Genomic DNA, 56,745 nt, shown 5'->3' on the forward strand with positions numbered 1-56,745 from the left:
CTTACCGAGGGCTTTCTTGATCTCGCGTTTGCCTACTGCGTCTCGTAGTGGCTTGGGAACAACGATGCGAAAAACGTATCCGTGGGGGGTCTTGTAACAGTTGCTGGGCAGGGCGGGCATCACCTTCTCCTCGTCCCGCTCGCTCCGTTTTGTACCGGCTTTTTGTACCACTGAGCCTCCTGAATGCCTTGAACCTATTGACATTCAGTATATTAGTACAAATTGGCGGAGAGGGTGGGATTCGAACCCACGGTACCCTTTTGGAGTACACAGCATTTCCAGTGCTGCACCATCGGCCGCTCGGTCACCTCTCCTTAGGCGGCGCAGTGTACTCCAGTGCCGGCGCTTCGGCAATCATCCCCCGCCCATCCAGCCCCTCCAAGGGAGGCAACGCCTTGTTGAAGGTCCCTTTGTTCTGCTCAGAAGGTGAGGACTTCCCGTGGCGCCGCTGGCGCATTCAGCAGCAGATTCTGAATACGGATCAGGACGCCGGAGCGGTCGTTGGTGAATTGCACGCCAATGCCGGGCGGGTGTCCCTCGCGATTATCCGGCGGGGTCACCCACACCACCTTCCCCATTACCGGTGCCCGCGGCTGACCGTCCGGCAAAGTGATCATCAGCAAGACATCGGCACCGATCTTGAAGTGGTGGGGCGTCTCCACCAGCACCGCGCCACCTTTGATGCGCGGCATGAAGTAGCGTTGCACCGCATCCAGGTCCCGCAGCACCACCGACAGGGCGCGCGCCGCCATGCTCTCAGGCCGATCGTCCATGTTCATCCGCCCTCCCTGCCCAGATAGCGTGCCATGCTAGAATCATCTCTTCCAATATGATCAATTGATTACGGTTTTGTTTTAACGTAACAGGTAACTTTCTCCACAAGCTCTCGCAGTTCCATAATGCCGTCAGGCTGGCGCTGCCGGCCATGGACTGCAGTTTTGCTATATAGTCGTCATTCACCGCAATTTCCACAAGACCCAGGCGCAGGCGCAGCAAATCTTCGAGAATGCTCAAGGCAATCTCCCGCAATACCGGTAGTGTCGCTGCCTTGCTCCAGCTTTCGGCAAGGGCAAGTGCGGCGCCGATACCCTCGTGCGGCAAGGCCAGAAGCTGGGGAATCCATTGCTCCCGCTCCCGCAGGACACCGTCCTGCCAGGCTTGCCACGCCCATAGCGGGCGGTCACCGGCCCAACGCGCCAGACGCACGGCGGCGCCCTCCGGCGCGCCTTTTTCGCGTAGCCACTGCTGGGTTTCCGCGCGCCCGGCCAAGCGCATGGGCAGGCGTTGCAGACGCGAACGGATGGTGGGCAAGAGGCGTGAAGGTGCTGCGCTCAGCAAGACGATGTGGGCACGCGGCGGCGGTTCCTCCAGGGTTTTCAGAAAGGCATTGGCGGCGGCTGGTGCCAGGGCTTCCGCCGGTTCCACGCGCAATACCCGCCGCGCCGCAATCTGCGGCGTATAGGATAAAAAATCGGCGGCGGCGCGAACCTGGTCGATGCTGATCAGCTTCCCCTCTTCCTCGGCTTGCAGGCGCAATAGATCCGGATGCGCCCCCTGCCTCTGCAGGAGACAGGAACGGCATTGGCCGCAGGCACTCCGATCGCTCCGGGGCGCGAGACACAGCATGGCGTCGAGGAAAAGATCCGTCAGTTCCACCACGCCACTGCCCCAAGGGCCAACGCAAAGCATGGATTGGGGCACCCCTCCCGCCAAGAGCGCGGCCAGGGGCGGCCAGGCCGCCGCGGCTTGGGGAATGGCGGAGATCACCCGCACTCCAGGGCCTCCGCCAGCCGCTGGGCAATTTGCCCATGGACCAGATCCAGGGGCAATTCGGCGTCGATCCGGACGATGCGTGCAGGGTCCTCCCGCCAGCGCTGGGCAAAGACCGCCCGGGCGCGATGGAAAAAGGCGAAGTCTTCCCTTTCGACGCGATCGGGGTGCCGGGAAAGGGTCCTTTGCCGGCCCAGATCCGGACTGATGTCCAGCCAGAAGGTCAAGTCGGGCTGGCGCTGGATGCCCGCCCACGCGGACAGGGCACGGATGCGCGCCAAGGGGACTCCCCGCCCGCCCCCCTGGTAGGCATAGGTGGAATCTTCAAAACGGTCACACAGCAGCACCCGCCCCTGGGCCAGGGCGGGCAGGATTTTTTCATAGAGGTGTTCCCGCCGGGCCGCATAGAGCAGCAGCAATTCGCTATCGGCGGCAATGGCCAACTCGGGATTCAGAAAGATCGGGCGCAGGGCCTCTCCCAAGGGGGAACCGCCGGGTTCCCGCGTCACTTCGACGGGATAACCGCGTTCCTCCAGCCAGCGGGCGATAAAGGCAACGGCTGTGCTCTTGCCCGCACCCTCGATACCCTCCAGGGTGAGGAAGAGAGCGCGACTAGGGTGTGGCGGCATGGCTTGCTCCGGTTTTGCCCTGCAGATAGCGACGGATCTGCTGCAGATGCACGGTATAGTGCTGAGAATAGAAATATTGCTTGCCCTTGGCAATGAAATAGAGGTCAGCGCTGGGCGCGGGATGCAAAACGGCCGCAATGCTGCTGTATCCGGGCATGGCGATGGGGGTGGGCGGCAATCCCTTGTGCAGATAGGTATTATAGGGGCTGGGGAAACGCATGTCCGCGGCCGTGAGCGCGCCGTGGTAGCGATCCCCCATGGCGTAGATCACCGTGGGGTCGGACTGCAACGGCATGCCCAGGCGCAGGCGATTGAGAAAGACCGCGGCGATGCGCGCCTGCTGATCGGCGGATGCCCCCTCCTTTTCCACCACCGATGCCAGGATCAGGGCCTGATACGGGTTCCCCAGGGGAAGCCCTGGGGCGCGACCCGACCACAGGCGGGCGAGCTGCCGCTGCATCCGGGCCGCCGCCCGGTGCAGGACGCTCAAGGCGCTTTCACCTGGCACATAACGATAGCTGTCGGGATACAGCCAACCCTCGGCGCTCACCGACCCCACCCCCAGAGCGGGCAGTTGCCTTGCCGCGAGCGCCGCTGGCGGCAGGCCATGGAGATCCAGATAAGGCGCGTCCTTCGTCATTTCCGCATATACATCCTGCAGGCGCCAACCGGGAATGACCCGCAGGAAGAGGGGCGTTGATTGGCCGCGGATCAAGCGGCGCAAAAGTTCCGCCTGGGAAAGCCGACCATGAAACTGATACAGTCCCGCCTGCAGGGAGGGCTTGCCCGCCAGGGTCAGGGCCAGCCGGAAGGCTTGGGGATGAGGCAGCAATCCGGAATGCTCCAGATCGGCAATGGCCTGTGCCGTGGACGACCCGAGCCGCAGCGGCAACGTGACCCCTGCCGCCGGCAGGGTCCGGGGCCAGTACATGCACCAGGCATAGTATCCGGGCGGCAACAGCAGTGCGAGCAGCAGGATCGGCCAGAGGGCATGCCGCCTGCTCATGGGCGGGGCCCCAGGCCCAAACCCTCGCTCCATGCCAACAAGGCCGCTGCCACCGCTCCGGCGCTGCCCGGCCAGGAACGGGCGCCGAAGTGCCGCACGGGCCAGATCCCCATGAGGCTGTTACAAAAAAAGAGTTCGTCGGCCATTGCCAGGGCTTCCGGGCCGCGCTGCTCTTCGCGGACTTCCAGTCCCCATGACCGCCCCTGGTCCATGATGGCGGCACGTTGAATGCCGGCGATGCCCCCGTCGTCGAGACGGGGGGTACACAGTCGCCCCCCTTCCACCCAAAAAAGATTGGACATGATGCCCTCGCGCAGAACTCCCTTGCCATCCAGCAGTATACCCTCAGGATACTCCGGCGACAGTGCGCGGCGCGCCTGGATCTGATTCAGACGGTTCAGGGACTTGACCGTCAGGTACGGCGCGCCGGTGGCCAGGGGCGTAGGGCAGATGGCCGTGCGGATGCCTGGGTGCCAATGGGCCCCGGGACGGTCGGGCCATGGCAGGATCCCGGCATACCGGCGCGGTGTGGGCATGGCGGGCGGCGCATAGCCCCAGCCCGGTCCGCGGGTCAGTATGAGCTTCAGTACGCCATGGGATAATGGCCCTGACAACGCCTGTAGCCGGGACAAATCCGCTTCCCAATCCCCGACAGCGGGCATGGGGATACCCAGGATGGAAGCCCCCCGGGCCATCCGGCGCAGATGCGCTTCCCAGAACAGGGGCCGACCATGCACCAGCGCAACGGTTTCAAAAAGCCCGTCGCCATAATGCAGCCCGCGTTCCGCAAAAAACCTGGCGGCCCCGGCAGCGATGGCCTCGCCATCCACCAAGACCGCCCGGGCCGACATGGAATTAACGTTCAGGGATGGAAACGGCGGAAAACCAGGGTGCTATTGGTGCCCCCAAAGCCGAAGGAATTGCTGAGGGCCACTTCCACCTGGGCATGGCGGGCATGATGGGGCACATAATCCAGATCACAACCCACATCCGGCTCATCCAGGTTGATGGTGGGCGGGAGCATGCCGTGGTACAAGGCCAGCACGGTGAAGACCGCTTCCACTCCGCCCGCCGCACCCAGCAGATGCCCGGTCATGGATTTGGTGGAGCTCATGGCCAGACGGTAGGCGTGCTCGCCGAAGACCTCGCGCACCGCCTCCGTTTCGGTGCGATCGCCCAGGGGCGTGGACGTCCCATGGGCATTGATGTAGCCAACCTCTTGGGGGGGCACGCCGGCGTTGCGCAAGGCCGCCCGCATACAACGCGCCGCACCCTCACCGCCCGGCGCAGGCTGGGTCATGTGATAGGCATCGGCGCTCATGCCATAGCCGGAGAGTTCCGCATAGATGCGCGCGCCCCGGCGCAGGGCAAAGTCCCGTTCTTCCAGGACAAGGACGCCGGCCCCCTCGCCCAGGACAAAACCATCGCGATCCTTGTCCCAGGGCCGGCTGGCCTTTTCCGGGGCGTCGTTGCGCGTGGACAGGGCGCGGGAGGCCGAGAATCCCCCCAACCCCAGGGGACTCAACGCGCCCTCGGCACCACCGGCGATCATGACGTCGGCGTCACCGTATTCAATGAGACGGGCGGCATCCCCAATGGAATGCGTTCCCGTGGAGCAGGCCGTCGCCATGGCAATGTTGGGGCCTTTGGCCCCATACATGATGGATACGTGCCCGGACACCATGTTCACGATGCAGCGCGGAATGAAAAATGGGGAGATGCGGCGCGGACCGCCCTGGGTGACCACATCGTGCTCGGTCTCGATACCCGGCAGGCCGCCAATACCGCTGCCGATGGAAACCCCCACCTGCTCGGCGATCTCCGGAGTGACCTTGAGGCCGGAATCGGCAACGGCCTCCATGGCCGCAGCAAGACCGTAATGGATGAACAGATCCATCTTGCGCGCTTCCTTGGGCGCAATGTACTGACCCATGTCGAAGCCCTTTACCTCGCCGGCAATCTGCGAAGCATAAGCAGCGGAATCAAAACGGGTGACCCGCGTAATCCCACTCCTCCCCTGAATGATGCTGTCCCAGGCAACGGGAACGCCCACTCCCACAGGGGAAACCACTCCAAGACCGGTAACCACGACACGCCGTTTCAAAAGCTGCCTCTCCTCATTCCTTTTACCAACCGCTCGCTATTCACCCTTGGCAGGAAGATGGGCGCCAATGTAATCGATGGCCTGCTGCACCGTTGCGATCTTCTCCGCCTCTTCGTCGGGGATTTCGCAGTCGAACTCCTCCTCCAGCGCCATGACGAGTTCTACGGTGTCCAGGGAGTCTGCGCCGAGGTCGTCCACGAAGGAGGCCTCGTTGGTGACTTCATCCTCGTTGACGCCCAGTTGCTCTACCACCACTTTTTTAACGCGTTCTGCCAAATTGTCCATGCGAGAGACTCCTCTGCTGGTAAGAAAATTATTGTCGGCGAGATTGGACCACATGCGCGGGCGAAAAGTAAAGTTGCGCGCCTTAGCCCATCCACATGCCGCCGTTCACATGTAGAACCTGTCCAGTGATGTAACTTGCCTGGGAACCGGCAAGAAAAGCCACCGCCCCCGCCACATCGGCGGGGGTACCCAAACGACCTGCGGGTATCTGTTGCAGCAGGGCGTGACGATGCGCGTCCGTCAGGCCCTCCGTCATATCCGTGACGACAAAACCCGGCGCCACGCAATTGACCGTCACGTTCCTGCCCGCGACTTCCCGGGCCAGGGCGTGGCTAAAACCGGTCACCCCCGCCTTGGCGGCGGCATAGTTGCACTGTCCGGCATTGCCCATGGTACCGACCACGGAGGTAATGTTGATGATCCGCCCATAACGGGCCTTGAGCATATCCCGCAAACAGGCTTTGCTCAAGCGGTAGACGGCATTGAGGTTGGTCTGCAGGACCGCATCCCAGTCCTCGTCCTTCATGCGCAATAGCAGTTGATCACGGGTAATACCGGCATTGTTGACCAGGATCGTGGGTGCGCCCCAGTCCTGGCCCACTTGCTCCAGAAAGCCGGGAATGGCCCCGTGATCCGTCACATCCAGCCGATAACCGCTGCCGGAGATCCCCTGCTCGGTGAGCAATGCGCCAATGGCCGCCGCCCCGCCCTCCGTTGTAGCCGTGGCCGCGACCCTGGCCCCCATCCGCCCCAGAAACAACGCGATCTCACGGCCGATGCCGCGGCTGCCACCGGTGACCAGGGCCACCTGTCCATGCAATGAACCGTCCATTCAAACCGCCTCCAAAGCCGTCTTGAGGCTCTTGCCATCTTCCACATGCAACATGGTCAGGGACGGCTCGATGCGCTTGCCCAGCCCCGAGAGGACCCGACCGGGGCCGAGTTCCAGGAAGGTTGTGGCCCCCTGCCGCGCCAGATAGCGGATGCTTTCGGTCCAGCGCACCGGCGAGTAAATCTGCCGTACCAGGGCCTCGCGGATGGCCGCGTCGTCGTTGTGGCTCTGGACATCGACGTTGTGCACCACCATCACCTTGGGGCGGCGCAAGGTCGTGGCGGCGAGAGGGACGCGGAAGGCTTCGGCGGCGCCCTGCATCAAGGCGCAGTGGCTGGGAACGCTGACGGGCAAGGGGACCACCCGCTTGGCCCCCACGGCACGCGCCGCCTCCATGAGACGCTCCACGGCCGCCTGGGTGCCAGCCACCACCACCTGTCCCGGCGCATTGAAATTGGCGGGCGCCAGCACATCGCCCTGGGCCTCCTGCTGGCAGAGTTGGCGAATTTCGTCATCGCCGAGGCCGATCACGGCTGCCATGCCCCCCATCCCTTCGGGAACGGCTTCCTGCATGAGGCGGCCGCGCTCGGCCACCAGACGCACGGCATCGGCGAAGTCCAGGGCCTCGGCCACGACCAGGGCGGTATACTCCCCCAGGGAGTGCCCGGCGACGAAATCCGGCGCGCTGCCCCCCTCCTCTTCCCACACCCGGTAGACGGCATAGCCCGCCGCCAACATGGCCGGCTGGGTAAGGCGCGTCTGGTTCAGGCGCTCCACCGGGCCCTCCTGGGCCAGTTGCCAGAGATCCACTCCCAGCGCCGCGGATGCGTCGGCGAATACTTCCTGCACCAAGGGATGGATACTGGCCAAATCCGCCAACATACCCAGCGACTGGGATCCCTGACCCGGAAAAACGAAGGCAATAGAACCGAGCAACGTAACCTCCTGATGACCTGAATTCGCCCGCCGCGCCCGGGCTCAGCCCCAGCGCAACAACGCCGATCCCCATGTAAAACCACCCCCGAACGCCTCCAGCAACAGCAACTGTCCGGGCTGGAAGCAACCTCGCCTGGCCGCGTCATCCAGGGCCAGAGGTACCGATGCCGCCGAGGTATTGCCGTGGTGATCCACCGTCACCACGACGCGCTCCATGGGCAGATTCAATTTATCGGCCGTAGCCCGAATAATGCGAATATTGGCCTGATGCGGCACCAGCCAGTCAATATCGCCGGGCGCCAGATCGTTCGCCGCCAGCGTTTCATGAACGATTTCTTCCAGGGTCCGCACCGCCACCCGGAAAACCGCATTCCCCTGCATCTCCATGACCGCCTTGCCTGCGGGCTCGGCCAGTCCGCCCGGCACCTGCAAAAGGTCGGCGTAGGCACCATCGGCGTGGATATGGGTGGAAATCAGGCCGGGCTGGTCCGCCGCTTCCAAGATCACCGCTCCGGCACCGTCGCCGAAGAGGATGCAGGTACCCCGGTCCGTCCAGTCGGTGATGCGCGACATGCTCTCGGCGCCCACCACCAGGGCGCGGCGCACCGTACCGCTGCGAATGAATTGATCGGCGCAGGCCAAGGCATAAATAAAACCCGTACAAACCGCCTGCACGTCAAAGGCAGGGCTGCCGCGGTTGCCCAGGCGGGCCTGCAGCAGACAGGCCGTGCTGGGAAAGATCTGGTCGGGCGTGGTGGTGGCGACAATGATGAGGTCAAGGTCCTGGGGGCTTAGCCCGGTATCGGCCAGGGCCTGCCGGGCAGCCGCTTCGGCCAGATCGACGGTCTTTTCATCGGCGCTGACCAGATGGCGGGAGCGGATGCCGGTACGGGCCTGAATCCATTCATCGCTGGTGTCGACCATCTGCTCCAGATCGCGGTTGCTCAGCACCCGCTCCGGGAGATAGCCACCCGTGGCAATGATACGACTATATCTGGGCATCAAGCGCTGTCCCTGACCGTTTGGGCGAGATTTTCCCGGATTGCCTCGGCAATGCGCAAGGTGAGGCGATGGGTCGCCTCCTCGATGGCCACCTCCACCGCCCGCGCAAAGGCAAAACGATCGGCATTGCCATGGCTTTTGACCACGATCCCGTTCAATCCGAGCAGCGTTGCCCCATTATAGCGGCGCGAGTCGAGACGATGGCGCAGGCGCTGCAGAATGGGGCGATTGATGAGATAGGCAATGCGCCCATACCAGCTATGGGTATAACCAGCGCGCAACTCCTGGCGGATCATGGCGGCCAGCCCCTCGGAGGTCTTCAGGGCGACGTTGCCCACAAAGCCGTCGCAGACTACCACATCGGCGATGCCGCGATAGAGATCGGAGCCTTCGACATTGCCGATGAAATGCAGCGGACTCGTGCGCAGCAGACGGGCCGCCTCCTTGACCTGCTCGTTACCCTTGATCTCTTCGGAACCGATGTTGAGCAGCCCGATCCGCGGCCGCGCCAGGCCATGCACCTGCTCCATGAGCACCGAGCCCATGACGGCAAACTGCAGAAGGTGTTCCGGATGACAATCCACATTGGCGCCCAGGTCAAGGACGAGTACGCGGCCGGTCATGGTCGGCAGGAAGGCGGCGATGGCCGGCCGATCAATACCGGAAATGGTGCGCAGAAAGACCTTGCCCATGGCCATCAATGCGCCGGTATTGCCGGCGCTGACCACCGCATCCGCCTCGCCGTCGCGCAGGAGCGCGATGGCCTTGTGCATGGATGAATCGCGTTTGCCGCGCAGGGCCTGGGAGGGCGCCTCGTCCATGGCCACGACCTGGCTGGCGTGGTGCAGCAGGATCTGCGGGGAACCCTGCAAGCGGGCGCGGGCCACGCCATCCTGCAGCACATCCTGGGCGCCGACCAGATGAAAAACCACATCGGGATAGGTCTTCACCAGCGAGGCAATGGCCCGGATGATCGTGGAGGCGCCAAAGTCTCCGCTCATGGCATCGACCGCAATATGCGGCATCCTGGCCACCTCCACCGAATCTGTCTCGCGCTAGGCCTTAGGCCTCGACGGCCTTCTTGATCATCTCGCGACCGCGGTAGAATCCGCACTCCGGGCAAACGTGGTGGGGCAGCTTGGCTGCACCGCAGTTGGCGCAGACCGAGCGGTTCGGCACCAGCAGAAAATCATGGGCGCGCCGCATGTCGCGGCGGGAAGTGGAGGTCTTACTCTGTGGAACGGCCATCGCTCATCTCTCCAAAGAAAAACAAATAAAATCAGTTTGTTGCCTGCGGCGGCACCGTATTGGAAACGCTGCAGGGACCTTCTACCCATACCTCACAGCGTGGGACCATGGGCAAGGCCAGCAACGCTTCATCTTCGAGCCAGGTCTGCAGATCAAGGATCCCGTTGGCGGCGGCAACGGGATCGAGCTCCGCATCCACGGCCGCAACCGCGGCCTCGCTCTCGCCAATCCCCACCCGTAGAGGCACCCGCAGGGATAGGGGCATGGCACCCAGGCAGCGCTCGCAGAGCACTCTGCCGAGGATCTGCAGTTCTCCCTCCGCCAGCACCACCTGTCCGCGCCTGCTCAGTGTAAGCCTTAGCTGCACGTCCCTCAATTCCAGCAACGCGGCCCGCAGACGATCCCATACGCGCAGATCCACTTCGCCCACGACTGCGTCGCCCTCGGGCGAAACGCGAGAAATCAACAAGGTAGCAGATTTGGCGGAAAACATAAGCGCGGCATCTTAGCGATGGTGTGCAGGGAAGTAAAGAGTCCGTATCGACCCGCCATCTTTACCGGAAACAACGACCCTGTCGTCCACGATAATATACGGAAGGATCGCGGCCATGGGCCGCTCCTACCGATTGGGCGGCCCGTTTGCCGATGGCGGGGCATCCCGTGTATCTCCGCTCGTTAGACCCGGGTCGGCGACGCCGGGAGGCGACAAGGCTGGCTTTTCTGCATTAGACTAGGGCCATCGAGCGGTTAAACGGGGGTGGGCTGGGCGCAGAAACGCGCGCAGACGATCCGGATGCACCGCGTATTCCCTATGGACCAATAATGTATGGCCCGGGACCGGACTGACAGACATCGCACAGCGGGCCCACCGGGCGGGAGATCTTCAATTTGGATAACACGGCAGTCAAGGACAAGGCATTGCGGGCGCGCGTCAAGCTGCTGGGCAATCTGCTCGGCGACATTCTCCGGGAGCAGGCCGGCACGCGGGTCTTTAATGCCGTTGAACAGCTCCGCCAGGGATATATCCGCCTGCACAAACGCGAGGACCCGCGCCTGCGCCTGCGCCTGGCCCGATTCATCGACACCCTCCCCCAGGATGACCTGGTGCTGGTGATCCGCGCTTTCAATACCTATTTCAGTCTGGCCAATATTGCCGAAGAAGAGTTCCAGCATATCCAGCGGCGGCGCTTTTTACAGAAAGGCGAAGGGCGCTGGCCGGGGTCTTTCGAACATACCCTGCGCGAATTGCAGGATCAGGGGGTGCATCCCGGCCAACTGCAGTTCCTGCTCGACCAGCTCCGCTACATCCCGGTCTTTACCGCTCACCCAACCGAAGCCAAACGGCGGACGGTACTCCATGGCCTGCGCCGCATCTTCCTGACCAGCAAGGCCCTGGACGATCCCAATCTGGGCAATGAAGAAGAGCGGGAGGTCATTGCGCGGCTGAAGGCCCAGATCCAGGTGCTCTGGGAGACTGAAGAAGTCCGCACCAACCGACCGCAGGTGCAGGATGAGGTGGAAAACGGCCTCTTTTATTTCCGGGACAGTCTCTTTGAAGCGGTGCCCCATACCTATCGCGCGGCGCGCCGCGATGCCCGCAAGGTCTTTGCCAATACCGACATCGAGATACCGGCCTTCATCCGCTTCGGCTCCTGGATCGGCGGCGACCGGGACGGCAACCCCAATGTCACGGCGGCCATCACCGGCTGGGCCCTGCGGACCCAGAGCATCGAGGTCCTGCGCGAGTACCAGCGGCGCCTGGGAGAGCTGTACCAGCTTTTGGGGCATTCCAGCCGCTTTTGCCATATCTCTCCCACCTTGCTCGCCTCCCTGGAGCGCGATGCCGATGATTTTCCGGAACTCGCCGAATGGGTGGACCAGCGCTTTCCCAGCGAACCCTATCGCCGCAAGCTGCGCTACATGCTCACACGCCTGGACCTGCGCCTGCGGCAACTGGAAAACGGGCAGACCATCAACGAGTCACCGGGGCCCGCCTACCGCGACGCCCAGGAGTTCCTCGCCGACCTGCAACTGGTACGGGAATCCTTGCGCGGCCATAACGACCTCTATATTGCCGACACCGAATTGCAGGATCTGATCTGGCTGGCCGAAACCTTTGGCTTTTATCTCGCCAAACTCGATATCCGCCAGGAGTCGACGGTGCATACCCAAACCGTGGCCGAGCTCTTTGCCGGGGTTGGTGGTTTTGCGGATTACCTGCAACTCGGGGAAGAGGCCCGCCTCCTGGTGCTGGCCGATGCCTTGCGCCGTCCCGGCCCCATGGCGGGTACGCCGGAGCTTTCCCCGCTGGCCGCCGAGACCTGCGCCATGTTCCGCTGCATCGCCCAGTTGCGCCGGGAAGTCAGCCCCGATGGCTTTGGCAACTACGTCATTTCCATGACCCATGAGGCCAGCCACGTCCTGGAGGTGATGCTCCTGGCCAAGGAATTCGGCCTTGCCGGCTGGTCGCGGGATGGTTTGACCAGCGAAATAGCCATCACGCCGCTCTTTGAAACGATTCATGACCTGGAGCGCATGGAAGCGGTCATGTCCACGCTTCTGGACAACCCCATTTATGGGGAGATCCTGCGTAGTCAGGGGGATACCCAGGAAGTCATGCTGGGCTACTCCGACTCCTGCAAGGATGGCGGCATCCTCGCCTCCAGTTGGTCCCTCTACCAGGCGCAGTTACGCCTGACGGCCCTGGCGGAAAAACGGCGCATCCATATCCGCATCTTCCACGGCCGGGGTGGCAGTGTCGGCCGGGGCGGCGGCCCGACCTACGAGGCCATCCTGGCGCAACCGCCGGACACGGTGCGCGGACAGATCAAGGTGACCGAACAGGGCGAGGTCCTGTCCTTCAAGTACGCCAACCTCGAAACGGCGGTCTATGAGCTGACCGTGGGCGCGGCGGGCCTGATGAAGGCCAGTATCGGCCTGGTACGGCCGGTCCCCGCCGATCAACCGGACCATCTCAGCATCATGGCCGAGCTGGCCGATACCGGCGAGCAGGTCTACCGCGCCCTCATCGAGAACACGCCGGGCTTCATGGATTATTTCTACGAGGCCACGCCCCTCAACGAAATCGCCCACATGAACATCGGCTCGCGGCCCTCCCACCGCAGCCGCAGCGACCGCTCCATGTCTTCCATCCGCGCCATCCCCTGGGTCTTTGCCTGGGCCCAATCGCGGCATGTGCTGCCGGCCTGGTATGGTCTGGGCTCCGCCCTGCAGCAATGGCGCGGCGAGGACCCGCAACGCCTGGAAAAGCTGCAGGAGATGTACCGGAACTGGCCATTCTTCCGGGCGCTGCTGGGCAATATCGCCATGGCCATGGCCAAGACCGACATGGCCATCGCCGAGGAGTATGCCGGTCTGGCGCACGACCATACCCAGGCCATGGAGATCTTTCAGATCATTCGCGCGGAATACCAGCGCAGCCTGCACGAGATCCTCGCCGTCGCCAACGCGGAGCAATTGTTGGAGGACAATCCGACCCTGGCCTTTTCCCTGCAGCGGCGCAACGTCTATATGGAGCCCCTCAATCATATCCAGCTCGCCCTCTTGCGCCGCTACCGCAATGAGGATGCCGCGCCGGAATACCGGGAAATATGGCTGGACCCCCTGTTGCGGAGCATCAACGCCATCGCGGCCGGTCAACGCAACACCGGATAAAGCGGGAATCTGTCCATGAACCGAGAAACCCCGGTCATTCTTGCCTCCACATCCCCTTACCGGCGCGCTCTGCTGGCGCGTCTGGACATCCCCTTTACCGTCGCCGCACCGGCGGTGGAGGAGACGCCCCTTCCCGACGAAACCCCGGCGCAACTGGTCCAGCGCCTGGCGCAGGCCAAGGCCGGCGCCGTTTTCGCCCCACATCCCCAGGCCATCGTCATCGGCGCCGATCAGATGGCCGTTTGCGAAGGGGAGGTCCTGGGCAAGCCGGGCAGCGCCGAACGGGCGGCGCGGCAGTTGCGCAGGATCAGCGGCAAACGGGTGGATTTCTTGAACGGCCTGGCCGTCATGGCGCCTTCCTTGCCCCTTGGCCGGGTGGAATTGGTCGTCTACACGGTGCATATGCGGGCGCTCAGCGATGAGGAAATTGCCGACTACATCCGCCGCGACCAGCCCTTGGACTGCGCCGGCAGCTTGCGCTCCGAAGGGCTGGGGATCGCCTTGGCCTCCCGCCTGGAAGGCGAGGACCCCACGGCCCTCATCGGCCTGCCCCTGATCCGCCTCTGTACCCTCCTGGCGGCGGTCGGTCGGCCGGTTTTGGGCTGAAGCAAAAAACAGATCTGCCAACGGCCGAATCCAGGCGAAATCAAAGCCCGATTAGCAAAACAGCCCCTTTCTCCGTGGAGAAAGGGGCTGTTCCGGACGTTGTTACCAGCCGAACGCAGGGCTTCAGTGGATCAAGGCAGCCCGGTGCTAGCCCCAGGAGCCGTCATCCCCGCCATCAAAACCAAAGCCATCATCCTGGTTGGAGGCAAGCTGATCGTTGGCGCCCCAGGAATCATTGTTCATGCCAAAGTCACTGTCGGCAGCCGGGTTGGCAGCGGGATCCGCCGCCACTCCATCCTTATGGCCGAAGAGGCTGCCCGCCAGGGCTTCCCCGGCGGCCAGGCCGGCGCCGATACCCACGCCCGTCGCCAAGCCGGAGGCCAGACCAGAGCCCAAGCCGGGACCCGCCTGGGGTCCACCCATATTACCGGGCCCATAACCCCCACCCCCCATAGGTCCGCCAAAGGTCGACGGATTATTGCCTCCATAGGGCATGCCCTGTACCGGCCGGCGCCGGCGGAAAAACGCCGTGATCAGCCAGAACAGCAGACCCGCGCCCAGGGCGATGGCGAGCATGCGCAGCCAGGCAGGCGTAGCCCCACCCTGGTGGGCCGCCACCTGCTTGGCGAAGGCCTGGGCATCGGCAGCCTTGACGAAAGGCAGGCCCGGCGCCAGACCCTGTGCCTCCTGCAGTTGCGCCGCCGCCTCCTGCCACTTGCCTTGCCGGGCAAGCAGGCGCGACTCGACATAATGGGCCTGGGCCGAATGGGGATGTTGCTGGAGGACTTCCGCCATCATCCGTTGCGCCCCCGCCAGATCCCCGGCCTTGGCAGCCTGATAGACCTGGTCCACGCTCGGCCCTGCCGCCCAGCCCAGGGGGCTGAACAGCAGCAGGCCCAAGACTCCCAGACCAGCGATAAATCGTTGCATGACACGCTCCCTCTTTAGGAATGAAACCTCGCCCATAATATGGGAACATACGCGGGTGAATTCAAGAGCAAATCCATTGACAATCCATGCACCGTCTGCCAACATCCGACCGGTCGGTATATCGGAAAGGTGGTTTTTGTGACCATGCCCTTGCGTAGATCCTTGTTGCTTCCCCTTGCCGCCGCCCTCGCCAGCACCATGACGGCCTGCAGTTTCGAACCCCCCCTGCGGGTACCCGAAACTCCGGCAAAAGTGCCTTTCACGGCCCACCCGGCGCCGGGCAAGACGGTGGCCAGTGCCGGTACGAACGGCACGGCCCAGGAGATGGCCTATGGCAAGGATCTCGACCAGCAGTGGTGGACGCTCTTTCATTCCCACACTCTCGATGCGGTCATCCGGCAGGCGCTGAAGAACAGCCCCACCATTGCCCAGGCCCAGGCCCAGTTGCGCCAGGCGGAGGCCACCGCCCGGGTCAACGCCAGCATTTTCTATCCGCAGGTTACCGGCAATCTGGGGGCCAATCGCAGCAAGCAATCCTCCGCGGCCTTTGGCGGCAACAAGGGGGGGTTCCAGTACACCCTCTTCACCGGTAGCGTGGGGGTCACCTATTACCCGGACATCTTCGGCGTCAATCGCCTCGTCTACCGGGGGAGCGAGGCGCAGGTGGCATACCAGCGTTATGAGCTGGAAGCGGCGCGGCTGACCCTCACCGGCAATATCGTCAACACCGCCATTGGCGAGGCGGCCGTCCAAGCGCAGATCGCCGCGACCCACGCCATTGTCGAACACGAGCGAACCCTGCTGAACCTGACCGAAAACCAGTATCGGGCCGGTGCGGTCCCCTATCTCAACGTGGTGAACCAACGCGCCCAACTGGCCACGCAGATGGCCACCCTTCCCCAACTGGAGCAGCAACTGGCGGTGTACCGCCACGAGATGGCCATCCTCGTGGGCAGCTTTCCCGGCCAGTGGCAGGAAAAGCCCTTCACCCTGGAGGAACTCAGCCTACCCACCCGGATCCCGGTCAGCCTGCCCTCGGAGGTGGTAAAGCAGCGCCCCGACATCCAGGCGGCCCTGAACCAGCTCAAGGTCGCCAATGCCCAGATCGGCGTGGCGCGCGCTCAGTTTTATCCCACCGTCGCCCTCACCGCCTCCTTTGGCGACACGGCCTCCACGGCGGGGATGTTTTTCAATCCCGTGAGCAGCGTGTGGAGCCTGGTGGGGGCCCTGTCCCAACCGCTTTTCCAGGGCGGGAAGCTGGAGGCGCAAAAGGCCGAAGCCTATGCCGCCTATGACGCCAGTTTCAACGCCTATCGGAACACGGTGCTGACGGCCTTCCAGCAGGTGGCCGACGCCCTGCGGGCCCTTGAGCACGACGCCCAGACCCTCTCCGCCCAACAGGAATCCCTGCAGGCCGCCCGGGAGGCCCTCACTCTGGCCCAAAGCAGCTACCGCGCCGGCGCCACCGATTATCTCACCCTGCTCACGGCAGAGGTGCAGTACAACACGGCCAAGATTGCCGAAATCAAGGCCGAGGCGCAGCGCTATCAGGACACCGCATCCCTCCTGGTAGCCCTGGGGGGCGGCTGGTGGAATACCCCGGCCGCGAACCACGCGGCCGCCGGGCAAAGCACCGCTCCCCGGGAAACGGCCTCCGACCATGGCAGCCGCTCCTGATGCCGGTCTTTCCTAACGCCTTCCGCTGGTGCCATGCCAGCCCTGTATTCCGCGGAGAACCGTCATGAAGAAACGTCTCGCCATTGTCCTTATCGCGCTCGTCGTGGTGTTTGGCGGCATTTTCGGCTACAAGGCCTTCGGCAACTACATGATGCACAAGGCCCTGGCCCACATGCCCATGCCCGTGGTCAGTGTCAGCGCCAGCCGGGTGGCGGAGCGGGAATGGCATCCGGAAGTGACCGCCGTGGGGTCTTTTGCGGCCGTCCAGGGGGTGGAGGTGACGTCCCAACTGGGAGGTGCCATTACCGGGATCCATTTCCATTCCGGGCAATACGTCAAGGCCGGCACCCTCCTGATCCAGATCGACAACAGCAACCAGTTGGCGCAACTGGCCAGCGACGAGGCCCAGCGACGGCTGGCAGAGATCAATCTCCGCCGGACGCGGGAGCTGATCGCCACCAAGGCCGCCAGCCAGTCACAGCTCGACTCCGCCGTGGCCACCTACCAAAGCGCCGTGGCCAGCGTAAAAAATGACCGCGCCACCCTCGCGAAACTGGCCATTCGCGCCCCCTTCGACGGTTATCTGGGGGTGCGCCAGGTCAACCTCGGACAATACATCATCCCGGGCACCGCCATGGTCGATCTCCAGTCCTGGGATCCCCTTTATGTAAACTTTACCGTGCCCCAAAGCGATTTTGCGCGCATTCATGTGGATACGCCCATCCAGGTGGAGGTGGACAGCTACCCCGGGCAACGCTTCAGCGGCAGGATCACCGCCCTCGGTTCGGCCATCAATACGGCCACGCGCCAGATTGACGTCCAGGCCACGGTGCCCAACCCCAAAACCATCCTGCGCCCGGGAATGTTCGGGGATGTCACGGTGATCGAGAAACGGCAGGAGAAGGTTTTGACCGTCCCGGCCAGCGCCATCACCTACAACACCTTCGGCAACTTCGTCTATGTGGTGGAGAAAAAAATCGTCAACGGCAAGGAAGGGCAGGTGGCGATCCAGCGCATCGTCAAGACCGGGATCCAGCGGGGCAATGAGGTACAGATACTCTCGGGGGTGCGGGCCGGAGAATGGGTGGTCACTGCCGGGCAGGTCAAGCTCCATGAGGGCAGCCCCATCCAAATTCGCGACAGCGGCAAATCCTGAGGCGATCGGCGATGAAATTTACGGATATCTTCATACATAGGCCGGTCCTGGCCACGGCCCTCAGCCTGGTGATCCTCCTCCTCGGCTTGCGCGCCTATACGGAAATGACGGTGCGCGAATATCCGACCCTCACCAACACCGTAGTGACCGTCACCACCGCCTATCCCGGCGCCAACCCCAATACCATCCAGGGTTTCATCACCACCCGGCTGGAACGGGTGATCGCCAGCGCCCCGGGCATTGATTACATGACGGCCAACAGCTCCCAGGGCATGTCCACCATCACCGTCTACATGAAGCTCAATTACAGCCCCGACGCGGCGGTGGCCAATATCCAGTCCAAGGTCCAGCAGGTAACCAATGAGCTCCCTGCCGGCAGCCAGTTGCCGGTCATCAACGTCACCGTGGGCAATACCACGGATCTCATGTATATCGCCTTTTACAGCGACCAACTCAATCAACAGCAGATCACGGACTATCTGCTGCGGGTGGTCCAGCCCAAGCTCGCCGCCGTGAGCGGCGTGGGCGAAGCGCAGATCCTGCCGCCCGGCTCCGGGAACGGCAACACCTATGCCATGCGGGTGTGGCTCAATCCCCGCAAGATGGCCGCCTTGGGGATCAGCGCGGCGCAGGTATCCCAGGTTCTCGCCGCCAACGACTTCATCTCGGCGGTGGGACGCACCCGCGGGGCGGAAACGGCGGACACCATCGTCGCCACCACCAACCTCCACGATGTCCATGAGTTCCGCAATCTCGTGGTCAGGAGCGCCGGCAACACCATCGTCCGGCTGAAAGACATCGCCGACGTGGAGCTGGGCGCCCAGAATTATGACTCCGCCGCCTTCTTCAATGGCAAGCCGGCGGCCTTCGTCGGCATCCAGGAGGCGCCCTCAGCCAACTCCCTGAATGTGGCGGCGGGAGTCAAGAAGGCCCTGGCCCAACTGGGCACGGCACTTCCCCCGGGCATGCACAAGGCCATCCCCTATGACGCCACGGATTACATCAAGGCCTCCATCAACGAGGTTCTGCTCACCATCGGCATCACGCTGGCGGTGGTGATCCTGGTGATCTTCCTGTTCCTGGGCTCCTTCCGCTCGGTGCTCATCCCGGCGGTGGCCATTCCGCTGTCCATCATCGGCGCCGGCTTCATCATGTGGGCCATGGGTTTCACCATCAATCTGCTCACCTTGCTGGCGGTGGTGCTGGCCATCGGCCTGGTGGTGGACGATGCCATCATCGTGGTGGAAAACGTCCATCGCCACATCGACGAAGGCAAAAGCCCGCGGCAGGCCGCCTTGATGACCGGGCGGGAGCTGGGCGGCGCCATCGTCGTCATGTCCACTACGCTGGTGGCCGTATTCGCCCCCATCGGTTTCATGAGCGGGCTGACGGGCAGCCTCTTCAGCGAGTTCGCCTTCACCCTGGTGGCCACCGTCTTGGTGTCCATGGTGGTGGCGCTGACCCTTTCGCCCATGCTCAGCAGCAAGATCCTGAAGGCCACCGGTGAACACGGTTTCGCTCATTTCATCGATGCCCGTTTCGACGGCCTGCGCCGCTTCTATGACCGCCTGCTCCAGGGCAGCCTCAATTATGTTCCGGTGACCATGGTCTTTGCCGCCGTGATCTTCGCCAGCATCTATTTCCTCTTTACCACAAGCAAACAGGAACTGGCGCCGCAGGAGGATCAGGGGATCGTCTTCAACATGGGCACGGGCGCGCCCAATGTCACGCCGGAACTCCTGCGCAAGTACGGCATGGAGATCGTCCATGACCTCGGCAAGTATCCGGAAACCAAGGCGACCTTCATGGTCACCGGCATTTCCGTGGGGGGAGCGGCAGGGAACAACAGCCTCATCGCCGGCATGCGCCTGAAAAACTGGGATCAGCGCTCGGTGACCTCCATGCAACTGCAGCCGATAGTACAAAAACAAATGAACCAGATCACCGGGTTGCAGGTGGCCTCCTTTTTGCCGCCGGCCCTGCCCGGCTCCGCCGGCGGCCTGCCGGTGCAGTTCGTGCTGCAATCCAGCGGCGCTTACGGCAAGCTGGACCAGGTGGCCAACGAGCTCATCGGCCGGGCGCAAAAAAGCGGGCTCTTCGTCTATGTGACCAAGGACCTGCGCATCGACAACCCGGAAATCGTCCTCAAGGTCCACCGCAACATGGCGGCCGACCTCGGTTTGACCATGGCGAACGTCGCCCAGGATCTGCAGCCGCTCCTAGGAGGCAATTACATCAACCGCTTTGACATGGAAGGACGCAGCTATGAGGTGATTCCGCAAGTGCCGGACCGTTTCCGCGCCAATCCGGATCTGCTCAAGACCTACTATGTAGCCACCGGGACCGGACAGATGGTGCCCCTCTCCACCCTGGTATCGGTGGAAACCCGGGTGCAGCCCCAGTTCCTGCCCCAGTTCCAGCAGCTCAATTCCGCTACCGTTCAGGCCGTGCCCGCCCCCGGCGTCACCCTGGGCCAAGCCCTAAATTATCTCCAAAAGCAGGCCCAGGAGATCATGCCCAAGGGCTTTTCCATCGACTACGCCAGCCAGTCGCGCCAGTACATGCAGGAAAAAAGCGGGCTATTGATCACCTTTGGCTTGGCCATCGTCCTCATTTACCTGCTCCTCGCGGCGCAATTCGAGAGTTTCCGCGACCCCCTCATCGTGCTCATCACGGTGCCCATGTCCATCAGCGGCGCCCTGATCTTCATCAGCCTGGGCTTGGCCACCGTCAACATCTACACCGAGGTGGGCCTCATCACCCTCATCGGCCTGATCGCCAAACAAGGCATCCTCATCGTCCAGTTCGCCAACCAGATCCAGCAGCACGAAGGGCTGAACAAGCGCGCTGCCGTGGAGAAGGCTTCGAGCATCCGCCTGCGGCCCATCCTCATGACCACCGGTGCCATGGTGCTGGGCGTGGTGCCGCTCCTGCTGGCCAGTGGACCGGGGGCGGTCAGCCGCTTCGACATGGGTCTGGTGATCTTCACCGGACTGGGCATCGGAGCGCTCTTTTCCCTGTTCGTGGTACCGGCCATGTACATGGTGCTCGCCAAGGACCTGCGGGAAAAGGCGCAGCAAAATCCCGATCCCTCCAGCATCTGAGGAGGCGATCCCCACACGCACCGCCCCGGCCGCAATTCCGGGGCTTTTTGGGTAGGAAACGCAGCCGTTAAGGGAAGATACCTTGACAAGCACCTGCGTCCCCAGAACAATATCCACATATCAGTCCTGCGCAGGCCGGAGCCATAGCCGCAGGCCCGTCATGATTCATCGTCCATATCGAGAGACAGCCGGCATGTTCCCCAGTGACTCTTTGCCGTCGCTCCTCAGGGGATCCCTGCCATGAGTGCCCAAGTGATTGATGGCAAGGCCATCGCCCGTGCCGTACAGGAGCGCGTCAGCCTGCGCAGCGCCCGATTCCTGCAACGCCATGGCCGCCGTCCCGGTCTGGCGGTGGTTCTGGTGGGCGAGAGCCCTGCTTCGCAGATCTATGTGAAAAAGAAACGGGATGCCTGCACGGCCGTGGGCATCCAGTCCTTTGCCGCCAATTTTCCCGCCGCTTGCCCGCCGGAGACCCTGCTGGCGCATATCGATGCCCTCAATGGCAACGACGCGGTGGATGGCATCCTCATCCAATTGCCCCTGCCGCCGCAGTTCGATACGGAGCAGATCATCGAGGCCATTGCCGTGACCAAGGACGTCGACGGCTTCCATCCCTACAACATCGGCCGCCTCGCCCTGCGCGCTCCCCTGTTGCGCTCCTGCACCCCCGCGGGGATCATGACCCTCCTTGCCGAGACCAACATCGATCCCAAGGGGATGGAAGCGGTCATCGTCGGCGCCTCCAACATCGTCGGACGGCCCATGGCCCTGGAGCTGCTCCTGGCCGGAGCCACGGTGACGGTCTGCCACCGCTTCACCCGGGACCTGGAGGCCCATGTGCGCCGCGCGCAACTCCTCGTGGCCGCCGTGGGCAAGCCGGGGCTCATCCGCGGCGAGTGGATCCGCCCGGGGGCGGTGGTCATTGACGTGGGCATCAACCGGCTGCCCGATGGCCGCCTGACCGGGGACGTGGACTTTGCCGGCGCCAATGCCCGGGCCGCCTGGATTACCCCGGTGCCGGGGGGAGTCGGACCCATGACCGTGGCCACCTTGTTGAGCAACACCCTGGACGCGGCGGAACGCCGGGTCGGCGTCGCCCATGTCTGACTCCGCGCCTTCCCTCGTCCCGGGCGCGGAAGCGGAGCTTCCGCTGCCGTCCCTGGATCGTCCGGAACTCTATTTCAACCGCGACCTCAGCATCCTCGAATTCAACCGTCGGGTGCTCGCCCTGGCCGACGATCCCCAGGTGCCCCTGCTGGAACGCTTGCGCTTCCTCACCATCGTCTCCACCAACCTGGACGAGTTCTTCGAAGTGCGCGCCGCCGGACTCATGCAACGCCGCAAGTTCGGCGCCGGGCCTCTGGGGCCGGACATGCTCGGACCCAATCGCGAGATCGAGGCCATCTCCGAGGTCACCCACGAGATCATCCATGCGCAATATCGCTGCCTCAATGAACGCCTGCTGCCGGCGCTGTCCGGCGAGGGCATTCGCCTGCTCCGCCGGCAGGATTGGGCACCGGCGCAGCGCCGCTGGAGCGAAGCGTACTTCCAGAAGGAAGTCCTGCCGCTCCTCACCCCCCTCAGCCTGGATCCCGCCCATCCCTTCCCCAAGGTCCAGAACAAGGGCCTGAACTTTGCCATCGTCCTCGAAGGCCAAGACGCCTATGGGCGCAAGAGTCCCATCGCCGTGGTGCAGGCGCCGCGCATTCTGCCGCGCATCATTCAGGTCCCCACGGAGATTGCCGGCCCCAGCGACTTCGTCTTCCTCTCGTCGCTGATTCACGAGCATGTGCAGGCGCTCTTCCCGGGGCTGACCATCAAGGGCTTTTTCCAGTTCCGCGTCACCCGCAACAGCGAACTCTTCGTCGATGAGGAAGAAGTGGACAACCTCCTGGACGCCCTGGCGGACGAACTCCCCCTGCGGCCCTTCGGCGAGGCGGTCCGTCTGGAAGTCGCGAGCAACTGCCCCGGCGAAGTGGTGGACTATCTCCTGCGCCATTTCGAGCTGGGCACCGGCGATCTCTATGCCCTGCCCGGACCGGTCAACCTTTCGCGCCTGGCGGCCATCATCGACATGGTGCGGCGTCCGGACCTGCTCTATCCCCCCTTCGTACCCAGCCAACCCCCGGAGTGCGCGCGGCCCGAGGCCATCTTCAGTCAACTGCGGCGCGCGCCCATCCTGCTCCATCATCCCTATCAGAGCTTTACGCCGGTGCTGGATTTCATTCGCCAGGCAGCCCGCGATCCCAAGGTCCTGGGCATCAAGCAAACCCTGTACCGGAGCACCCCCGACTCGCCCATCGTCGATGCCCTGACGGAGGCCGCCGTCAGCGGCAAGCAGGTAACGGCGGTGGTGGAGCTCAAGGCGCGTTTCGACGAGGCCAACAATATCCAACTGGCCGAACGCCTGGAGGAAGTGGGCGTGCAGGTGGTCTATGGGGTGGTCAACCACAAGGTCCACGCCAAGATGGCCCTGGTCCTGCGCCGGGAAGACGAGGGCATCCGCATGTACGGCCATCTGGGGACGGGCAATTATCATCCCCGCAACGCCCGGATTTATACGGATCTGAGCCTGCTCACCGCCGACCCGGAGATCACGGCGGACATGAACGACCTCTTCATGCACATTACCGGCATGGGCAAGGCGCCCAGGTTGCGGCGCCTGCTGCAAAGCCCCTTCACCCTCTACGACGCGGTGCTGGCGGGTATCGAAAAGGAAATCCGGCGCGGCAAGAGGGGACGCATCATCGCCCGGGTCAACGCCCTGGTGGACCCCGGCATCATCCGCTCCCTCTATCGCGCTTCCCAGGCAGGGGTGGAGATTGACCTCATCGTGCGCGGGGCCTGCGCCCTGCGGCCGGGTATTCCCGAAGTCTCCGAACACATCCGCGTGCGTTCCATCGTCGGACGCTTTCTGGAGCACAGCCGCGTCTACTACTTCGGCAATGGTGGCAAGCCCCAGGTCTGGGCGGCCAGCGCCGACTGGATGGGCCGCAACCTCTTCCGGCGCCTGGAAGTGGCCTTCCCCATCGATGACCCGGCCTTGCAGGCCCGGGTGGTGCAGGAGGCCCTGACCTTTTACCTGGAGGACGAGTGCAATGCCTGGACCATGCAGGCAAACGGGCAATATCACAGCCTGCGCCCAAGCCCGGAAACTCCGTGCCGCTCGGCCCAGGATCGCCTGTTGGAGCGCCATGCCCGCAATACGAGCCATGACTGAACCGCCATGACCCGCGTCCTGATCCTCAACAGCAAGGGCGGGTCCGGCAAGACCACCATCGCCACCAATCTCGCCAGCCTCCTGGCCCTGCGCGGCCCGGTGCTACTGGCCGACCTAGATCCCCAGGGATCTGCAACCGCCTGGGGACAACGGCGCCCGCCCAGCCTGCCCGCCATCACCGTTCTGGCCGATCCCGATCGGAACTATGCCCACTATCCAGCGGCGGCCTTCACCCTGTTCGACGCCCCTCCCGGGATGAAGCGCAGCCGCCTGGAGGCCATGGCCGCCGAGGCGGAGTGCGTGCTGGTGCCCATTACCCCATCGGCCTTCGACATGGACGCCAGCAGCGACTTTTTAGGGCGCCTGCAGGAAATCAAGCGCGTCCGCAAGGGACGGGTTGCCGTGGGTCTCATTGCCAATCGGGTCAACCTCCATACCCGTGCCGAGCAGGCCCTCAAGGACTACCTCAGCGAGCGCGACTGGGCTCCCATTGCCACCTTGCGCGATAGTCAGATCTATGTGCGGGCAGCCCAACTGGGGGTGGGGATTGCCGATCTGCGCGCCCATGAAAGCCGCGCCGAGCTTCCCCAGTGGACGCAGATCCTGGATTTTGTCATGAGGAAACCCCATGGAGCAGGAACTTAAACTTCGCCTTCTGGACCCGGCGGCCTGGGAGCAGATGCTGGCCCATCCCCTGCTGGCCCTGCAGGATACCCCGGCCATCCCCATGCATGCCATTTATTACGACACCCCAGACGCAGCCTTGCAGCGCGCCGGCCTGGCCTATCGGGTGCGGCGGGAGGGAGAACACTGGGTGGCGACCCTCAAGGGCGAGGGGAGCGCGGCCGGCGGCTTGCACCAACGTCCGGAATGGAATGTCGAGGTCGACGATGCCCGCCCCAGTCTCGCCGTCTTTACGGAAAGCCCGGTGCGGGAGATCCTCGAACCCCTCCGGGAGCGGCCGCTGTTGGCAATCCTGGAGACGGAATTCCAACGCATTGAAAAGGCCGTCTCCCGGGAAGACGGCAGTCGCATCCTGCTTGCCGCGGATCGCGGAGAGATCCGCGCCAACGCGGCCAGGGAACCCATCCTGGAACTGGAGCTGGAACTGATCGAGGGCGACCCCGCCGCGGTCCTGACCTTGGGGGCCGCCCTGTGCCGGGATCTCCCCCTCCTGCCCGATGCCCAGAGCAAGATGCTGCGCGGACTGCTGCTGGCCGGACTCATCCCCGAGAAGGCCGCATCGCGGCCCAAGGCGATCCGCTTGCGGCGCCATGACGATGCCGGAGAAGCCCTGGCGGCGCTGATGCTGGCCCACTGCCATCAGGCCATGACGGAACTGGACGCCTGTCTCGCCGCACCCATGGCGGCGGAGCCCTTCCATCAGTTGCGCAAAACCATCCGCAGCCTGCGCAGTCTCCTGCGTTTTAGCCGCCCCCTGGACCCCGGGAAAACCCTGGCCACGCTGCGCCGCGAACTGGCGCTTTGGTTCCATCGGCAAAACGCACGCCGCGACTACGACGCCCTGGGTCTTTATTGGGCCCGGCTGAGTGATGAGATGGGCATGACGCCGGAGCCCCTGGCCGGGTTTTTGCGGGACCGGGCGCAGGCAGCACAGGATGAGGCGGAACTGCGCGCCGTGCTTGTCCCCCTGCTTTCCCTCTGGGCCCTGCTGCTGCGCCATGGCCTTGCGGGCGGCCGATCGCTGCAGGACTTTTGCGCAGATCAATTTCATCGCTGGGATCAGCGGGTGCACAGGGCCCACCAGACGGGCGAAGACGCGACAAGCCTGCACGCCCTGCGCATCCAGATCAAAAATCTCCGCTATGCGGCTTTGGCCATGAGTCCCTTGTGGCCCGGCCAGGACAGCAAGCCCCTCGTCAAGGTCCTGGCGAGTTTGCAGGAATCCCTGGGGGGGATCCGCGACGCGCAGATGGCCCTGGAACGATTGGCGCCCTTGGCCCATGGCCGCAAGGTGCTGCTCGCTTACGAAGCCGGCCTCCTCCTGGGTTATCTCCAGGCCCGGCGCGGCAAGCATCTGAAGAAGTGCCACAAATATTGGGAGCGCTGGCGCACTACGGCACGCCCCTGGGATTGACCCTGGATCCGGCTCTTGGCGGCTGGTTCGGCTGCGATCGGGAGGGGAGATCCTGGCTGATCAACCAGAATCGCCCAGGGGATCACTCCAGATTTTCGCGCTTGCGCTCGACCATGTGCCCCAGCAGGGCAATCTCGTGGGCCAGGCAATACTCCTGGGGATTCACTTCCCATTCCACCATTTGCCGGCGATCCAGTCCGCCCGTATCGCAGGGCACTTCCAGCTCTTTGCAGGTCTTGGTTTCGTTGAGGAAGCCGGCCAGTTCGGCGATCTGGTTGCTCCCCAAGGCCGCTACGGCCTCGTCCAGGGTGAGGTTGTCCTTTCCTGTCAACTGTTCGGAAACGGCAATGGTAGCGGCATCAAGGGGGCTTTCGTCGGCCATGGCCAAGGCCCGCTGAACGGCGAGATTGCGATCTATGCTCATGTTTTTTCTCCTGCCACAGTGATGTAATAATGTTTTCCAGATTAGGACAGCTTGAGGGATTTCTCCAGTACCTCGCCGAGATCCCTGGATAAACCCGCCTTGCCCGCGAGGTCCTCCAAGGCTTGGCGCATGAGGTCCTGGCGGTGGACATCGTAGCGCTGCCAGCGGCTCAGGGGGGTGACCAGACGTGCGGCGATTTGCGGATTGAGCTCGTCAAGATGGCGGACCTGCGCGGCCAGAAAAGCATATCCCGAGCCGTCAGCGGCGTGAAAGGCCGTAGCGTTGGCGCCAAAACTCCCCAGTAGGGCGCGCACCCGGTTCGGCGTGCGCCAGTCAAAGGCCGGATGCTGCAACAGCGCCCGGGCCTTGGCCAGGGTATCGGGACGTGGCGCGCTCGCCTGAATGGCAAACCATTTGTCGATGACCAGGGGGTGCTGCTGCCAGCGCCGGTAGAAGTCGGCCAGAATATCGCTGACGTCGGCCTCGGGCTGATGCACCAAAAGACTGAAGGCCGCCAGATGGTCCGTCATGTTGTCGGCCTGCCGGTATTGTTGCCGTGTCCTGTCCAGATACGAGGCATCGCTGGCCAGCAGATAGGCCAGGGCCAGGTTGCGCAAGCGGCGCCGCCCGCTGCTGATGCCATCCCGGCGATAGGGGAAGGCGAGGCTTTCGTAAGCGGCCGCCCATTGTTCGCCAAAGGCCGACCCCATGGCCCGCCGCAACGCCTCCCGGGCGGAGTGGATGCCATCCACGTCGATGACGGCCATCTGTTCGCCCACATAATCTTCGCTGGGCAGGGTAAGCAGTTCGGCGCGGTAGGCCGGGTCCATCCGCGCGTCGCTGAGCACCGCCGCCAGGGCCCCGCGCAGGAATTCCGGCAAAAGTCCCGCCCTGTCGGGTTGGCCGATGGCCGCCAACAGGGCCTGGAGCGCCAGCCCTTGCATGGCCTCCCAGCGATTGAAGGGATCGTCGTCATGGCTGGCGAGGAAGGCCCGCTGGGCGTCGTCAAGCCCCATCTCCAGACGCACCGGCGCGGAAAAGCCCCGGAGCAGGGAGGGCACGGGGGCCTCGTGCAGATCCGTGAATATCCAGGTCTGCTCGGCCGTATCCAGCATGAGGATGCGTTCCCGCTCCCCTCCCCCATCTTCCTCCTGCCCGCGCAGGGGCATGGCCTGCCCCGCCGGGCTGAACAGGGCCATCCGCACCGGGATGGGCAGGGGCCGCTTTTCGGGCTGCCCCGGCGTGGGGGCCGTCTCCTGACGCAGGGTCAGGGAGTAGCGCTTTTGTACGGGATCATACCGCCCCGCGGCATGCACTACCGGCGTACCGGCCTGACTGTACCAGAGGCGGAAGGCGGCGAGATCCCTGCCCGTGGCCCCTTCCATGGCGGCCAGGAAGTCTTCAATGGTAACGGCCTGCCCGTCATGACGGGCGAAATAGAGGTCCATCCCCTGGCGGAATGCCGCGGCACCCAGGACGGTGTGGATCATGCGCACCACTTCGGCGCCCTTTTCGTAGACCGTCGCCGTGTAAAAGTTGTTGATCTCGATGTAGGCATCGGGACGGACCGGGTGGGCCAGGGGGCCGGCGTCCTCGGGGAACTGGGCGGCCCGCAGGCGGCGCACGTCGCCGATGCGCTGCACGCCGCGGGAGTTTTCGTCGGCGCTGAACTCCTGGTCCCGGAATACCGTGAGACCCTCCTTGAGGCTCAACTGGAACCAGTCGCGCAGGGTCACGCGGTTGCCCGTCCAGTTGTGGAAGTATTCGTGGGCAATGACGGATTCAATCCCCTGGTAATCGGTGTCGGTGGCGGTTTCGGGGCGGGCCAGGACGTATTTGGAATTGAAGATATTGAGGCCCTTGTTTTCCATGGCCCCCATATTGAAGGTGTCGGTGGCGACGATCATGTAGCGATCGAGGTCGTACTCGCGACCGTAGACCCGCTCATCCCAGGCCATGGCGCGCCGGAGGGCATCCATGGCCTGGGCGCAGGCGTCCAGATGGTGCGCCTCGACATAGATCTCCAGGGCGACATCGCGCCCGGAAGCGGTGCGGAAGTGGTCGCGCACGCAGCCCAGGTCTCCGGCCACCAGGGCAAAGAGATAACAGGGTTTGGGGAAAGGATCCTCCCAGCGCACCCAGTGCCTGCCATTGGGCTCCTCTCCGGCGGCGGTGCGATTGCCGTTGGCAAGCAGGACCGGATACGCACCCCGCTCGGCATGGAGGGTGACTCCAAAGCGGGCCAGCACGTCCGGCCGATCCAGATAATAGGTGATGCGGCGAAAGCCCTCGGCCTCACATTGGGTGATGAAATGGCCGTTGGCGAAGTACAGTCCGGACAAGGCGGTATTGGCCATGGGGCGGATCTGGACCAGGGTTTCGAGGACAAAATCCACGAGCGGATGCAGCAGCAGCAAGGCACCTTCTTCCAGGCGATACCGGTCCTTGGGCAGGGTCTGCCCATCCTGCCGGATCTCCAGCAGGGTCAGACCTTCCCCGCAGAGGCGCAAGGGCTGATCATCGGCCTCGGACTGGCGGCGCAGATGGAGGCGGGCGCGTACCAGGGTAAGCTCGGGGTCGAGCTGGATGTCGAGATCTACGGAATCGATGGCGAAGCGGGGCGGACGATAATCCTCGCGGCGGATGACCGGCGGTGCGGGGCTATGCGCGGGCGCGATCATTCCTTGCAGGCCCCACCCTGCAGATTGCCCAGTTGCCCCAGGAGCCCCGTCAAGCCCTCTTGGGGCAGGCCATGGATGACCTCCAGACCGGTTTTTTTGTTGCAGTAAATCAGGGTGGGGGTAGCCAGCTCGCCGCCCTTGGCCAGTAGCCGGGTGTTGTTTTCCACGGCCGCACGCAGCGCCGCCGGGGGATTGTCCATGGGCTTGATGCCGCCCTCTTCCGTGGCGGCGTCAAAGCCTTTCTCATTTTCGGCCATGGCGGCCTGGGGATCCTTTGCGCCGAGAATGGCTGCGGCCTTGGAGGCGCTGTTGGGCTTGAGGAAACCCACAATCACAAAACGCACGCGCAATTTGCCGGCGTTGATCAAGGGTTGGGCTTCTTCATAAAATTTATGGCAAAAGATGCAGTTGGGGTCCACAAAGGCGGTAATCTCGGGCCCGGTCTTGCCCAGGACGAAACCATTGGCCTCTTTGCTCGCCAATTGGGCAAAATCCGCAGGGGCCATGACCGTCGGCAGGAGATGGAGCTTTTCCATGGCCAGCCGCGTTTCATCCTGCCCTTGGGCATTCAGGAGAGGTCCTACGGCGAGATATTTCCCGCCCGGGGTGATCCAGGCCACCAGAGGGTGTTGATTGGCCTCGACGACCACTCCCGTCAGCCCTCCGGGACCGGGGAATACCTTTTTCGCCCGGGCCTGGCCATGGGTGACCGCATCGATGAGGCGCTCGGCGGCATCCAGTTTCACGCCGGCCTGAGCATTGCCAATGGGCAGGAAGCGGTCGGCAACGACGCCGCTGAGGCTGCCTACCACGAAAAGGGCGATGGCCATACCGATGGATTTTTTGTGCATAAGCTTTTCCTTATGAGCGTTTGCAGGTGCCGGAGCGGATTTCTTGATTCTAAACCGTGCATAGGGCGAAAGGCCAGCGCAGCCCCACCCCTTCCCTCAATGAAAATCCCGGGAAGACAGGGTCAGTCGCCCTAGCCAGGGACTCAGGTCGCGCAACTGGCTGGCGATGAGGTGAACGACCTCCCCTTCCCGCTCCAGGGTACCGCGCACACCCAGCAGTTGCGCCTGCAGGAGGACGCGACGATGGGCTTCCACCAGATCGCCCCGGACAATGACATTGAGCATGCCGGTCTCGTCTTCCAGGGTCAGGAAGATCGTGCCCTTGGCGGTGCCTGGCCGTTGCCGATTGATGACCAGCCCTGCCAGGGTCTGCAGGCTGCGCGTTCGCGCCTGACGCAGACGGGATACGGAGCGATAGCCATCCCGCTCCAGACGAGGGCGGAGAAACGCCAGGGGATGGGGACCGAGGCTGAGACCCAGTTGTGTATAGTCCGCGACGCAGGCCTGGGCCGGGCTTTCCGCGGGCAGAGGCACTTCCTCCTGCGCCGACTCGCGATAATCCAGGGCCAGGGGCGTGGCGGGAATCCTTCCCTGAATGGCCCACAAGGCGCCATGGCGATCACCGGCCATCCCATTGAGGGCCCCCGCCCGCGCCAGGATCTGCAGCAGATCCCTCTCCAACCCCGCTTCCTGGAGCAACTCCCGGATGGAAAAGTCCGGATGCTGCTCGCGCCATTGCAGCAGGCGCTGCATGCCCGCCGCAGGAAGGCCCTTGATCATGCGTAAACCCAGCCGCAGGGCGCCGTTCTCCACCCGGCTCTCGGCGTGGCTATGGCGCGCATCGACGGGCAGGACGGACACCCCATGGCGGCGGGCGTCCTGGACGATCTGCGCGGGGGCATAAAAGCCCATGGGCTGGCTGTTGAGGAGGGCGGCGGCAAAGATCGCCGGATGATGGCACTTGATCCAGGCGGAGGCGTAGACCAGCAGGGCGAAACTGGCTGCGTGGGACTCGGGAAAGCCGTATTCGGCAAAACCCTGGATCTGCTGGCAGAGACGCTCGGCAAAGGCGCCCGCGTAGCCCCGCGCCAGGAGTCCGGCAACCAGCTTGTCGGCGTAGGGACCCAGATTGCCCTGCCGGCGCCAGGCCGCCATGGCCCGGCGCAGGCCGTCGGCCTCATCGCCGTTGAATCCTGCCGCCTGCATGGCAATCTGCATGACCTGCTCCTGGAAAATGGGCACCCCCAGAGTGCGCTGCAGGACCTTTTCCACCTCCGGCCCCGGATAGGAAATCGGCTCCAGGCCCTGGCGGCGGCGCAGGTAGGGATGGACCATGTCGCCCTGAATGGGGCCGGGACGGACGATGGCCACTTCGATGACCAGATCATAAAAGGTGCGGGGCTGGAGGCGCGGCAGCATGGCCATCTGCGCCCGCGACTCCACCTGGAAAACCCCCAGGCTGTCGCCCCGCTGCAGCATGGCATAGACCTGGGGGTCTTCGGCCGGGATATCGCCCAGGGACATCCGGATTTCTCCCAAGGCCCGGCGCAGGACGGAAAGCATGCCCAGGGCGAGGATGTCCACCTTCAGGATGCCCAAGGCATCCAGGTCGTCCTTGTCCCATTGCAATACCGTGCGTCCGGCCATGGCGGCGGGCTCCACCGGCACCAGGTCCGGCAGAGGGGTGGCGGACAGGACCATGCCCCCCACATGCTGGGAGAGATGGCGGGGGAAACCCACCAGGGCATTCACCACCCCCATCAGCCGCTGCAGCGCCGGCGCCTCCGGGTCGAAGCCGGCCTCCCGCAAGCGTTCGGGGCGCACCTCCCGGCCATCCCACCAGGCCAGTCCTTTGCACAGTCGCGCCACCTCCGCGGCCGTGAAGCCCAGGGCGCGGGCGGCATCGCGCATGGCACTGCGCGGGCGGTAGTGGATGACCGTGGCGGTAAGGGCGGCATGCTCGCGGCCATAGCGTTGGAAGACATACTGGATCACCTCCTCGCGACGATCATGCTCGAAGTCCACGTCGATATCCGGCGGTTCATGGCGCTCCCGGGAGATGAAGCGTGCAAAGAGCAGATTCATGCGCGCCGGGTCCACCTCGGTGATGCCCAGGGCATAGCAGAGCACCGAGTTGGCCGCCGACCCCCGTCCCTGGCAGAGAATGCCGCGCGCCTTGGCAAAGGCCACGATGTCATGGACGGTCAGGAAATAGCCGGCATAATCCAGCTCCCGCACCAGTTCCAGCTCCCGGCGCAACTGTTCCTGCACCGGGACGGGTGGCATTTCCGGGTAACGCCGTTGCAGGCCCTCCCGGGCCAGTTGGGCCAGGTGGTCATCCCGCGCCATGCCGGCGGGGCAATCGCCGTCGGGATAGCGATAACGGAGGCTGTCGAGGGTGAAATGGCAGCGCTGGGCCAGGACATGGCTCTCCTGCAGGAGCGGGGCGGGATACAGGCCGGCCAGCACGGCCCGCGCGCGCAAGTGGCGCTCGCCGTTGGCGGCCAGATGGAAACCCGCCTCCGCCAGGGTGCATCGCTGGCGTACGGCCGTCAGCACATCCTGCAAGGCACGCCGGCTGCGCCGGTGCATATGCACGTCACCGCAGGCGACCAGAGGCAATCCCAGCGCCTCACCCCAGGCCTGCAGACGGCGCAGGCGCTCCCCATCGTCCCCCTCCCGCAGGAGTTCCACCCCCAGCCAGACCGCGGCGCTTCCCAGGGCCGCCACGCAGCCCCTGGCCCCCGGCAGCCAGCCGTCGTCGAGGCCGGGCCTCGGCAGGAGGATGGCCAGACAGCCGCCCACGCCCTCCAGATCGGCCAGGCAGGCGCGATATTGTCCTTTGGCGGCGCGCTGGCGGGCGCGGCTGATGAGTCGGGACAGGGCCGCATAACCCTTGCCATCGGCGACCAGCAGGACGATTTTTGGGCCATCCTCCAACTGCAGTTCCGTACCATGAATGATGGGCAGCCCCGCCGCCTTGCCCGCCAGGTGGGCGCGGGGGGCGCTGGCCAGGGAACATTCCTCGGTAATGGCCAAGGCACCATAGCCCAGCTCCCTGGCCCGCCCCACCAGTTCCTCCACATGGGATGCCCCGCGCAGAAAGCTGTAATTGCTCAGGCAATGGAGCTCGGCATAATCAGGCAAAGTAGCCATGAAGGAAATATCCGCCGCTGCGCAAGTCGCGGTAAACCCAGCAGCGGGAACCATCCGGACGGTGCAGGACGAAATAATCCCGCGCCACGTCCTGACCGTCCCACCACCCCCCTTCGATGCGTTCCACCTGATCCGCCGACGGCGCCGACGGCGCAGACAGCGCAACCGGCAGGGGCAGAGGTACCGGCAAGAGCCACAGGGGGCGGCGCGCAGTTCCGCCGCCGGCGGAGGCTCCTCCCGGCGCAACGCGGCGCCAGGCCCGCTCCGGGCGATGCTCCGCAACGGCTGCGACGCCCGCCACCGCGCCATCGCCCAGGCGCGCGCGCAGGCGTTCCACGAAGGACCAGAGGGCCTCCTCCTGCCCCTCTTCCCACCAGCCTTGCTGCTGTTCGCCATAGGCGCCGAGATCCGCGGCGGCAAGGCGCAAGGCGCGGATGGGCGCCGTCGAGGGCTTGCCTTCCAGGTGGCTCTGCCACAGGGCAAGGAGGGCCTCGGCATCGCGGCTGGGACGGCGCAGGGACAGGGAGAACGCTGCCTCTCCATCGCGCAGGATCAGTTGCAAACGCCAGGCTTGCGCGGCCTGGGCGCGCACCCGCAATTGCTCACAGAGATCCTGCAGGACCCGCCGCAAGGCAAAGCGCAGCCCCGACCAGGATTCCGCCTCGGCCGGGAGCTGCACCGTCATTGCCACCTTGGGGGCGAAGGCCAGGGAAGGACGCGGGTCCGGCGCCATTCCCGCGAGGCGATCCAGCAATTGGCCCAGGGATGGGCCAAACCTGCGCGCCAGTTGTTTCCGGGGTATCACCCAGAGCGCCTTGATCTGGCCCAGGCCCAAGGCCGCCAAGTCACGATGGGTTGCCTCGGGAAGGGGCAAGAGGGCGATGGGCAACTCCAGGCAATCGCGCTGCCACTGCTCAAGGGTGATGCAGCGGCCATGGTCTCGCCGCTGCGCCAGCAGCGCCGCCCCCAGGGGGGTCGGCGCAACCCCGATCCGCACCGCCACCCCCAAGTCCTGGAAGATCCGGCGCAAACGTCGCGCCACGCCCTCCACCCCGGCAAAAAGATGCGCACTCCCCTCCAGTTCCAGGGCGAGGGTAGGAAAGCATTCGGGCAGGAGCACCACTTGCGGGCCATGGGCATAGGCCAAGGCCGCCCAGCGGCGCAAGTTGGCCATTTCTCCAGCCCGATCACGTGCGCAAAGGCGCAGGGTGGGCAGCAGCGCCAAGGCCGCCGCCGTCCCCATCCCCGGCCGGATCCCTGCTTCATGGGCCAGAGCGTTCGTCTGCATCACCCGCTGCCGGCTGCCTGCGCCATCCACCAGGGCCACCGGCACGGGCTCGGGCAGGAGCCGATCCAGCAGATCCACGCCCAGACGCGGGAAGTGCAGCGCCAACCACAGCATGCCAATAAACCTCTAATGGCCGCCGGGCGCAAAGGACCAGGCCATTTGTTCGGGAAAGCTCAGCTCGCCCTCGCCCGGCAAACCGGCACGGCGTTTACGGACCTGCACGCGCAAGCCCGACGGCGTCGGTGCGAGACGCAAACGCAAGGCCGCCAGGCTATGGCCGCCCTCCTCCTCGGCCTTATGGAAGAAAAAGGCCACGCTCTGCCCTTCCTCCGCGGCCAGTTGCAGGCGCCGCAACTGGGCCGGCGCCAGAAAAGGCGGCCAGGCCAGCACGGCGCTGCAGGTCCCTCCACGCAAGGCCTGTTCCAGCACCCACAGGCTATCCAGACGCTTGCGGGGGTGTACCAGCAGCATGCGCGACAGATCAATGCCGGCGGCCGCCAGGGCCGGCGCATAAGGGAGATAAGGCGGCGTCAGCCACAAGACCCAGCGCTTTTCCCGGCGACTGAGCTCCGCCACGGCCGGCAAGACCAAGCGCAACTCGCCGATGCCGTCCACACTGCTGTAGATCTCCGTCAAGGCCCCTCGCGGCCACTCTCCCAGCACCGTATCCAGTGCCGGCCAGGCCGTGGCCACTCCCTGGGGGGCGGCGGCCTGGCCACGCCACAGCCGCTGCGGATGTTCCTGTAACAGTCGTTGCAACGCTTCCTGACTCATATACCCCTCCCCAAACGGATCAGACCGACCACCACTCCCTCAATGGCCAGGGTTTCCCGGCGCAAATCCACCACGATGGGAGAAAAATCCGGATTCTCCGGCAAGAGCAGCACACGATCGCCCTCCCGCCGCCAGCGTTTGACGGTGACCTCGCCATCCACCCGCGCCACCACCACCTGCCCGTCGCGCACTTCCTCGGTACGATGCACGGCCAGCAAATCGCCATCGAGGATGCCGGCATCGCGCATGCTCATCCCCTGCACCCGCAAGAGATAATCGGCGTTAGGCTGAAACAGGTGGGCATCGAGGCTGTAACGCCCCTCCAGATGCGCCTCGGCGAGGATCGGCTGACCCGCCGCCACCCGCCCCACCACCGCTAGCCCCGGCCGCTCCCGCAGGCGGATACCCCGGGCCGTACCCTCCCGGATCTCGATAAAACCCTTGCGGGCCAGGGCCCGCAAATGACTCTCCGCCGCATTGGGAGAGTGAAAGCCAAAGGCGTGCACCAACTCCATACGGGTAGGCGGCGAGCCATCCCCGGCCATCCGCTCTTGCAGCCAGGCCAGAATCTCCGCCTGGCGCTTGGTGAGTATCTGATCCATTGCGCGTTCTCCCGGTGCCACTCCATGGGTGCTGCCGATGGAACGGAAAAATCGCCCCGCCGAATACTGTAATTTTATACAGTATTCGGATAATGGCAAGCCCCGCTGTGGAAGGAAAATCCGCATTCAGCCACGCCAGCCAGTCCTCGGCGCTGGCCCAGCCCCAGAGCGATGCCATCGATTACGGCGCATCGCCCATCTCCGCTGGCCTTGGATCGGCCCCGCGGCAGCCCACAGATCGCCAGCGGCAAAAAGCCCCGGAGTCCGGGGCTTTGGTTTGGGCGTGATCGGCTTTAGGCCGCTCACGTCTTTGTGAACATTGCGATAATGACGCCCGAGCCGTTTCGCCAGCGCATAGATCGCCAAAGGATCGGCGTCGTCAGGGAGAGCGCTTATTCCTGAGCACTTCGGCGGGCTTTGGGCAAGGCCCAGTTGCGGTAGAGCGCCATCATGCGCAGGAAGAAAGTCAGCCCGGCCCCCAGGAGCAGCGCCTCCAGCGCAGGAACCCCCAGGCGCTCCCCCGCCACCACAACCAGTGCGCCTACGAAGGCCGCCGAGGCGTATATCTCCGCCCGAAGCACGACGGGCACCTGGGCGCAAAGGATGTCCCGCACCATGCCGCCGCCGATGCCGCTGATCACGCCCAGAATGGCGGCCATGAAAGGATCCAGTCCAAACTCCAGCGCTTTTTGCGCGCCGGCCGCCGCGAACACCCCGAGCCCCGCGGCGTCGAACAACAGTACCGGATGGCGCAGGCGCTCCAGGGAATGGTGAAAGCGGAAGCTCAACAGGCCGGCCATGAGGGCCAACGCCACCCCGTGCCAGTCTTTTATGGATTCGGGAGGAACGGCGCCGATGAGGACGTCCCGGAGGATGCCCCCGGATACGGCGGTCACCACCGCGAGGACGATCACGCCGAACAAGTCGAACTCCTTGCGCACGCCCAGCATGGCGCCGCTGATGGCGAAGGCCAGGAGGCCGGACCCATTCAACAACTGGATCAGAAAAAAAGAAGCGGGTATGGTCTGCATCGATGGATCACTCAAGGGTGTTCTGACGAGCCAAGGGCATTGCTCATGCCCCATCTTCTTTCGAATCCGGGCGATCTGCGGCGCGAAGATGCGCCTTCCCGGCCCGACATCGGGAAAACCCGGTGGCTTTGGCTTAAGAACGCGGCCATGCTCAAGGCCAACGAGGAGGAGCAACCGGAGAGTCTCCACCGGAAGAACTTCGAAACAGCGCCGACCTCCCGGATCCCGAAGAGGTTCCGGAACCTCTTGGCGCCCAAGGGCCGCCATCGGGGAGCGCGCCTGCCCAAAAGAAAAAACCCGCATTGCGCGGGCACCGGTACCAAAAATTCATGATGAATTTGGTGGAGCCAGGCGGGATCGAACCGCCGACCTCTTGAATGCCATTCAAGCGCTCTCCCAGCTGAGCTATGGCCCCGATGCGACGTAATATAAGGATTTGCCCCTCGGCTGTCAAATTGTTTTTGCGCAAATGTTCCGCGGCGGAGCCGGCGGCCGTCGGATTGATGGCTATGTTATGCTAGCCCTCATGGATACCCTGCAACTCGAATCGGCCGTGCAATGCCTCAAGCCCCTTTGCCGGGGCAAGATGCTCCAGCGGCTGGACGAATGGCCGGGCGGGATAGTGCTGCACTTCCGCGATGAGGCCGTGGCCCTCCTGGCCCATCGCGCGCCGCTGGGCCTTTGGCGGACCACCCGAAAGGAGGAGCAGCCGCCCCGGAGCGCCTTCGTCAAACAGCTCGCCCAACGGCTGCGCGGTTTTCGCCTGGAAGAGCTGTCCCTGCCCTGGGCCGACCGGATCGTTCGCCTTGATTTTTCCCGCACGCAATTGAGCAAGCGCGAAGATCGCCTCAGCCTCATCGCCGAATGCTTCGGCGGCAGGGGGAATATCGTCCTGCTCGATGCCGAGGCCCGCATCCGGCTGGCTTGGCGCTGGGATAGCCTGGAACAGGCCCGGCCGCGCTTTCTCCCCGGCGCAGTGTATGCCCCGGCAAACGATCGGCGCGGCGCCAGCGACGACCCCCTCCAGCGCGTGGCGCCCAGCTATCGCCCGGGGGACGAGGCCGGGCAGACCGCCCTGGCCGAAGCGCTGGCACACCGCCCCCAGGGCTGCCAGCCGTGGTGGCGTTTGCGCCGCGACGGTGCGGAAACCCTCTACCCCATCGTCATTCCCGGCTGGGACGTGCTGGCGGAGATCCCCTGGGAAAGCGCCATCGCCCTGCCCGCCGGCGCGCCCCCCAAGGATCTCGCCTACGCAGCCGCCCTGGCCCAGCGGGAGGCGCAGCAGCGCAAAAAACTGGACAATATCCGTGCCGACCTGGCGCGCTGGGAAGATCCGGAGCAATACCGGCGCTTGGCCCACGCCCTCTTCGCCCTGCCCGACGCCGTCCATCCCGGCGGCCCGCTCCATGCCCGGGACTATACGGTCGATCCGGTGCGCAGCATCCCCATCCCCGTGCCCGCCGGCAAGCGGCTCCACCAACAGGCCCAATGGTTGATGGCGCAGGCGCGGCGCAGCGAGCGCGGCCGCCGGCAGGCCCAGGCGCGTCTGGCGGCGCAAGGCGCAGAATGGGAACGGCTGCAGGCGGTCAGGACCGCCTGGGAACAAGGCAACGGCAACAGGGCCCTCGGGCGGCGCGGTGACCGGCCATTGCCGGGGCCCGGCAAAGCGTCGGAATCTTCGTCCGCAGCGGCTTCCGCTTCCACGCCTTTCGGCCGGATGTGGCTCGACGGCTTTGAATTGCTGTGGGGACGCAATGCCAGGGAAAATGACCGCCTCACCTTCCGCGTCGCCAACCCCTGGGATCTCTGGTTCCACGTGCAGGATTTGCCCGGCAGCCACGTGCTGTTGCGCCGGCCGCAGCGCAGCGCCACCGTCCCGGAGTCCGTCATCCATGGTGCCGCCCGCGTCGCCCTGCAGCAGAGCCAGTGCCGGGCCATGAGCGCCGAAGTGGACTGGACCGAAGCCCGCCATCTCCAGCGCCGCCCCGGCGGGGGACCTGGGGAAGTCATCTATCGCCACTTCCACAGCCGCCGCGTACGGCGGGATGATCAGGCGTAGTCATCGATGCGATGATCCGGATCCGTGTCCTTTCCGGGGGGACGGTCCTTTTGCCGCGGCGGCCTTTTCTCCGGCTTTTCCGCGCCGGGCCTTACGGGAAGCACGGGCGGTGTGGTACCCACCGGGGGAATCGTTGCATCGGCCATGGCGCGCTCCTGGAGAAGCTGTCCAGGGCTTTTGAAAATGGCGTAGGGCCGCACATCCGTGCCCATGCCGTTCCCAGGCTCAAGAATCTGCAAGCATAGACTTTTTCAGCGGGCGTAGAAACTCTGCAGCCGGCTCTCGATGATCTTGGGATTTTCGCCCTCGGCAATGGCCACCAGTCCTTCGATGATCATCTCGCGCAGGTAGCTTTGCTCATGCACCACCCCTTTCAATTTGTTGGAGATGGGCAGAAACAGGAGGTTGGCCGAACCCACGCCATAAATCGTGGCGACGAAGGCGGTAGCGATGCCGGCGCCCAGCTTGGCGGGGTCGGCGAGGTTTTCCATCACATGGATCAGCCCCAATACGGCGCCGAGGATGCCGATGGTCGGGGCATAACCCCCGGCGGATTCAAAGACCTTGGCCGCCTGGCGATCAAGTTCCTCGCGGGCCAGAAGCTCCACTTCCAGGGTGGCGCGAATCTTTTCCGGCTCGGTCCCGTCCACCAGCATCTGCAGGCCTTTTTGCAGGAATGGGTCGGCAATGGAATCCACCAGACCCTCCAAAGCCAGCAGGCCATTCTTACGGGCGGTGTTGCTCCATTCCAGGATCTTTTCCACGATGGGTTGGGGCGCGGTCCTGGGCGGGAAGATCATCCACGGAAGCATCTTCAATGCCTTGATGAAAATCGGCATGGTGTACTGGATCATGACGGCGCCGGTGGTACCGCCGATAACGATGATAAAGGCCGTCAACTGCAGGATGGAAGCGACTTTCCCGCCCTCCAGCATCTGCCCCAACAGAATCCCGCCCAAACCCAGGAGCAAGCCGGCGATGGTCAGGATATCCATGCGAGCTCCCGAGCCGCGAGCAATGCCTGCGATCCGCGAAAAAACGGCAAGTCCGCCGCGGCAACGAGAAGGCCCCCGGCGGAGCGGTGCGCCCTTCCCCCATCGCCCTCACGAAGCATCGGACCATTCCAACAGCATGCTGCGCAGGCGCAGGGTGGCCTGGCGGAGAAGTTGGCTGACGCGGGATTCGCTGATATCGAGCACCTCGCCCACTTCCTTGAGGGTCAGGTCTTCCTGATAATAGAGGGCGAGCACCAATTGCTCCTTCTCCGGCAATTGCGTAATCCCCGCCTCCAGATCCCGGGCGAATTCGGCGGAGCTGAGGATCGCCTCGGCGCTGGCCTGCTCATCACGCAAATAGCGCCCGGCATAGGCGTCATGGCCCTCGGCCAGGTCTTCCAGATAGAGGAGTTGATTGCCCCCGCTGGCGACGGCGGCGTGGTAGGCGGACAAGGACCAGCCCAACTCCTGGGCTATTTCTTCATCGCTGGGGGAACGAGCCTTTTTTTGCTCCAGCCGGGCAATGGCCTTGGCAATGCTCTGCTCCTTGGCGCGGGCACGGCGGGGCAGCCAGTCCTGGGCGCGTAGTTCGTCCAGGATCGCACCGCGAATGCGCGCGCTGGCATAGGCCGCGAAGCCCGCTCCCTCTCCTTCGGGCTGGTTGTTGAGCGCATCCATCAGGCCCATCATGCCGGCCTGGAGGAGGTCGCCCAGCTCGATATTGGCGGGCAGGCGGGCGATGATGCGCTGCGCCACCCGTTGCACCAGGGGCGCATAACGTACCACCTGGGCATCCCGCGCCACCCGCTGATCCAGGGAGAGGGCGGTACTCATGCGCCTTGCACGACGGGCGAGCCACCAACCAGTTGCTCGACGAAAAACTCCAGATGCCCGCTGGGCCCCTGGGGCATGGGCCAGTTGCGCACGGTGTGGGCCAAGGCCCGAAAGGCCCCGGCGGCGGGACTGGAGGGGTACAGTTCGACCACGGCCCGCTGCGCCCGCACCGCGCCGCGCAGCGCCGGGTCCAGGGGAATACTGCCCACCAGGTCGAGGGTTACGTCCAGGTAACGGTCGGCAACGGCGGCCACCCGCTGGAAGAGGAGCTGCCCTTCGCGGGCATCCCGAACCATGTTGGGCAGGATGCGGAAGCGGCGTTGACCGTAATCGCGGCTAAGGACCTTGATCAGGGCGTAGGCATCGGTGATGGAAGCGGGCTCATTGGAAACCACCACCATCAGGTCCTGGGCAGCGCAACTAAAGGTCAGGACATCGCCCGCGATGCCGGCGGCCGTATCGATGAGCAGAAAATCCACCGCCAGGTCGAGGCTGCTGACGGCATGCACCAAGGCCGCCCGGGCCTGGGCATCCAGAATGGCCATATTGGCAATACCGCTGGCGGCAGGCAGGATGAGGATATCCTGGGGGCCGCGGACGAGCACCTCGTCGATGCGCCGTTCCCCGCTGAGCACATGGGACAGGTTGTAACGCGGCGACAGGCCCAGGAGGATATCGATGTTGCCCAAGCCCAGATCCGCATCGAAGACCAGGGGTCTGGCCCCCAGTTGCGCCAGGGCAATGGCCAGGTTGACCACGACGTTGGTCTTGCCCACTCCCCCCTTGCCGCTGGCCACTGCAATGACCTTTACCGGTTTTCTTGCCCGCATCCTGCGTAAGCCTTCCGCCTGATCCATCACGCGCTCCTCAGGCGATGCATTCCTCTTGTTTAGCGGCATGATACCGGTATTGTGCCGGTGCCGCCATGGCCGCGCCATGCTCCGCCGCCAGCATGTGCGCGATGAGCGCTTCCCACCGGGCGCTGTGCAAGTCTTCGGGGACCCGCTGTCCATCGCTGAAAAAGCACAGGGGGAGCGACTGCTCGGCCAGCCATTCCAGGGCAGCACCAAAGGCCGGTGACTCGTCGACCTTGGACAGGATAGCCCCATCCAGCGGCAAGCGCAGGTACGGCGACAACACCGCCGGCAGGCTTTTGCCGCTCAGGCCGGCGTTGACCAGCAGCAATTTGCGGACCTTGGACCCCAGATCCCCCAACCAGTGGAGTTGCTCCTCCAGGCGCGGGTCGCGGGGGCTCATGCCGATGGTGTCGATAAACACCCAGGTCCGGTCCCGATGCCGCTCCAGGGCGCAAAGGAGATCCTCGGGGCTGCGGATCACGTCCACCGGCACCCCCAGGATGCGCCCGTAGATCCCGAGCTGCTCCACGCCGGCGATCCGGTAGGTATCGGTGGTCATCAAGGCCACGGAACGGGGGCCATGGCGCAGCACTTGGCGCGCGGCCAGCTTGGCAATGCTGGTGGTTTTTCCCGAACCGGTGGGGCCGAGGACGGCAAAGACGCCGCCCTTGCCCAGGGGATCGGCGGCAATGGACAAGCGCCCCGCCAAGCCCTCCTGCAAGGCGCTTTCCAGTTCGCCGCTGCCCAGTTCCGCCAACTGCGCCGCCCACTCGGGCGAAAAGCCCAGATCCATAAAGCGCTCGCGGGAGGGCTGCTCCATCGCCCCCCCCCAGCGCGCTTCCACCAGACGACGCAAGGCATTGAGTTCGCTATGCAGATGGGCAAGTTCGGCAGGCGCCGCGCTGGCACTGCCCTGGGGCTTGCTGCGCCCGTTCATGGCTGGCGTCCGCTCCTTATCCCCAGCGACGCCAGGGCCTCTGCCCGGGCCTTCTGCGGCACGCGGCTGGGGTTCCGCCTCAGCCAGCAGGGGTTCGGGCCAAGCCAGCGCGGGCTGACTGCTCGCTCCCCACTGTTTTTCGTCAAAGTCGATGGCCGTTACGATCTCTACGCCGCCATCCACCTCGCGATTGGAGAGAATGACCGCGTCCGGCCCGAGCGTGTTGCGGATGTTCTGCAAGACCTCACGGGTGTTCGCGCCACTGAAACGCCTGATTTTCATGGGTAGATCTCCCTATCCTCTGCTGGACCGGCAGCGCCCTACGCACCCAGCGTGGCCACGACCCTGATCCTCTTGTTGTCCGGTACCTCTGCGTAAGACAGCACCCGCATGCGCGGCGCAGTGCGGGCCAGGAATCGTGCCAGGAAGGCGCGCATGGGAGCCATGGCCAACAGGACCGGCTGCATCCCTCCCGCTTCCATCTGCTGCATCAACTCCCCTGCCCGTTCCAGAACCCTCTGTGCCAAACCGGGCTCCAGGGTCTCGCCGCTGCTGTTGCGCAAGCTCTCTTGCAACAACTGTTCCAGTTGCCCATCGAGAACGGCCACGGGGAGTTCCGCCTGACCGGGAAAGAGGGATTGGACGATGAACGGCCCGAGGGCGGCGCGCACCACGGCGGTCAATTCGTCAACATCCTGGCTCTGCGGGGCATGTTCCGCCAAAATTTCGACAATCGTCCGCATGTCGCGGATGGGCACACCTTCGCTGAGGAGATTTTGCAGGACCTTTTTCAGCTTGTCGGCGGACAGCAGCTTGGGGATGACGTCTTCCACCAGCTTGGGGGATCGCGTCGCCAGATGGGACAGCAGCCCCTCCACCTCCTCCCGCCCGAGGAGTTCGGCCGCATGCCCCTGCAGGATCTGGTGCAGATGGGTGGCGACCACCGTGGCGGGGTCCACCACGGTATAGGCCAGGGCCAGCGCCTTTTCCCGTTGATCCTTGTTGATCCAGACCGCAGGCAGGCCAAAGGCCGGGTCCGTGGTGGCGGTGCCCGGCAATGCCCCCAGGACGTTGCCGGGGTTGATGGCCATCAGCAGATCGGGAAAGACCTCGCCGGCGGCAATCTCCACGCCCTTGACGGTAATGCGATACCCCGTAGGCCGCAGTTCCAGATTGTCCCGCACATGCACGGAGGGCACCAGAAAGCCCATTTCCTGGGCGAACTTCTTGCGCACACCGCGGATCCGTGCCAGCAACTCGCCGCCCTGGCCTTTGTCCACCAGGGGAATGAGCCGGTAGCCCACCTCCAGACCCAAAGGATCCACCGGCTCGACGCTGTTCCAGGTGACTTCCTCCACTTCCGCTGCCGGCGGCGCCCCTTGCTCCACCTCCTGGGGTACGCGGCGCCTCGACCGGTACCAGACGATGCCCGCCAGGACCAGCGCCGCGCCCAGGAAGGAGAAATGCGGCATGCCGGGGATCAGACCCAGCAGGCCGATGATGCCGGCGACAATCATCAGCACCTCCTGTCGGTTGAAAATCTGGCCGATGAGCTGGCGGCCCAGATCCTGTCCGGTGGGCACGCTGCTCACCACCAGGCCGGCGGCGATGGAGATGACCAGGGCCGGGATCTGCGCCACCAGCGCGTCACCGATGCTGAGCAGGGTATAATCATGGGCGGCGTCGGAAAGGCTCAGGCCATGCTGCCAGATACCGATCACCAAGCCGCCGATCAGGTTGATGAAGAGGATGAGAATGGCGGCGACGGCATCGCCGCGCACAAACTTGCTGGCGCCGTCCATGGCGCCGAAGAAATCCGCCTCCTGGGCAATCTCGCTGCGCCGATGCCTGGCCTCCTCCTGATTGATGATGCCGGCATTGAGATCGGCATCAATGGCCATTTGCTTGCCGGGCATGGCGTCCAGGGTAAAGCGGGCGCTGACCTCGGCAATGCGTCCGGCACCCTTGGTGACCACCACGAAATTGATGATGACCAGAATGGCGAAGACGATGATGCCCACCGCATAATCGCCGCCCACCACGAACTCCCCGAAGGCCTCGATCACCTGCCCGGCCGCCCCGGCGCCATTTTGTCCATGCAGCAGGATGACCCGCGCGGCCGCCACGTTGAGGGACAGGCGCAGCAAAGTGGTGAGCAGCAGCGCCGTGGGGAAGGCGGCGAACTCCAGGGGCTTTACCATGTACAGGCTGACCAGCAGGATCACCAGGGCAATACTGATGTTGAAGGTGAAAAAGATGTCCAGCATGAAGGTGGGCAGGGGAATGATGAGCATGATCAGGACCATGATCACCAGCAGCGGCGCCGCCAAAGTGTGCCAGTCGAGACGTTTCCAGAGCGTATTCATGGTGCTCATGAGCGCTTGTCCTCCGGATCCAGTTCAGGGGGGACCGACCACTGCGCAGGCAGGGGAGGGACATTCTGCGGCGGCGCAGTACGTAACTGATACAGGTAGGCGAGCAGCTCGGCCACGGCGCGATAGAGCGGCACCGGGATCTCCTGCTCCAGCTCCACATGGTAGTAGAGGGCGCGCGCCAGGGGTGGCGCCTCCACCACCGGAATCTGGTATTGCCCGCCCAATTCGCGGATGCGCTGCGCCACCAGATCGGCGCCCTTGGCCAGCACCACGGGGGCGCGCGTTTCTCCTTCGGCGTAGCGCAGGGCTACGGCATAATGGGTTGGATTGGCGACGATGACGTCGGCCTTGGGTACCGCCTCCATCATCCGTTTGCGGGCCTGCTCGCGCTGCACCGAGCGCACCCGCGCCTTGATTTGGGGGTTGCCGTCCGTCTCTTTCACTTCATCCTGCACTTCCTGACGAGACATCTTCAGTTTTTCGTTCAAGGTCCAGATCTGAAAAGGCACATCGAAAAGCACGATGACCAGGGTGGCGGCCGAAAGCCAGAGAAAAATGAAGCCGGCAATGTGCATGAGGTGGAGCAGGGAGCGGTCGGGGGACTCCATGATCAGCCCCAGCAGGGCGCCGCGCTGGGACCACAGCAGGGTCACGCCGATGCCCCCCACCACCAGGGTCTTGAGCACGGCCTTGACGAGTTCCAGCAGGCCATGTTTGGAAATGATCCGCTGGACGCCGGAAACGGGATCGAGCCGCGTCCAATCCGGCGCCAGGGCCGCGAAACTGAAGGCCCACCCGCCAATGGCCAACCCCGCCAACAGCGCCGCCACGACCAGCATTAGAAAAAAAGGCAGGACCGTCTGCACCATCTGCTCCAGCAGGGCGGCGAAGTGGCGCAGGAGGTCCTGATGGGAATAAAAAATGGGTCCGGAGAGCTGCAATCCCCCGTGCAACAAGGCCAGAGACTGGTCATAGATGCCCTTGGCGCCCATGGTGAAGGCCGTAGCGGAAGCCAACAGAACGGCACTGGTGGAGAGCTCCCGGGAACGGGCGATCTGGCCTTTCTTGCGCGCATCCTGGCGGCGTTTGGGGGAGGCCGCCTCGGTACGTTCCTGCGCTGTCTCTTCCGCCATGGCGCCTCCTTATCCTCTGCCCGCGAGCAACATTACCCGCCCCGCGGCATCCAGGGCGAGATTGAGCAAATGTCGTACCACCGGCTCCATGGCCGGCAAAAAGGCGTAGAGGGCAAGAAAGCCCAGGCCTAGGAGCAGGGGAAAGCCGATGACGAAGAGATTGAGTTGTGGCGCCAGCTTGCTGAGGACGCCCATGGCCAGGTTGGCGATGATCAGCGTGCCCAGTACGGGTGCCGCAAAGGCCAGGCCCAGGGAAAAGATCATGCCGCCATCTTCCGCCAACAGATGCCAGGCCGAGGGGTTGATGGTGAGTTGGGTGCTTACGGGCAGCAGGCTGAAGCTGCGCACCAGCGCCGCCAGAACGAGCAAATGACCATTCAGGGAAAGAAAGATCAAGAGTACAAACAAATTCAGGAAGTTGGACAAGGTAGGCACCTGCACGCCGGCAACCGGATCATAGAGACTGGAAAACCCCAAACCCATCTGCAGACCGATCACCGATCCGGCAAACTGCACCACGCTGAATATGACCGTGATGGCAAAGCCGATGGCCGCGCCGATGAGGATCTGCTCGATGAGGAGGAGGAAACCGGAGCCCTGCAGAAAATCCACGGGCGGCATGGCGGGCAGGGCCGGGGCGATGGCGAGGCCCATGAAGAGCGCCAGCCCCACCCGCACCTGAATGGGTATTTGCGCCGCGCTGAAAATGGGAGCGGTGGAAAGCAGGGCGAGGATGCGCACGAAGGGCCAGAAAAACTGGCCGATCCATTGCTCCATCTGCAGGCTGGAAAAGTGGATCATTCGTTTAAGAGATGCGGAATATCCGTAAAGAGGCGCACCGTAAAATCCATCAGCAGGTGCAGCATCCACGGCCCCGCCACCACCAGGATGAAACCCATGGCCAGGATCTTGGGGACAAAACTGAGGGTCATTTCATTGAGCTGGGTGGCCGCCTGAAAGATGCTCACCAGCAAGCCCACCACCAGGGCGATGCCCAGCAACGGGGCGGAGAGCAGGAGGGTCACCCAGATCGCCTGCTGGCCGACGCTGATGATGCTTTCGGGTGTCATGGCTGCCCTCCCCTAGTGAACGAAGCTCTGCACCAGCGAGCCGATGACCAGATCCCAGCCATTGACCAGCACAAAGAGCATGAGTTTGAAGGGAAAGGAGACGGTCACCGGGGAGAGCATCATCATGCCCATGGACATGAGCACGGCGGCGACGACGAGATCGATGATGACAAAGGGGATGAAGATCAGAAAACCGATCTGAAAGGCCGTCTTCAGCTCCGAGGTGACGAAAGCCGGCACCAGGAGGCTCAAGGGAGTATCCGCCGGGGCCTGCAACTGTTTGTGACCAGACAACGTTACGAAGAGCGCCAGATCCGCGGGTCGCGTCTGGGAAAGCATGAAATTGCGCAGGGGCCCCGCCGCCTGGGTCATGGCCTGGGTCAAGGAGATCTGATTCTGGGTCAGGGGCTGCAGGGCGTCGTGATCGATCTTCTGGAATACCGGCGCCATCACGAAAAAGGTCAGAAACAGGGAGAGGCCGACGATGATCTGGCTGGGCGGCATCTGGGTGGAGCCAAGGGCCTGCTTGAGCAGGGAAAGGACGATGATGATCCGGGTAAAGGCGGTCATCATGAGCAGCATGGCCGGGAGGAAAACCAGCACCGTCATGAAGAGGAGGGTCTGGATGCTGAGGCTGTACTCCGTGCCTCCACCGGCGGCCGGGCTGGTGGTGAAGGCGGGCAAACCCGCCGCCCACGCCCCGGCAGGGGTCAGGGCGAGGATGAATCCGAATGCTGCTCCTCCGCTTTTCCATTTGCTGATTTCCATCGACCTGGGCTCCGCCTTTCCATGGCTTTGTGCAGCCAGCCGGCAAAGGGTGCCGGTGGACTGACTTGGGTTTCCGGCAGTGCCGCTTCCAGGGTATGCAGGAGGGTAATCCCCGCCGGCGTCACACCCAGCAGCAACTGCTGTTCTCCCACCTGTATTAGCAAAAGCCGTTCCCGCGCCCCCAGGGGCAGGGAAGCCACGATATGCAAGGCCCCGCGCTGCCCTCCGCCCAGACCAGGCTGAAGGCGCCGCAAGACCCAGATCAGGCCGAGAAAAACCAGCAGAACCACCACGAGGGCGGAAAGAAGCTCAAGAATGGCGGAGAAGGAGAAGACCGCCGGAGAATTATTCATGAGGGGCGCGGCGGACGGCTGCGCCGCTTGGGCGGCGACGCTCCATTGACAGAACAGGAAGAGAAAGAGTCGGGATTTTGACAGGCATGGCAAGCGGAGAACACCCGGAATTCCCATGGCCTAACGCAATTTTTTGGCCCGTTCGGCCGGGCTGATGATATCGGTGAGACGAATGCCAAACTTGTCATTGACCAGCACCACTTCCCCCTGGGCGATGAGGTAGCCATTGACGAGGACGTCCATGGGCTCGCCGGCCAGCCTCTCCAGTTCCACCACCGAGCCTTGGGCGAGCTGCAGGAGGTTGCGGATCTGGATCTTGGTGCGCCCCAGTTCCACGGAAACGGTGACGGGAATGTCGAGGATCATGTCCAGGCTGGGGTTTTGCGCCTCTCCCCCACGCTCGTGCAACTCCGGCAACGGCGCGGGGACGGGCTCCGGACCCGGACCGGCGGCGCTGGAAGACGTATTCCCGGGCGCGCTGGACTGGTCCGTTTCCGCCTGTTCCGCCATGGCCGCAGCCCAGTCGTCCATGACGGCATCGTCCGTGGTGGCCGCCATCCCGTTCGTTTCAGGACTGTTCTCCACGGCTGCGGAGGCCGCTTTCTCCTGATCCTGCTCCAGATCATTCGCCATGTTTCATTTCTCCATTGCCGCCAAGGCGGCTTGCCCTTCTTCCATCTCCGGCCACAGATGTTCCTCGACCTGAACGGCGTGCCTGCCATTGCTGCTGCCGTGCCGCCCCTTGAATACGGGGATGCCGTCCACCCGCGCCACCACCGAGTCCGGCAAGGTCACCGGGATGACATCGCCCGGGCGTAGGGCCATCAATTGGCGCAGGGTGAGGGTCGTTTGCAACAGTTGCACCTCCAGCTCCACCTCGGCCTCCTGCATTTCCTGCTGGAGGGACTGCACCCAGCGATGGTCCACCTCCGAGCGATCGGCGGTCGTGCCCGCCGTGAGCTGGTCACGGATGGGTTCCACCATGCCATAGGGAATGCAGATGTGAAAGGTGCCGCTCCCCGACTCCAGTTCGACATCGAAGCCCGTCGTAATCACCACTTCCGTCGGCGTGGCGATATTGACGAACTGCGGGTTCACTTCCGATCTGAGCAGCTCGGGTGCCAGTTCGATGACGGGGGTCCATGCCGCCTTGAAATCCTTGAATACCAGGTCCAGCAGGCGGCGGATGATGCGCTGCTCCAGGGGGGTGAATTCCCGGCCTTCGATGCGGGCATGGAAACGGCCATCGCCGCCGAAATAATTATCCACCACGGCAAAGATGAGGCGGGGGTCGAAGATGAAGAGGGCCGTTCCCCGCAGCGGTTTGATCTGCACCATATTGATGTTGCTGGGCACAATGAGGTTGCGAATAAATTCGCTATATTTCAGCAGGCGCACCGGCCCCACCGATATCTCGGCGGAGCGCCGCAGGAAATTGAACAGGCTGACCCGCCATAAACGGGCAAAACGCTCATTGATGACTTCCAGGGTGGGCATCCGCCCGCGTACGATCCGGTCCTGGTTGGCCAGATCATACTTGCGTATGCTGCCCTGCGCCTCGGGGGCCTCGGCCTCGGTGTCGATGTCACCGCCGGCGAGCCCCTTGAAGAGGGCGTCCACCTCTTCCTGGGAAAGGATATCCTGTGCCATCAATCCACCCGGCCGCTACGCAAAGGTATTCACCAAACCCAACTGCACCCGGGCAGCCACGGGTGCGGCGCCGACCTCATCAATGGCCTCGGGCCGCCGGCCCTGGGGAGATTTGCCGCGGGGGAAAGTGCCTCCACCGCCATCGGCGGCCACCGTGGCCTGGCCCAACTGCATCCCCACCGCGGCAAAGCCCGCCTGCAATTGCGGCAAGGCCGCGGCAATGGCTTCGCGCACGACGGGGTGCGAGGAGATGAAGAAGGCATTGGCCTGTCCCTGCTGCAGATCCAGATGCACCTCCAGGGGCCCCAGATGGGGTGGATTGAGATGCAGGGTGGCCTGCTGGAGATTGTTCCCCACAAAAAACAGCAATTGCTGCCCCAGGGCATTTCCCCATTCGGGAGCGGTCGAAACGCCTGGCGCCACCGTAGCCGCCGCGGCCATCACCGGTCCGGCAGTTACCAGGGGCGGCGCCGAGAGCAGGGGACCGGGACCGCCCGGTATTGCCCCAATAGTCTGGAGCAAGGGCTGGTCCGGCTGGGCGGGAGCGCTGCTGCCGGCTGCCATCCCTCCCTTGTCGCCATGGGCTGCCGCCGCCAGCAATGCTCCCCCGGGCAACCCGGTCAGCAGCGCTGGCGGGTGCCCGGCCGTTGCCCCCGCGAGGGTCGGCGTCGGCCCTTGGGCATTGCCGCCGGAGGGGGCTGCATCTGCCCGGAGATTTTTTGTCGTCAGGGCGGACAGGGCCTGGCCAAAAGCCGGGGCGCGCGGTAGGGCTGCGGGCGGCGCTCCGGACGGCGAAGGCTCGCCCAGCGCCGTAGCCGGCCTCGGCGGCGTCCTCCCCGCCCCCTGGCTGAGGGGCACCGCTGCGCCTTGGGCCTGCGGCGGGGCCGCCGCTGGGGCCGTTTCCGCTGCCGCGCTTGCCGTGGCCCCTGGCAGGACCGGCGGCGGAACGGCCACCGGAGCGGCAGAAAGCGCCGGCAAGAGCGGGGCGGGGCCCGGCGGCAAGGTCTTGCCGCCGGGCTGGTCCTTGCTGTCCTTTTCCGGGGATTTTTTGCTCGCTGCCGCCGCTCCGGCGGGCGTGGACCCCGCCGGAGCGGATGGCGGAGCGGCGCTTTCCGGCGCCGCAGGACCCGCCTTGCCCGGCGCGGCTGCGCCGGGCATTTGCCGGCCCATCACCGTCGCAAAGGGCTCCACGGCAGCCTTGGGCAGGGCACCGCTGCCGCCGTTGACGGCCGGACTGGAGGGGGGGCTCGCCGCTACCGCGTTCATTGCTTCAGGCGCCATGGCCATTCCTCACGCTGTGCATGTCCACCCTGACTCCAGCAAAATTCACGCCATCATCTGCAGACGGCTGGCCGCCCGCTGCGCCCATTCATCCAGTTCCTTTTGCATCCGCTGCAATTGCTGCGCATGCCGCAGGTGCTCGGCCCGGCGCAACAGGCCGGTCAGGGCCTGTTCGCGGCCCCTTGCGCTCAGCCACTGCCGCTGCAAAATGGCGGCCTGTTGGCGATGGCGGCCCAAGGATTCCTGCTGCACCGCCACCACCTGCTCCAACTGGGCGATGAAGGCCCGCATTTCCCGTGCCTGCGCGCTCCCTACGCCAGCCCGCTCGGCATTCTGCGCTTCCTCCCGATAATGCGCCACATAACGCCCCAGGAGGGCAAGCTTGTGTTGCGCGTCGAGAAGCATGGCCTGCTGACGGGCCAGGGCCTGGGCGGCATCGATGCGGGTAGCATCGGCCTTTTGCTGCAGGTAGCGGATGGCGTCCGTTTTAGCCATGATCCGTGGCCTCCATATAGGGAGCCATGACCATGGCCAACTGCTCCCGGCTGACGCGGAGGGATACGGCTTCCCGCTGATCCTGGCGGAGGAATCCGACAATGCCGGCATGGGCCTGGACGGCCTGATCCAGCAACGGATCCATCCCCGGAGTATAGGCCCCCACGGCGATGAGGTCCTGATGCTCGCGATAACGCGCATAAAGCGCCTTGAGCCGATGCAAGCGCCGCAGATCTTCCGGCGCGACGATCTTGGGCATGACCCGGCTGATGGAGGCCTCCAGGTCTATGGCCGGATAATGCCCCTGCTCGGCCAGGGCGCGCGACAGGACGATATGCCCGTCGAGGACGGCCCGGGCGTTATCGGCAATGGGATCCTGCTGATCATCCCCTTCCATCAGGACCGTATAGAAGGCCGTAATGCTGCCGCCGCCCTCGGGCCCATTGCCGGTGCGCTCCACCAAGGCGGGCAGCCGGGCAAAAACCGACGGGGGGTAACCACGGGTGGCCGGCGGCTCACCCACCGCCAGGGCGATCTCGCGCTGGGCCATGGCATAGCGGGTCAGGGAATCCATGAGGAGCAGGACGTGCTTGCCCTGGTCCCGGAAATATTCGGCGATGGCGGTGGCCAGGTGGGCGCCGCGGATGCGGGTGAGGGCGGGCACATCCGCCGGAGCCGCCACGACCACCGCCCGGGAGCGCCCTTCCACTCCGAGGATCTCTTCGATGAATTCCTTGACTTCCCGCCCCCGTTCGCCAATGAGCCCGACGACAATGATGTCGGCGTCGGTATGCCGCGCCATCATCCCCAGCAACACGCTTTTCCCCACGCCGCTGCCGGCGAAAAGCCCCATGCGCGCCCCGCGGCCCACGGTAAACAGGGCGTTGATGGCGCGCACCCCCACATCCAGGGGGCGCTGCACCGGCGCCCTCTGCATGGGGTTGAGGGGCCTTCCCAGGAGTGGCACGTACCGCTCCGCGAGAACCGGCCCCTGACCGTCCAGCACCTGCCCCTGGCCATCGACGATCCGGCCCAGCAGGCGCGCGCCCACCCCCGCCTGGGCCTGGCCGGGGAGGGGTTGGACGCGGGCGCCCGGAGCCACTCCCTGCAAATCGCCCGCCGCCATGAGCTGCAGGCGATCGCCATGGAAACCCACCACTTCGGCATCGATGCCCCGGTGATGGCTGCCTTCCACCCGGCAGCGGGTGCCCACACTGGCGTCAAAGCCCTCCGCTTCCAGTACCAGGCCGATCATGCGCACCAGCCGTCCGCTCGCCAGCAGGGGCGGGAATTGCTGCGGCAGGCGCCCCTGCAGGTTTCGCAGATAGGCCGCCCAGGCCGCCTGCCGATCGGCAAAGGCCGGCGTCATGGGAAGGCCGCCCCAAAAAGCTGTTCCAGCGCCTGCCGCCAGCGTGTTTCCAGGCGCAGATCCAGCACCGACGCCGCGTCACCCACCCCCCGCCGGTGCCAGCGCCGATCCGGGCGTGCGCCGTCGTCATCGATCCGGGCCGCGAGCACCGGTCCACCCCGCTCCAGCTCCTCATCGGCTTCCAGCAGCACCCCCTCCTCCGCCAGTTCCGGCGCCAAACGCTCCACCAGGGCGAGATCCTCTGGGTGGAGGCGAATGCTCGGATTGGCGCTGCGCAGGGGCAGGGCCTCCAGGCCCTCCCGCAACAAGGGGAGCAGGGACTCCGGCCGCATCCGCAAGTCGCTACGGATCACCTGCCGCGCCACTTCCAGGGCCAGGGCCAGCAGCGCCTCTTCCACGGCGGCATCCAGATCCCGCAAAGGCCGGCCGAAACCCAGCACCAGCGCCTTGAGCATTTCCGCATCCTGGCGCGCAGCGGCCATACCGGCCTCCCTGCCGGCGCTCAAGCCCGCTGCGTAACCGTTTTGATATCCCTGTTGCCGCCCCTCCGCCTCCGCCCGCGCATACATCAGCTCCAGATCGTCAGCCGTGGGCAATGGCACGGCCGCCGGGGACAGATCCGCGCCGGCACCTTCCATCGCCTGCCCTGCGGATGGCTTGGACTCCCCTCCGGACGACATGGCCGGTGGATCCCAGCGGCGCATGCTGGTGATCTCTTCGCGGGCGATGACGCCCCCCGTGGGTGCCTTGATCACCATCGGATCCCCCGTGATAACGCTGCGTCTGTAATCTGGTCGAGGCGGTGCCGGTCCATCAGATCATGGCCTCCCCGGAGCCGCCACCCAAGCTGATCTGCCCGGCGGCGTCGAGGCGGGAGGCGATCTGCAGGATCGCCTTTTGCGACGCTTCCACCTCGCTGACCCGCACCGGTCCCTTCGCCTCCAGATCGTCACGCAGCATTTCCGCCGCGCGCTTGGACATGTTGTTGAAAAACTTGTCGCGCAATCCCGGATTGGCCCCTTTCAGGGCGGTGATCAGGTTCTCCGAAGGGATCTCGCGCAGGAGGGTCTGCATGCTGCGGTCATCCAGCTTGATGAGGTCGTCAAAGACGAACATCTTCTCCTGCACCTTCTCCGCCAGTTCGCTGTCGGTTTCCCGGATCTTGTCGAGGATGTCCGCGCTGAAACTGCCCTCCAGCCGGTTCAGGATGTCGGCGGCGGCCTTGGGGCCCCCAAGGGTCGCCACCTGGAGATTCTGCGCTTCCCCGGAGAGTTGTTCTTCCAGAATATCGTTCAGTTCGCGGATGGCCGCCGGCTGCACCGTCTCCAGGCTGGCCAGGCGCAGCATCGCCTCGCCCGCCTGCCGCGGGGGAAGGTGATGGATGACGTCACTGGCCTGCTCCGGCTCCATGTAGGCGAGGATCATGGCCAGGACCTGCGGATGCTCCAGCTTGATGAGATCGGCAATGGAGCGGCCATCCATCCATTTGAGGTTCTCCAGGCCGCTGGCCTCGCCGCCATGGAGGATCCGCTCGATGAGGTTGCCCGCCTTGTCCGCGCCAAGGGCCTTGGTGAGCATCCCGCGGATATATTGGTCGCTGCCCACGCCCAGGGAGGTTTGCCGTTCCAGGCGCGCGCGAAAATCCTGCAGGACCGTTTGCGCCTGGTCGGTGGAAATGCGTGACAGGCGCGCCATGGCGGCGCCGAGCTTCTGCACCTCCCGGGGGCCCAGATGGCGCATGAGCTCCGCCGCCTCATCCTCCCCCAGGCTGAGGAGGAGGATGGCGCTGCGCTCCAGGCCGTTAAGCTCCGCGCTCTCGGTCATTGGCCAACCACTCCTTCACCACTTGTGCCGCCCGTGCCGCATCCTGCATCACCAGTTGCCGGGCCACGTAGAGATCGGTTTCCAGGGGGTTCCCCGGCAGCACGATGGGTTCATGATGCTCGGCGGCCCTGACGATGGCGGGCTCCGTTCGCGGGGCGGGGTGCTCGCCTCCCCCGGCCGCCTTTGCCCCCCCTTCCGCTCCCAAAGTAGGGGCCTGTTCCCGGCGCCGCCGCAACATGGGCCGGATCACCCCGAAGTAGAGGAGGAGGCCAAGGATCAGCAGCACCCCGTAGCGCAAGACCCCGTCCATGAGGGTCAGGAACCAGCCTTGCTTCCACCAGGGCACCGCACCGGGGGCCGCCTCTGCGGTGAAGGGCATATTGACCACCTTGACGGTATCACCCCGTTGCTGGCTATAGCCAATGGCGTCTTCCACCAACTGCTGCACCTGGGCCAGTTGCGCGGCGCTCAAGGGCTGCACGGTGACCTTGCCGTTGGCCCCTTCTACACTCCGGTCGTTGACCAGCACCGCCACCGACAGGCGTTTCACCACCCCAACGGGCTGTACGGTATGGGTGATGGTCTTGTCCAGATCATAGTTGGTGGTCTGATCGCTGCTGCTCTGGGTGGGCGCCAGCATCTTCAGGGTGGGGCCAAGGGCCATCAAATCACCCGGGGACAGGGCCGAGGCCACGGGCGCGGTCAGCGGCGCCACCGCCACTCCCGGCGGTTGATTGGACAGGGCGCCGGGCACGCCATAGGGACCCGCTCCGCCCGACCCGCTGCTGCCGCGGGTCTGCTGGCTGAGCACCTGACCCTTGCCATACTGCACCGAACTGCTTTCCGTCTTGGCAAAATCCAGGTCGGCGCTGACGGCCACGCGCACGCCGTTGTGCCCCACCAGCGGGGCGAGGATTTCTTCGATACGCCGTTGATATTGGTGCTCGATCTGCCGCTGATAGGCCAACTGGGTGGGCTGGAGGCCGTTGTTCTCGGCGTTGGCGTTCGTGGTGAGCAAATCGCCATGCTGGTCCACCACCGTCACGCTTTTGTCATCGAGGCCGGGGATGCTGGCCGCCACCAGATGGACGATGCCCGCCACCTGGGCAGGGCTCAGCACCCGCCCCGGATAGAGCTGGAGGAGCACCGAGGCCGTGGGTTTTTCCTGTTCGCTGAGGAATACCGAGGGCTTGGGGATGGCCACATGCACCTTGGCGCTCTCCACCGCCGAGAGGGATTGAATGGTGCGTTCCAGGGAACCTTCCAGGGCGCGCTGGTAGTTTACCTGTTCGACGAACTGACTGGTGCCCAGGGGCTCGTGCTCCAGGAGTTCAAAACCCACCCCCGCACCCTTGGGCAGTCCAGCGGCGGCCAGCTTCATCCGCGTGCTATAGACCTCGTCACCCGGCACCGCGATCACCGCGCCGCCGTCGGTGATGCGATAGGGGACATTGAGCTTTTGGAGCTGGGCGATGACCAGACCGCCATCCCGCTCCGAGAGGTTGGTGAAAAGGACCTTGTAACCCGGCTTGCCGACCCAGAGAAAGGCCGCCACCACGATGGCCAGCAGCGCCGCCAACCCGGCCAAGAGCGCAAAGCGCCGATTGGCGGGGAGCTCCTGCCAACGCGCCTGCATCCGGGCGGCAGCGGTAGCTACCCC

At 64.6% G+C, this 56,745-nt stretch carries 52 protein-coding genes and 2 tRNA genes (1 of these 54 only partly in view); 10 read left to right on the forward strand and 44 right to left on the reverse strand.

Translation table 11 applies throughout. The features are described from left to right. The 15 genes from ACP5MM_RS03510 to ACP5MM_RS03580 form a co-directional block, all read right to left on the reverse strand. Positions 1-204 (reverse strand): DUF6538 domain-containing protein (locus ACP5MM_RS03510; RefSeq protein ID WP_427934124.1); only part of this gene is annotated, 204 nt, incomplete at its 3' end. A gap of 19 nt (positions 205-223) precedes the next feature. Beyond that, positions 224-314, reverse strand: a tRNA-Ser gene (locus tag ACP5MM_RS03515). A gap of 105 nt (positions 315-419) precedes the next feature. Next, positions 420-773, reverse strand: a complete 354-nt coding sequence (locus tag ACP5MM_RS03520) for a PilZ domain-containing protein (protein ID WP_427930881.1) — start codon at positions 771-773, stop codon at positions 420-422. Next, the gene (locus ACP5MM_RS03525) at positions 757-1,773 is read right to left on the reverse strand and encodes a DNA polymerase III subunit delta' C-terminal domain-containing protein (RefSeq protein ID WP_427934125.1); all 1,017 of its coding nucleotides are present in this window, start codon (positions 1,771-1,773) and stop codon (positions 757-759) included. The genes ACP5MM_RS03520 and ACP5MM_RS03525 overlap by 17 nt, the downstream gene beginning before the upstream one ends. Continuing rightward, on the reverse strand, positions 1,764-2,399 hold the full coding sequence (gene tmk, locus ACP5MM_RS03530; RefSeq protein WP_427930883.1) for a dTMP kinase: 636 nt from the start codon (positions 2,397-2,399) through the stop codon (positions 1,764-1,766). The genes ACP5MM_RS03525 and tmk overlap by 10 nt, the downstream gene beginning before the upstream one ends. Then, complete coding sequence (mltG, locus tag ACP5MM_RS03535) at positions 2,383-3,405, reverse strand: endolytic transglycosylase MltG (protein WP_427930884.1); 1,023 nt, start codon at positions 3,403-3,405, stop codon at positions 2,383-2,385. The genes tmk and mltG overlap by 17 nt, the downstream gene beginning before the upstream one ends. Then, positions 3,402-4,256, reverse strand: coding sequence for an aminodeoxychorismate lyase (gene pabC, locus ACP5MM_RS03540; protein WP_427934126.1), 855 nt, complete (start codon positions 4,254-4,256; stop codon positions 3,402-3,404). The genes mltG and pabC overlap by 4 nt, the downstream gene beginning before the upstream one ends. An 11-nt stretch (positions 4,257-4,267) precedes the next feature. Beyond that, complete coding sequence (gene fabF / locus ACP5MM_RS03545; protein ID WP_427930886.1) at positions 4,268-5,509, reverse strand: beta-ketoacyl-ACP synthase II; 1,242 nt, start codon at positions 5,507-5,509, stop codon at positions 4,268-4,270. A gap of 36 nt (positions 5,510-5,545) precedes the next feature. Then, a complete protein-coding gene (gene acpP, locus ACP5MM_RS03550; protein ID WP_123106196.1) occupies positions 5,546-5,794 on the reverse strand; it encodes an acyl carrier protein in 249 nt (82 codons plus the stop codon). An 82-nt stretch (positions 5,795-5,876) separates the two neighbouring features. Further along, positions 5,877-6,626 (reverse strand): 3-oxoacyl-ACP reductase FabG, encoded by a 750-nt coding sequence (gene fabG, locus ACP5MM_RS03555; protein WP_427930887.1) that lies wholly within the window; start codon positions 6,624-6,626, stop codon positions 5,877-5,879. Further along, positions 6,627-7,562 (reverse strand): ACP S-malonyltransferase, encoded by a 936-nt coding sequence (gene fabD / locus ACP5MM_RS03560; RefSeq protein WP_427930888.1) that lies wholly within the window; start codon positions 7,560-7,562, stop codon positions 6,627-6,629. 42 nt (positions 7,563-7,604) lie between these two features. Further along, positions 7,605-8,564, reverse strand: coding sequence for a beta-ketoacyl-ACP synthase III (locus ACP5MM_RS03565; protein WP_427930889.1), 960 nt, complete (start codon positions 8,562-8,564; stop codon positions 7,605-7,607). After that, positions 8,564-9,589 carry a phosphate acyltransferase PlsX gene (gene plsX, locus ACP5MM_RS03570; protein WP_427930890.1) on the reverse strand — a complete coding sequence of 342 codons (1,026 nt, stop codon included), beginning with the start codon at positions 9,587-9,589 and terminating at the stop codon, positions 8,564-8,566. Before plsX ends, ACP5MM_RS03565 begins: the two co-directional genes overlap by 1 nt. Before the next feature lie 37 nt (positions 9,590-9,626). Beyond that, positions 9,627-9,812: a 50S ribosomal protein L32 gene (gene rpmF / locus ACP5MM_RS03575; protein WP_123106206.1), complete on the reverse strand. Its 186-nt coding sequence runs from the start codon at positions 9,810-9,812 to the stop codon at positions 9,627-9,629. A 31-nt stretch (positions 9,813-9,843) separates the two neighbouring features. Next, entirely contained in the window at positions 9,844-10,281 is a 438-nt protein-coding gene (locus tag ACP5MM_RS03580; RefSeq protein ID WP_427934127.1) for a YceD family protein, read from the reverse strand. Between the two features lie 419 nt (positions 10,282-10,700). On the opposite strand from ACP5MM_RS03580, the gene ppc reads away from it, so the two are divergent. Both ppc and ACP5MM_RS03590 read left to right on the forward strand, forming a co-directional pair. Beyond that, entirely contained in the window at positions 10,701-13,487 is a 2,787-nt protein-coding gene (ppc, locus tag ACP5MM_RS03585) for a phosphoenolpyruvate carboxylase (RefSeq protein ID WP_427930892.1), read from the forward strand. 15 nt (positions 13,488-13,502) lie between these two features. Beyond that, positions 13,503-14,093, forward strand: coding sequence for a Maf family protein (locus tag ACP5MM_RS03590; protein ID WP_427934128.1), 591 nt, complete (start codon positions 13,503-13,505; stop codon positions 14,091-14,093). A gap of 147 nt (positions 14,094-14,240) precedes the next feature. Here ACP5MM_RS03590 and ACP5MM_RS03595 read toward each other — a convergent pair whose 3' ends face one another. Beyond that, positions 14,241-15,023 (reverse strand): tetratricopeptide repeat protein, encoded by a 783-nt coding sequence (locus tag ACP5MM_RS03595; protein ID WP_427934129.1) that lies wholly within the window; start codon positions 15,021-15,023, stop codon positions 14,241-14,243. Between the two features lie 144 nt (positions 15,024-15,167). Here ACP5MM_RS03595 and ACP5MM_RS03600 point away from each other — a divergent pair, with 144 nt between their 5' ends. From ACP5MM_RS03600 to ACP5MM_RS03630, 7 genes are all read left to right on the forward strand, one after another. Beyond that, positions 15,168-16,700 (forward strand): efflux transporter outer membrane subunit, encoded by a 1,533-nt coding sequence (locus ACP5MM_RS03600; protein ID WP_427930895.1) that lies wholly within the window; start codon positions 15,168-15,170, stop codon positions 16,698-16,700. 64 nt (positions 16,701-16,764) lie between these two features. Next, positions 16,765-17,856, forward strand: coding sequence for an efflux RND transporter periplasmic adaptor subunit (locus ACP5MM_RS03605; protein WP_427930896.1), 1,092 nt, complete (start codon positions 16,765-16,767; stop codon positions 17,854-17,856). 11 nt (positions 17,857-17,867) lie between these two features. After that, a complete protein-coding gene (locus tag ACP5MM_RS03610; protein WP_427934130.1) occupies positions 17,868-20,960 on the forward strand; it encodes an efflux RND transporter permease subunit in 3,093 nt (1,030 codons plus the stop codon). 240 nt (positions 20,961-21,200) lie between these two features. Further along, complete coding sequence (folD, locus tag ACP5MM_RS03615; RefSeq protein ID WP_427930898.1) at positions 21,201-22,067, forward strand: bifunctional methylenetetrahydrofolate dehydrogenase/methenyltetrahydrofolate cyclohydrolase FolD; 867 nt, start codon at positions 21,201-21,203, stop codon at positions 22,065-22,067. After that, entirely contained in the window at positions 22,060-24,180 is a 2,121-nt protein-coding gene (gene ppk1 / locus ACP5MM_RS03620; protein WP_427930899.1) for a polyphosphate kinase 1, read from the forward strand. Before folD ends, ppk1 begins: the two co-directional genes overlap by 8 nt. A gap of 6 nt (positions 24,181-24,186) precedes the next feature. Then, on the forward strand, positions 24,187-24,825 hold the full coding sequence (locus ACP5MM_RS03625) for a ParA family protein (RefSeq protein ID WP_427930900.1): 639 nt from the start codon (positions 24,187-24,189) through the stop codon (positions 24,823-24,825). Then, complete coding sequence (locus tag ACP5MM_RS03630; RefSeq protein WP_427934131.1) at positions 24,809-26,278, forward strand: CHAD domain-containing protein; 1,470 nt, start codon at positions 24,809-24,811, stop codon at positions 26,276-26,278. The genes ACP5MM_RS03625 and ACP5MM_RS03630 overlap by 17 nt, the downstream gene beginning before the upstream one ends. Before the next feature lie 82 nt (positions 26,279-26,360). On the opposite strand, the gene ACP5MM_RS03635 is transcribed toward ACP5MM_RS03630, so the two are convergent. The 9 genes from ACP5MM_RS03635 to ACP5MM_RS03675 all read right to left on the reverse strand — a co-directional run bounded on the left by ACP5MM_RS03635 (position 26,361) and on the right by ACP5MM_RS03675 (position 37,500). Further along, positions 26,361-26,702, reverse strand: coding sequence for a hypothetical protein (locus ACP5MM_RS03635; protein ID WP_427930902.1), 342 nt, complete (start codon positions 26,700-26,702; stop codon positions 26,361-26,363). A gap of 41 nt (positions 26,703-26,743) precedes the next feature. Then, the gene (gene pepN, locus ACP5MM_RS03640) at positions 26,744-29,383 is read right to left on the reverse strand and encodes an aminopeptidase N (RefSeq protein ID WP_427934132.1); all 2,640 of its coding nucleotides are present in this window, start codon (positions 29,381-29,383) and stop codon (positions 26,744-26,746) included. Further along, positions 29,380-30,234, reverse strand: coding sequence for a thiol:disulfide interchange protein DsbG (dsbG, locus tag ACP5MM_RS03645; RefSeq protein ID WP_427934133.1), 855 nt, complete (start codon positions 30,232-30,234; stop codon positions 29,380-29,382). The genes pepN and dsbG overlap by 4 nt, the downstream gene beginning before the upstream one ends. 96 nt (positions 30,235-30,330) lie before the next feature. Continuing rightward, complete coding sequence (locus tag ACP5MM_RS03650) at positions 30,331-33,390, reverse strand: error-prone DNA polymerase (protein ID WP_427934134.1); 3,060 nt, start codon at positions 33,388-33,390, stop codon at positions 30,331-30,333. Further along, positions 33,374-34,792, reverse strand: coding sequence for a Y-family DNA polymerase (locus ACP5MM_RS03655; RefSeq protein WP_427934135.1), 1,419 nt, complete (start codon positions 34,790-34,792; stop codon positions 33,374-33,376). Before ACP5MM_RS03655 ends, ACP5MM_RS03650 begins: the two co-directional genes overlap by 17 nt. A 12-nt stretch (positions 34,793-34,804) precedes the next feature. Then, on the reverse strand, positions 34,805-35,452 hold the full coding sequence (gene imuA, locus ACP5MM_RS03660) for a translesion DNA synthesis-associated protein ImuA (RefSeq protein WP_427934136.1): 648 nt from the start codon (positions 35,450-35,452) through the stop codon (positions 34,805-34,807). Continuing rightward, the gene (gene lexA, locus ACP5MM_RS03665) at positions 35,449-36,054 is read right to left on the reverse strand and encodes a transcriptional repressor LexA (protein WP_427934137.1); all 606 of its coding nucleotides are present in this window, start codon (positions 36,052-36,054) and stop codon (positions 35,449-35,451) included. The genes imuA and lexA overlap by 4 nt, the downstream gene beginning before the upstream one ends. A gap of 392 nt (positions 36,055-36,446) precedes the next feature. Next, positions 36,447-37,085 (reverse strand): trimeric intracellular cation channel family protein, encoded by a 639-nt coding sequence (locus ACP5MM_RS03670; protein ID WP_427930909.1) that lies wholly within the window; start codon positions 37,083-37,085, stop codon positions 36,447-36,449. A gap of 339 nt (positions 37,086-37,424) precedes the next feature. After that, positions 37,425-37,500, reverse strand: a tRNA-Ala gene (locus tag ACP5MM_RS03675). 99 nt (positions 37,501-37,599) lie between these two features. Between ACP5MM_RS03675 and ACP5MM_RS03680 the strand changes: the two genes are divergently transcribed. Beyond that, positions 37,600-39,144, forward strand: a complete 1,545-nt coding sequence (locus ACP5MM_RS03680; RefSeq protein WP_427930910.1) for an NFACT RNA binding domain-containing protein — start codon at positions 37,600-37,602, stop codon at positions 39,142-39,144. Here the strand turns inward: ACP5MM_RS03680 and ACP5MM_RS03685 are convergent. The 19 genes from ACP5MM_RS03685 to fliF all read right to left on the reverse strand — a co-directional run. Continuing rightward, positions 39,135-39,356: a hypothetical protein gene (locus ACP5MM_RS03685; RefSeq protein WP_427930911.1), complete on the reverse strand. Its 222-nt coding sequence runs from the start codon at positions 39,354-39,356 to the stop codon at positions 39,135-39,137. The two genes, ACP5MM_RS03680 and ACP5MM_RS03685, sit on opposite strands and share 10 nt — an antisense overlap. 39 nt (positions 39,357-39,395) lie before the next feature. Then, the gene (locus tag ACP5MM_RS03690) at positions 39,396-40,139 is read right to left on the reverse strand and encodes a flagellar motor protein (protein ID WP_427930912.1); all 744 of its coding nucleotides are present in this window, start codon (positions 40,137-40,139) and stop codon (positions 39,396-39,398) included. A 108-nt stretch (positions 40,140-40,247) separates the two neighbouring features. Further along, a complete protein-coding gene (fliA, locus tag ACP5MM_RS03695) occupies positions 40,248-40,973 on the reverse strand; it encodes an RNA polymerase sigma factor FliA (protein ID WP_427930913.1) in 726 nt (241 codons plus the stop codon). Further along, positions 40,970-41,830, reverse strand: a complete 861-nt coding sequence (locus ACP5MM_RS03700) for a MinD/ParA family protein (RefSeq protein WP_427930914.1) — start codon at positions 41,828-41,830, stop codon at positions 40,970-40,972. The genes fliA and ACP5MM_RS03700 overlap by 4 nt, the downstream gene beginning before the upstream one ends. Before the next feature lie 10 nt (positions 41,831-41,840). Next, entirely contained in the window at positions 41,841-43,049 is a 1,209-nt protein-coding gene (flhF, locus tag ACP5MM_RS03705; protein ID WP_427930915.1) for a flagellar biosynthesis protein FlhF, read from the reverse strand. A gap of 38 nt (positions 43,050-43,087) precedes the next feature. Beyond that, on the reverse strand, positions 43,088-45,142 hold the full coding sequence (flhA, locus tag ACP5MM_RS03710) for a flagellar biosynthesis protein FlhA (protein ID WP_427930916.1): 2,055 nt from the start codon (positions 45,140-45,142) through the stop codon (positions 43,088-43,090). Next, a complete protein-coding gene (flhB, locus tag ACP5MM_RS03715; RefSeq protein WP_427930917.1) occupies positions 45,139-46,275 on the reverse strand; it encodes a flagellar biosynthesis protein FlhB in 1,137 nt (378 codons plus the stop codon). Before flhB ends, flhA begins: the two co-directional genes overlap by 4 nt. A gap of 9 nt (positions 46,276-46,284) precedes the next feature. Continuing rightward, positions 46,285-47,076, reverse strand: a complete 792-nt coding sequence (fliR, locus tag ACP5MM_RS03720; RefSeq protein ID WP_427930918.1) for a flagellar biosynthetic protein FliR — start codon at positions 47,074-47,076, stop codon at positions 46,285-46,287. Next, complete coding sequence (gene fliQ / locus ACP5MM_RS03725) at positions 47,073-47,345, reverse strand: flagellar biosynthesis protein FliQ (RefSeq protein WP_427930919.1); 273 nt, start codon at positions 47,343-47,345, stop codon at positions 47,073-47,075. Before fliQ ends, fliR begins: the two co-directional genes overlap by 4 nt. A 12-nt stretch (positions 47,346-47,357) precedes the next feature. After that, the gene (gene fliP / locus ACP5MM_RS03730) at positions 47,358-48,113 is read right to left on the reverse strand and encodes a flagellar type III secretion system pore protein FliP (protein ID WP_427930920.1); all 756 of its coding nucleotides are present in this window, start codon (positions 48,111-48,113) and stop codon (positions 47,358-47,360) included. Beyond that, positions 48,056-48,559 carry a flagellar biosynthetic protein FliO gene (gene fliO, locus ACP5MM_RS03735; RefSeq protein ID WP_427930921.1) on the reverse strand — a complete coding sequence of 168 codons (504 nt, stop codon included), beginning with the start codon at positions 48,557-48,559 and terminating at the stop codon, positions 48,056-48,058. Before fliO ends, fliP begins: the two co-directional genes overlap by 58 nt. 27 nt (positions 48,560-48,586) lie before the next feature. Next, entirely contained in the window at positions 48,587-49,099 is a 513-nt protein-coding gene (fliN, locus tag ACP5MM_RS03740; protein ID WP_427930922.1) for a flagellar motor switch protein FliN, read from the reverse strand. Positions 49,100-49,102: 3 nt separating this feature from the next. Then, positions 49,103-50,116 (reverse strand): flagellar motor switch protein FliM, encoded by a 1,014-nt coding sequence (gene fliM / locus ACP5MM_RS03745; protein WP_427930923.1) that lies wholly within the window; start codon positions 50,114-50,116, stop codon positions 49,103-49,105. A gap of 15 nt (positions 50,117-50,131) precedes the next feature. After that, positions 50,132-51,397 (reverse strand): flagellar hook-length control protein FliK, encoded by a 1,266-nt coding sequence (locus ACP5MM_RS03750; RefSeq protein WP_427930924.1) that lies wholly within the window; start codon positions 51,395-51,397, stop codon positions 50,132-50,134. Between the two features lie 45 nt (positions 51,398-51,442). Next, a complete protein-coding gene (locus ACP5MM_RS03755) occupies positions 51,443-51,892 on the reverse strand; it encodes a flagellar export protein FliJ (RefSeq protein ID WP_427930925.1) in 450 nt (149 codons plus the stop codon). Continuing rightward, positions 51,885-53,261: a flagellar protein export ATPase FliI gene (gene fliI, locus ACP5MM_RS03760; RefSeq protein WP_427934138.1), complete on the reverse strand. Its 1,377-nt coding sequence runs from the start codon at positions 53,259-53,261 to the stop codon at positions 51,885-51,887. Before fliI ends, ACP5MM_RS03755 begins: the two co-directional genes overlap by 8 nt. Next, positions 53,258-54,019, reverse strand: coding sequence for a FliH/SctL family protein (locus ACP5MM_RS03765; RefSeq protein ID WP_427934139.1), 762 nt, complete (start codon positions 54,017-54,019; stop codon positions 53,258-53,260). Before ACP5MM_RS03765 ends, fliI begins: the two co-directional genes overlap by 4 nt. Before the next feature lie 55 nt (positions 54,020-54,074). Beyond that, positions 54,075-55,085: a flagellar motor switch protein FliG gene (gene fliG / locus ACP5MM_RS03770; protein WP_427930928.1), complete on the reverse strand. Its 1,011-nt coding sequence runs from the start codon at positions 55,083-55,085 to the stop codon at positions 54,075-54,077. Further along, positions 55,063-56,745, reverse strand: partial view of a flagellar basal-body MS-ring/collar protein FliF gene (gene fliF, locus ACP5MM_RS03775; RefSeq protein ID WP_427934140.1) — the 3' portion only. It continues 33 nt past the right edge of the window; the window shows 1,683 of its 1,716 coding nt (coding positions 34-1,716); its start codon lies off the right edge, out of view; it ends in the stop codon at positions 55,063-55,065. Before fliF ends, fliG begins: the two co-directional genes overlap by 23 nt.

This window comes from Acidithiobacillus sp., assembly GCF_049965315.1.
GTDB lineage: Bacteria > Pseudomonadota > Gammaproteobacteria > Acidithiobacillales > Acidithiobacillaceae > Acidithiobacillus_B.

Excerpts from the sequence above, each read along its gene's own strand:
- mltG (WP_427930884.1), bottom strand. The coding sequence starts at position 3,405 with ATGAGCAGGCGGCATGCCCTCTGGCCGATCCTGCTGCTCGCACTGCTG.
- ACP5MM_RS03600 (WP_427930895.1), top strand. The coding sequence starts at position 15,168 with ATGCCCTTGCGTAGATCCTTGTTGCTTCCCCTTGCCGCCGCCCTCGCC.
- dsbG (WP_427934133.1), bottom strand. The coding sequence starts at position 30,234 with ATGCACAAAAAATCCATCGGTATGGCCATCGCCCTTTTCGTGGTAGGC.
- fliM (WP_427930923.1), bottom strand. The coding sequence starts at position 50,116 with ATGGCACAGGATATCCTTTCCCAGGAAGAGGTGGACGCCCTCTTCAAG.
- ACP5MM_RS03755 (WP_427930925.1), bottom strand. The coding sequence starts at position 51,892 with ATGGCTAAAACGGACGCCATCCGCTACCTGCAGCAAAAGGCCGATGCT.
- flhA (WP_427930916.1), bottom strand. The coding sequence starts at position 45,142 with ATGAGCACCATGAATACGCTCTGGAAACGTCTCGACTGGCACACTTTG.
- fliI (WP_427934138.1), bottom strand. The coding sequence starts at position 53,261 with ATGACGCCGGCCTTTGCCGATCGGCAGGCGGCCTGGGCGGCCTATCTG.
- plsX (WP_427930890.1), bottom strand. The coding sequence starts at position 9,589 with ATGCCGCATATTGCGGTCGATGCCATGAGCGGAGACTTTGGCGCCTCC.
- ACP5MM_RS03520 (WP_427930881.1), bottom strand. The coding sequence starts at position 773 with ATGGACGATCGGCCTGAGAGCATGGCGGCGCGCGCCCTGTCGGTGGTG.
- ACP5MM_RS03655 (WP_427934135.1), bottom strand. The coding sequence starts at position 34,792 with ATGCTGTGGTTGGCGCTGCACTTCCCGCGTCTGGGCGTGGATCTGCTG.
- ACP5MM_RS03625 (WP_427930900.1), top strand. The coding sequence starts at position 24,187 with ATGACCCGCGTCCTGATCCTCAACAGCAAGGGCGGGTCCGGCAAGACC.
- ACP5MM_RS03565 (WP_427930889.1), bottom strand. The coding sequence starts at position 8,564 with ATGCCCAGATATAGTCGTATCATTGCCACGGGTGGCTATCTCCCGGAG.
- ACP5MM_RS03685 (WP_427930911.1), bottom strand. The coding sequence starts at position 39,356 with ATGGGCACGGATGTGCGGCCCTACGCCATTTTCAAAAGCCCTGGACAG.
- ACP5MM_RS03590 (WP_427934128.1), top strand. The coding sequence starts at position 13,503 with ATGAACCGAGAAACCCCGGTCATTCTTGCCTCCACATCCCCTTACCGG.
- fliA (WP_427930913.1), bottom strand. The coding sequence starts at position 40,973 with ATGAGTACCGCCCTCTCCCTGGATCAGCGGGTGGCGCGGGATGCCCAG.
- ACP5MM_RS03630 (WP_427934131.1), top strand. The coding sequence starts at position 24,809 with ATGGAGCAGGAACTTAAACTTCGCCTTCTGGACCCGGCGGCCTGGGAG.
- ACP5MM_RS03750 (WP_427930924.1), bottom strand. The coding sequence starts at position 51,397 with ATGGCGCCTGAAGCAATGAACGCGGTAGCGGCGAGCCCCCCCTCCAGT.
- fliR (WP_427930918.1), bottom strand. The coding sequence starts at position 47,076 with ATGATCCACTTTTCCAGCCTGCAGATGGAGCAATGGATCGGCCAGTTT.
- flhF (WP_427930915.1), bottom strand. The coding sequence starts at position 43,049 with ATGAAAATCAGGCGTTTCAGTGGCGCGAACACCCGTGAGGTCTTGCAG.
- pepN (WP_427934132.1), bottom strand. The coding sequence starts at position 29,383 with ATGATCGCGCCCGCGCATAGCCCCGCACCGCCGGTCATCCGCCGCGAG.
- ACP5MM_RS03610 (WP_427934130.1), top strand. The coding sequence starts at position 17,868 with ATGAAATTTACGGATATCTTCATACATAGGCCGGTCCTGGCCACGGCC.
- fabG (WP_427930887.1), bottom strand. The coding sequence starts at position 6,626 with ATGGACGGTTCATTGCATGGACAGGTGGCCCTGGTCACCGGTGGCAGC.
- ACP5MM_RS03635 (WP_427930902.1), bottom strand. The coding sequence starts at position 26,702 with ATGAGCATAGATCGCAATCTCGCCGTTCAGCGGGCCTTGGCCATGGCC.
- acpP (WP_123106196.1), bottom strand. The coding sequence starts at position 5,794 with ATGGACAATTTGGCAGAACGCGTTAAAAAAGTGGTGGTAGAGCAACTG.
- fliP (WP_427930920.1), bottom strand. The coding sequence starts at position 48,113 with ATGGAAATCAGCAAATGGAAAAGCGGAGGAGCAGCATTCGGATTCATC.
- folD (WP_427930898.1), top strand. The coding sequence starts at position 21,201 with ATGAGTGCCCAAGTGATTGATGGCAAGGCCATCGCCCGTGCCGTACAG.
- ppk1 (WP_427930899.1), top strand. The coding sequence starts at position 22,060 with ATGTCTGACTCCGCGCCTTCCCTCGTCCCGGGCGCGGAAGCGGAGCTT.
- rpmF (WP_123106206.1), bottom strand. The coding sequence starts at position 9,812 with ATGGCCGTTCCACAGAGTAAGACCTCCACTTCCCGCCGCGACATGCGG.
- imuA (WP_427934136.1), bottom strand. The coding sequence starts at position 35,452 with ATGAGTCAGGAAGCGTTGCAACGACTGTTACAGGAACATCCGCAGCGG.
- tmk (WP_427930883.1), bottom strand. The coding sequence starts at position 2,399 with ATGCCGCCACACCCTAGTCGCGCTCTCTTCCTCACCCTGGAGGGTATC.
- ACP5MM_RS03670 (WP_427930909.1), bottom strand. The coding sequence starts at position 37,085 with ATGCAGACCATACCCGCTTCTTTTTTTCTGATCCAGTTGTTGAATGGG.
- pabC (WP_427934126.1), bottom strand. The coding sequence starts at position 4,256 with ATGTCGGCCCGGGCGGTCTTGGTGGATGGCGAGGCCATCGCTGCCGGG.
- ACP5MM_RS03765 (WP_427934139.1), bottom strand. The coding sequence starts at position 54,019 with ATGGTGATCAAGGCACCCACGGGGGGCGTCATCGCCCGCGAAGAGATC.
- fliG (WP_427930928.1), bottom strand. The coding sequence starts at position 55,085 with ATGACCGAGAGCGCGGAGCTTAACGGCCTGGAGCGCAGCGCCATCCTC.
- ACP5MM_RS03650 (WP_427934134.1), bottom strand. The coding sequence starts at position 33,390 with ATGGCTACTTTGCCTGATTATGCCGAGCTCCATTGCCTGAGCAATTAC.
- ACP5MM_RS03700 (WP_427930914.1), bottom strand. The coding sequence starts at position 41,830 with ATGGATCAGGCGGAAGGCTTACGCAGGATGCGGGCAAGAAAACCGGTA.
- fliQ (WP_427930919.1), bottom strand. The coding sequence starts at position 47,345 with ATGACACCCGAAAGCATCATCAGCGTCGGCCAGCAGGCGATCTGGGTG.
- ACP5MM_RS03595 (WP_427934129.1), bottom strand. The coding sequence starts at position 15,023 with ATGCAACGATTTATCGCTGGTCTGGGAGTCTTGGGCCTGCTGCTGTTC.
- ACP5MM_RS03680 (WP_427930910.1), top strand. The coding sequence starts at position 37,600 with ATGCTAGCCCTCATGGATACCCTGCAACTCGAATCGGCCGTGCAATGC.
- ACP5MM_RS03690 (WP_427930912.1), bottom strand. The coding sequence starts at position 40,139 with ATGGATATCCTGACCATCGCCGGCTTGCTCCTGGGTTTGGGCGGGATT.
- fliN (WP_427930922.1), bottom strand. The coding sequence starts at position 49,099 with ATGGCGAATGATCTGGAGCAGGATCAGGAGAAAGCGGCCTCCGCAGCC.
- flhB (WP_427930917.1), bottom strand. The coding sequence starts at position 46,275 with ATGGCGGAAGAGACAGCGCAGGAACGTACCGAGGCGGCCTCCCCCAAA.
- lexA (WP_427934137.1), bottom strand. The coding sequence starts at position 36,054 with ATGGATCAGATACTCACCAAGCGCCAGGCGGAGATTCTGGCCTGGCTG.
- ACP5MM_RS03605 (WP_427930896.1), top strand. The coding sequence starts at position 16,765 with ATGAAGAAACGTCTCGCCATTGTCCTTATCGCGCTCGTCGTGGTGTTT.